Source organism: Methyloparacoccus murrellii (assembly GCF_054657115.1).
Genome location: NZ_BAAHXD010000001.1, coordinates 57,465 through 112,259 on the forward strand (window position 1 = coordinate 57,465; position 54,795 = coordinate 112,259).

At 65.8% G+C, this 54,795-nt stretch carries 53 protein-coding genes, 1 other RNA gene and 1 pseudogene (1 of these 55 cut by a window edge); 29 read left to right on the forward strand and 26 right to left on the reverse strand.

Features of this window, described 5'->3' with window-relative positions:
- Together mazG and nfi are read left to right on the forward strand one after the other, a co-directional pair.
- Window positions 1-406, forward strand: partial view of a nucleoside triphosphate pyrophosphohydrolase gene (mazG, locus tag ACYQ1H_RS00270; protein ID WP_460026116.1) — the 3' portion only. 401 nt of this gene lie to the left of the window's left edge; the window shows 406 of its 807 coding nt (coding positions 402-807); the start codon falls outside the window, past its left edge; it ends in the stop codon at window positions 404-406.
- 6 nt (window positions 407-412) lie between these two features.
- On the forward strand, window positions 413-1,072 hold the full coding sequence (nfi, locus tag ACYQ1H_RS00275) for a deoxyribonuclease V (protein ID WP_460026117.1): 660 nt from the start codon (window positions 413-415) through the stop codon (window positions 1,070-1,072).
- A 17-nt stretch (window positions 1,073-1,089) separates the two neighbouring features.
- On the opposite strand, the gene ACYQ1H_RS00280 is transcribed toward nfi, so the two are convergent.
- Window positions 1,090-1,311 (reverse strand): acetyltransferase, encoded by a 222-nt coding sequence (locus ACYQ1H_RS00280; RefSeq protein ID WP_460026118.1) that lies wholly within the window; start codon window positions 1,309-1,311, stop codon window positions 1,090-1,092.
- Between the two features lie 324 nt (window positions 1,312-1,635).
- On the opposite strand from ACYQ1H_RS00280, the gene ACYQ1H_RS00285 reads away from it, so the two are divergent.
- From ACYQ1H_RS00285 to ACYQ1H_RS00295, 3 genes are read left to right on the forward strand one after another with little or no spacing between them, the layout of a single operon-like run.
- Window positions 1,636-3,102: a Ni/Fe hydrogenase subunit alpha gene (locus tag ACYQ1H_RS00285; RefSeq protein WP_460026119.1), complete on the forward strand. Its 1,467-nt coding sequence runs from the start codon at window positions 1,636-1,638 to the stop codon at window positions 3,100-3,102.
- Window positions 3,099-3,665: a hydrogenase maturation protease gene (locus ACYQ1H_RS00290; RefSeq protein ID WP_460026120.1), complete on the forward strand. Its 567-nt coding sequence runs from the start codon at window positions 3,099-3,101 to the stop codon at window positions 3,663-3,665. The genes ACYQ1H_RS00285 and ACYQ1H_RS00290 overlap by 4 nt, the downstream gene beginning before the upstream one ends.
- Entirely contained in the window at window positions 3,656-4,978 is a 1,323-nt protein-coding gene (locus tag ACYQ1H_RS00295; RefSeq protein ID WP_460026121.1) for a PepSY-associated TM helix domain-containing protein, read from the forward strand. Before ACYQ1H_RS00290 ends, ACYQ1H_RS00295 begins: the two co-directional genes overlap by 10 nt.
- Before the next feature lie 36 nt (window positions 4,979-5,014).
- Here the strand turns inward: ACYQ1H_RS00295 and ACYQ1H_RS00300 are convergent, their stop codons facing one another.
- Window positions 5,015-7,402, reverse strand: a complete 2,388-nt coding sequence (locus ACYQ1H_RS00300; protein WP_460026122.1) for a DUF3772 domain-containing protein — start codon at window positions 7,400-7,402, stop codon at window positions 5,015-5,017.
- Between the two features lie 357 nt (window positions 7,403-7,759).
- Between ACYQ1H_RS00300 and ACYQ1H_RS00305 the strand changes: the two are divergent.
- The 3 genes and pseudogenes from ACYQ1H_RS00305 to ACYQ1H_RS00315 form a co-directional block, all read left to right on the forward strand.
- Window positions 7,760-8,068 (forward strand): annotated as a pseudogene (locus ACYQ1H_RS00305) (PAS domain S-box protein); the annotation flags it as partial.
- 85 nt (window positions 8,069-8,153) lie between these two features.
- The gene (locus ACYQ1H_RS00310) at window positions 8,154-10,022 is read left to right on the forward strand and encodes a PAS domain-containing protein (protein WP_460026123.1); all 1,869 of its coding nucleotides are present in this window, start codon (window positions 8,154-8,156) and stop codon (window positions 10,020-10,022) included.
- Entirely contained in the window at window positions 10,019-10,441 is a 423-nt protein-coding gene (locus tag ACYQ1H_RS00315) for a response regulator (protein WP_460026124.1), read from the forward strand. The genes ACYQ1H_RS00310 and ACYQ1H_RS00315 overlap by 4 nt, the downstream gene beginning before the upstream one ends.
- A 12-nt stretch (window positions 10,442-10,453) precedes the next feature.
- Here the strand turns inward: ACYQ1H_RS00315 and ACYQ1H_RS00320 are convergent, their stop codons facing one another.
- The 3 genes from ACYQ1H_RS00320 to ubiD form a co-directional block, all read right to left on the reverse strand.
- Window positions 10,454-13,555, reverse strand: a complete 3,102-nt coding sequence (locus tag ACYQ1H_RS00320; protein ID WP_460026125.1) for an efflux RND transporter permease subunit — start codon at window positions 13,553-13,555, stop codon at window positions 10,454-10,456.
- Between the two features lie 4 nt (window positions 13,556-13,559).
- Window positions 13,560-14,669, reverse strand: a complete 1,110-nt coding sequence (locus tag ACYQ1H_RS00325; protein WP_460026126.1) for an efflux RND transporter periplasmic adaptor subunit — start codon at window positions 14,667-14,669, stop codon at window positions 13,560-13,562.
- A 377-nt stretch (window positions 14,670-15,046) separates the two neighbouring features.
- Entirely contained in the window at window positions 15,047-16,510 is a 1,464-nt protein-coding gene (ubiD, locus tag ACYQ1H_RS00330) for a 4-hydroxy-3-polyprenylbenzoate decarboxylase (RefSeq protein WP_460026127.1), read from the reverse strand.
- Window positions 16,511-16,715: 205 nt separating this feature from the next.
- On the opposite strand from ubiD, the gene ACYQ1H_RS00335 reads away from it, so the two are divergent.
- The gene (locus tag ACYQ1H_RS00335) at window positions 16,716-17,282 is read left to right on the forward strand and encodes a fasciclin domain-containing protein (protein WP_460026128.1); all 567 of its coding nucleotides are present in this window, start codon (window positions 16,716-16,718) and stop codon (window positions 17,280-17,282) included.
- A 126-nt stretch (window positions 17,283-17,408) separates the two neighbouring features.
- On the opposite strand, the gene ACYQ1H_RS00340 is transcribed toward ACYQ1H_RS00335, so the two are convergent.
- Together ACYQ1H_RS00340 and ACYQ1H_RS00345 are read right to left on the reverse strand one after the other, a co-directional pair.
- Window positions 17,409-18,074: an HAD family hydrolase gene (locus tag ACYQ1H_RS00340; RefSeq protein WP_460026129.1), complete on the reverse strand. Its 666-nt coding sequence runs from the start codon at window positions 18,072-18,074 to the stop codon at window positions 17,409-17,411.
- Window positions 18,071-19,054: a hypothetical protein gene (locus ACYQ1H_RS00345; protein WP_460026130.1), complete on the reverse strand. Its 984-nt coding sequence runs from the start codon at window positions 19,052-19,054 to the stop codon at window positions 18,071-18,073. The genes ACYQ1H_RS00340 and ACYQ1H_RS00345 overlap by 4 nt, the downstream gene beginning before the upstream one ends.
- A 249-nt stretch (window positions 19,055-19,303) precedes the next feature.
- Here ACYQ1H_RS00345 and ACYQ1H_RS00350 point away from each other — a divergent pair, with 249 nt between their 5' ends.
- The 7 genes from ACYQ1H_RS00350 to ACYQ1H_RS00380 all read left to right on the forward strand — a co-directional run bounded on the left by ACYQ1H_RS00350 (window position 19,304) and on the right by ACYQ1H_RS00380 (window position 27,100).
- Complete coding sequence (locus tag ACYQ1H_RS00350) at window positions 19,304-20,950, forward strand: SulP family inorganic anion transporter (RefSeq protein ID WP_460026131.1); 1,647 nt, start codon at window positions 19,304-19,306, stop codon at window positions 20,948-20,950.
- A gap of 37 nt (window positions 20,951-20,987) precedes the next feature.
- Complete coding sequence (locus tag ACYQ1H_RS00355; protein WP_460026132.1) at window positions 20,988-21,200, forward strand: hypothetical protein; 213 nt, start codon at window positions 20,988-20,990, stop codon at window positions 21,198-21,200.
- 71 nt (window positions 21,201-21,271) lie between these two features.
- Window positions 21,272-22,717 (forward strand): sensor histidine kinase, encoded by a 1,446-nt coding sequence (locus tag ACYQ1H_RS00360; RefSeq protein ID WP_460026133.1) that lies wholly within the window; start codon window positions 21,272-21,274, stop codon window positions 22,715-22,717.
- Between the two features lie 90 nt (window positions 22,718-22,807).
- Entirely contained in the window at window positions 22,808-24,208 is a 1,401-nt protein-coding gene (locus tag ACYQ1H_RS00365) for a hypothetical protein (RefSeq protein WP_460026134.1), read from the forward strand.
- Window positions 24,209-24,326: 118 nt separating this feature from the next.
- Window positions 24,327-25,802, forward strand: coding sequence for a DegQ family serine endoprotease (locus ACYQ1H_RS00370; protein WP_460026135.1), 1,476 nt, complete (start codon window positions 24,327-24,329; stop codon window positions 25,800-25,802).
- A 291-nt stretch (window positions 25,803-26,093) separates the two neighbouring features.
- Window positions 26,094-26,768, forward strand: coding sequence for a ParA family partition ATPase (parA, locus tag ACYQ1H_RS00375; protein ID WP_460026136.1), 675 nt, complete (start codon window positions 26,094-26,096; stop codon window positions 26,766-26,768).
- Complete coding sequence (locus ACYQ1H_RS00380; protein WP_460026137.1) at window positions 26,753-27,100, forward strand: hypothetical protein; 348 nt, start codon at window positions 26,753-26,755, stop codon at window positions 27,098-27,100. The genes parA and ACYQ1H_RS00380 overlap by 16 nt, the downstream gene beginning before the upstream one ends.
- Here the strand turns inward: ACYQ1H_RS00380 and ACYQ1H_RS00385 are convergent.
- The 3 genes from ACYQ1H_RS00385 to ACYQ1H_RS00395 all read right to left on the reverse strand — a co-directional run bounded on the left by ACYQ1H_RS00385 (window position 27,064) and on the right by ACYQ1H_RS00395 (window position 29,436).
- Complete coding sequence (locus tag ACYQ1H_RS00385; protein WP_460026138.1) at window positions 27,064-27,729, reverse strand: DUF1294 domain-containing protein; 666 nt, start codon at window positions 27,727-27,729, stop codon at window positions 27,064-27,066. The genes ACYQ1H_RS00380 and ACYQ1H_RS00385 overlap by 37 nt on opposite strands.
- A gap of 82 nt (window positions 27,730-27,811) precedes the next feature.
- Entirely contained in the window at window positions 27,812-28,537 is a 726-nt protein-coding gene (gene cmoA, locus ACYQ1H_RS00390; RefSeq protein ID WP_460026139.1) for a carboxy-S-adenosyl-L-methionine synthase CmoA, read from the reverse strand.
- Window positions 28,534-29,436: a CPBP family intramembrane glutamic endopeptidase gene (locus ACYQ1H_RS00395; RefSeq protein ID WP_460026140.1), complete on the reverse strand. Its 903-nt coding sequence runs from the start codon at window positions 29,434-29,436 to the stop codon at window positions 28,534-28,536. The genes cmoA and ACYQ1H_RS00395 overlap by 4 nt, the downstream gene beginning before the upstream one ends.
- Window positions 29,437-29,484: 48 nt before the next feature.
- On the opposite strand from ACYQ1H_RS00395, the gene ACYQ1H_RS00400 reads away from it, so the two are divergent.
- Both ACYQ1H_RS00400 and ACYQ1H_RS00405 read left to right on the forward strand, forming a co-directional pair.
- Window positions 29,485-30,315 (forward strand): 4'-phosphopantetheinyl transferase family protein, encoded by an 831-nt coding sequence (locus tag ACYQ1H_RS00400; protein ID WP_460026141.1) that lies wholly within the window; start codon window positions 29,485-29,487, stop codon window positions 30,313-30,315.
- Entirely contained in the window at window positions 30,312-31,115 is an 804-nt protein-coding gene (locus tag ACYQ1H_RS00405; protein ID WP_460026142.1) for a cyclase family protein, read from the forward strand. The genes ACYQ1H_RS00400 and ACYQ1H_RS00405 overlap by 4 nt, the downstream gene beginning before the upstream one ends.
- Before the next feature lie 3 nt (window positions 31,116-31,118).
- Here the strand turns inward: ACYQ1H_RS00405 and ACYQ1H_RS00410 are convergent, their stop codons facing one another.
- From ACYQ1H_RS00410 to ACYQ1H_RS00425, 4 genes are read right to left on the reverse strand one after another with little or no spacing between them, the layout of a single operon-like run.
- Window positions 31,119-32,525 carry an FAD-binding oxidoreductase gene (locus tag ACYQ1H_RS00410; RefSeq protein WP_460026143.1) on the reverse strand — a complete coding sequence of 469 codons (1,407 nt, stop codon included), beginning with the start codon at window positions 32,523-32,525 and terminating at the stop codon, window positions 31,119-31,121.
- A 4-nt stretch (window positions 32,526-32,529) separates the two neighbouring features.
- Window positions 32,530-33,117, reverse strand: a complete 588-nt coding sequence (locus ACYQ1H_RS00415) for a phosphoheptose isomerase (RefSeq protein WP_460026144.1) — start codon at window positions 33,115-33,117, stop codon at window positions 32,530-32,532.
- Between the two features lie 19 nt (window positions 33,118-33,136).
- On the reverse strand, window positions 33,137-33,508 hold the full coding sequence (locus ACYQ1H_RS00420) for a YraN family protein (protein WP_460026145.1): 372 nt from the start codon (window positions 33,506-33,508) through the stop codon (window positions 33,137-33,139).
- Complete coding sequence (locus tag ACYQ1H_RS00425; RefSeq protein ID WP_460026146.1) at window positions 33,508-35,208, reverse strand: penicillin-binding protein activator; 1,701 nt, start codon at window positions 35,206-35,208, stop codon at window positions 33,508-33,510. The genes ACYQ1H_RS00420 and ACYQ1H_RS00425 overlap by 1 nt, the downstream gene beginning before the upstream one ends.
- A 147-nt stretch (window positions 35,209-35,355) precedes the next feature.
- Here ACYQ1H_RS00425 and rsmI point away from each other — a divergent pair, with 147 nt between their 5' ends.
- Window positions 35,356-36,252: a 16S rRNA (cytidine(1402)-2'-O)-methyltransferase gene (gene rsmI, locus ACYQ1H_RS00430; protein WP_460026147.1), complete on the forward strand. Its 897-nt coding sequence runs from the start codon at window positions 35,356-35,358 to the stop codon at window positions 36,250-36,252.
- Here rsmI and ACYQ1H_RS00435 read toward each other — a convergent pair.
- On the reverse strand, window positions 36,249-36,713 hold the full coding sequence (locus ACYQ1H_RS00435; RefSeq protein ID WP_460026148.1) for a hypothetical protein: 465 nt from the start codon (window positions 36,711-36,713) through the stop codon (window positions 36,249-36,251). The genes rsmI and ACYQ1H_RS00435 overlap by 4 nt on opposite strands.
- Before the next feature lie 167 nt (window positions 36,714-36,880).
- On the opposite strand from ACYQ1H_RS00435, the gene ACYQ1H_RS00440 reads away from it, so the two are divergent.
- Window positions 36,881-37,294: a hypothetical protein gene (locus ACYQ1H_RS00440; protein WP_460026149.1), complete on the forward strand. Its 414-nt coding sequence runs from the start codon at window positions 36,881-36,883 to the stop codon at window positions 37,292-37,294.
- On the opposite strand, the gene ubiH is transcribed toward ACYQ1H_RS00440, so the two are convergent.
- The 3 genes from ubiH to ACYQ1H_RS00455 are packed head-to-tail and all read right to left on the reverse strand — an operon-like array spanning window position 37,279 to window position 40,328.
- A complete protein-coding gene (gene ubiH, locus ACYQ1H_RS00445; protein WP_460026150.1) occupies window positions 37,279-38,460 on the reverse strand; it encodes a 2-octaprenyl-6-methoxyphenyl hydroxylase in 1,182 nt (393 codons plus the stop codon). The two genes, ACYQ1H_RS00440 and ubiH, sit on opposite strands and share 16 nt — an antisense overlap.
- Window positions 38,461-38,462: 2 nt before the next feature.
- Complete coding sequence (gene pepP, locus ACYQ1H_RS00450) at window positions 38,463-39,776, reverse strand: Xaa-Pro aminopeptidase (protein WP_460026151.1); 1,314 nt, start codon at window positions 39,774-39,776, stop codon at window positions 38,463-38,465.
- 12 nt (window positions 39,777-39,788) lie between these two features.
- Window positions 39,789-40,328, reverse strand: coding sequence for a UPF0149 family protein (locus tag ACYQ1H_RS00455; protein ID WP_460026152.1), 540 nt, complete (start codon window positions 40,326-40,328; stop codon window positions 39,789-39,791).
- Window positions 40,329-40,415: 87 nt separating this feature from the next.
- Here ACYQ1H_RS00455 and ACYQ1H_RS00460 point away from each other — a divergent pair, with 87 nt between their 5' ends.
- The 5 genes from ACYQ1H_RS00460 (at window position 40,416) to ACYQ1H_RS00480 (ending at window position 42,310) form a co-directional block, all read left to right on the forward strand.
- Entirely contained in the window at window positions 40,416-40,646 is a 231-nt protein-coding gene (locus tag ACYQ1H_RS00460; protein ID WP_460026153.1) for a cell division protein ZapA, read from the forward strand.
- A 69-nt stretch (window positions 40,647-40,715) separates the two neighbouring features.
- Window positions 40,716-40,899: non-coding RNA, 6S RNA (gene ssrS, locus ACYQ1H_RS00465), on the forward strand.
- Window positions 40,900-41,145: 246 nt separating this feature from the next.
- Window positions 41,146-41,496 carry a hypothetical protein gene (locus ACYQ1H_RS00470; protein WP_460026154.1) on the forward strand — a complete coding sequence of 117 codons (351 nt, stop codon included), beginning with the start codon at window positions 41,146-41,148 and terminating at the stop codon, window positions 41,494-41,496.
- A gap of 41 nt (window positions 41,497-41,537) precedes the next feature.
- Window positions 41,538-41,996, forward strand: coding sequence for an EVE domain-containing protein (locus ACYQ1H_RS00475; protein ID WP_460026175.1), 459 nt, complete (start codon window positions 41,538-41,540; stop codon window positions 41,994-41,996).
- Entirely contained in the window at window positions 41,993-42,310 is a 318-nt protein-coding gene (locus ACYQ1H_RS00480) for a DMT family transporter (protein WP_460026155.1), read from the forward strand. The genes ACYQ1H_RS00475 and ACYQ1H_RS00480 overlap by 4 nt, the downstream gene beginning before the upstream one ends.
- Before the next feature lies 1 nt (window position 42,311).
- On the opposite strand, the gene ilvA is transcribed toward ACYQ1H_RS00480, so the two are convergent.
- Complete coding sequence (gene ilvA / locus ACYQ1H_RS00485) at window positions 42,312-43,862, reverse strand: threonine ammonia-lyase, biosynthetic (protein ID WP_460026156.1); 1,551 nt, start codon at window positions 43,860-43,862, stop codon at window positions 42,312-42,314.
- Window positions 43,863-43,985: 123 nt separating this feature from the next.
- Here ilvA and rpiA point away from each other — a divergent pair, with 123 nt between their 5' ends.
- Window positions 43,986-44,642: a ribose-5-phosphate isomerase RpiA gene (gene rpiA, locus ACYQ1H_RS00490; protein ID WP_460026157.1), complete on the forward strand. Its 657-nt coding sequence runs from the start codon at window positions 43,986-43,988 to the stop codon at window positions 44,640-44,642.
- A gap of 28 nt (window positions 44,643-44,670) precedes the next feature.
- Here rpiA and nadC read toward each other — a convergent pair whose 3' ends face one another.
- From nadC to ACYQ1H_RS00515, 5 genes are all read right to left on the reverse strand, one after another.
- A complete protein-coding gene (gene nadC / locus ACYQ1H_RS00495; RefSeq protein ID WP_460026158.1) occupies window positions 44,671-45,534 on the reverse strand; it encodes a carboxylating nicotinate-nucleotide diphosphorylase in 864 nt (287 codons plus the stop codon).
- Between the two features lie 77 nt (window positions 45,535-45,611).
- On the reverse strand, window positions 45,612-46,751 hold the full coding sequence (locus ACYQ1H_RS00500) for a substrate-binding domain-containing protein (protein ID WP_460026159.1): 1,140 nt from the start codon (window positions 46,749-46,751) through the stop codon (window positions 45,612-45,614).
- Between the two features lie 79 nt (window positions 46,752-46,830).
- Window positions 46,831-47,865 (reverse strand): extracellular solute-binding protein, encoded by a 1,035-nt coding sequence (locus ACYQ1H_RS00505; RefSeq protein ID WP_460026160.1) that lies wholly within the window; start codon window positions 47,863-47,865, stop codon window positions 46,831-46,833.
- Complete coding sequence (potC, locus tag ACYQ1H_RS00510; protein ID WP_460026161.1) at window positions 47,865-48,629, reverse strand: spermidine/putrescine ABC transporter permease PotC; 765 nt, start codon at window positions 48,627-48,629, stop codon at window positions 47,865-47,867. The genes ACYQ1H_RS00505 and potC overlap by 1 nt, the downstream gene beginning before the upstream one ends.
- Window positions 48,622-49,473 (reverse strand): ABC transporter permease subunit, encoded by an 852-nt coding sequence (locus tag ACYQ1H_RS00515; RefSeq protein ID WP_460026162.1) that lies wholly within the window; start codon window positions 49,471-49,473, stop codon window positions 48,622-48,624. The genes potC and ACYQ1H_RS00515 overlap by 8 nt, the downstream gene beginning before the upstream one ends.
- Window positions 49,474-49,658: 185 nt before the next feature.
- On the opposite strand from ACYQ1H_RS00515, the gene gstA reads away from it, so the two are divergent.
- Complete coding sequence (gene gstA, locus ACYQ1H_RS00520) at window positions 49,659-50,267, forward strand: glutathione transferase GstA (RefSeq protein ID WP_460026163.1); 609 nt, start codon at window positions 49,659-49,661, stop codon at window positions 50,265-50,267.
- Window positions 50,268-50,367: 100 nt separating this feature from the next.
- Here the strand turns inward: gstA and potA are convergent, their stop codons facing one another.
- On the reverse strand, window positions 50,368-51,456 hold the full coding sequence (gene potA, locus ACYQ1H_RS00525) for a spermidine/putrescine ABC transporter ATP-binding protein PotA (protein WP_460026164.1): 1,089 nt from the start codon (window positions 51,454-51,456) through the stop codon (window positions 50,368-50,370).
- A 138-nt stretch (window positions 51,457-51,594) separates the two neighbouring features.
- On the opposite strand from potA, the gene hflK reads away from it, so the two are divergent.
- Together hflK and hflC are read left to right on the forward strand one after the other, a co-directional pair.
- A complete protein-coding gene (gene hflK, locus ACYQ1H_RS00530) occupies window positions 51,595-52,581 on the forward strand; it encodes an FtsH protease activity modulator HflK (RefSeq protein ID WP_460026165.1) in 987 nt (328 codons plus the stop codon).
- Window positions 52,578-53,546 (forward strand): protease modulator HflC, encoded by a 969-nt coding sequence (gene hflC / locus ACYQ1H_RS00535; protein ID WP_460026166.1) that lies wholly within the window; start codon window positions 52,578-52,580, stop codon window positions 53,544-53,546. Before hflK ends, hflC begins: the two co-directional genes overlap by 4 nt.
- 23 nt (window positions 53,547-53,569) lie before the next feature.
- Here hflC and ACYQ1H_RS00540 read toward each other — a convergent pair whose 3' ends face one another.
- Entirely contained in the window at window positions 53,570-54,763 is a 1,194-nt protein-coding gene (locus ACYQ1H_RS00540) for a multicopper oxidase domain-containing protein (RefSeq protein ID WP_460026167.1), read from the reverse strand.
- Window positions 54,764-54,795 lie beyond the last annotated feature (32 nt).

Consider the following 54,795-nt stretch of genomic DNA (forward strand, 5'->3'; position numbering starts at 1 on the left):
CGTGCTCGGCACCCTGCCGCCGGCCATGCCGGCGTTGATGACCGCGCAGAAACTGCAGCAGCGCGCGGCCCGGCACGGTTTCGACTGGCCCGACATCGAGCCGGTGTTCGAGAAGCTGCACGAGGAACTGGACGAACTCAAGGCGGCGCATCAAGCGGGCGACCAGGCCAACATCCGGGAAGAGCTGGGCGACCTGCTGTTCGTCGTCGCCAACCTCGCCCGGCACCTGGATGTCGATGCCGAGGCCTGCCTGCGGCAGGGCAATGCCAAGTTCGTCCGGCGCTTCGGCCACATTGAACGCCGTATCGCCGAGCGCGGCGCCCGACTGACCGATCACACCCTGGCCGAACTGGACGCGCTCTGGGACGAGGCCAAGCGACGCGAGAAGATGCCGGCGCCGGACTGAACCCGCATGCTGCCGCACCACGACTGGACGGTGACGCCACAACAAGCCGTAGCGATCCAGAACCAGCTGCGGCGGCAGGTGATCCTGCGGGACGAACTGCCGGACGAGATCACCTGCGTCGCCGGCGTGGATGTCGGTTTCGAGGATGGCGGCACCACGACACGCGCCGCCATTGCGGTGTTGTCCTATCCGGCGCTGACCCTGATCGAGAGCGGCATCGCCCGCTGCCCGACCACGTTTCCCTACATTCCAGGGCTACTGTCCTTCCGCGAGCTGCCGGCCGTGCTGCAGGCGCTGGCCCAACTAGCCACACCGCCGCAGCTGCTGCTGGTGGATGGACAGGGCATCGCGCATCCGCGCCGGCTGGGCATCGCCAGCCATCTCGGCATCCTCACCGGCCTGCCCAGCATCGGGGTCGGCAAGACACGGCTGGTGGGCCAACACGGACCGGCACCGGATGAGCGGGGCGGCTGGACACCACTGGAAGACAGGGGGGAAATCGTGGGCGCGGTACTGAGAACCCGTCCGCGCTATCGGCCGGTGTATGTCTCGGCCGGGCACAGGATCACGCTGGCCTCATCCGTGGACTGGGTGATGCGCTGCACCCGTCGCTACCGGCTGCCCGAGACGACGCGACAGGCACATCGCCTCGCCTCGGGGATCTGAACGGGGGACGGGAACGCCTACTTGCGGAGCTCCGCATCCCGGTAGTGCACATCCAGCCAGCAACGCGGCAGATCCTCCCCCGAGGGGAAAGCCAGATCGGCCTTGGGAAACTTCTCGGGGTCCTGCATTTCCTCGCCGTAGTGCAGTCGACCGATGATGTTCTTGTGGGTGGGGTTGACGAGGTCATTCAGACCCAGCACCTCGACCAGATGTCCTTCCTTCTTTTGCTTGAGAAACATGGTTGCCTCCTTCTCGCCACGGTGAAAGGAAGTGCCTGCCCGCCTGGGGGCGTCGCCGGGTCCGGGGGCGGCACCGTCTCGATTATCGGTTGGCCTGCCGGAAGAGCATCGCGCATACGGCCGCTTTCAGCGAATGCACCATTTACTCCGGAAGGCCTACAAGAAGAACCTTACCGCAACACCTTAGGCTTGGCAAAAGACCGCACCAGAGACCCGGGCCGGGCCGCCCCTGTTGAGGGCGACGCCTTCCGTCGCTGTGCTATGCTCGAAAGTGATCGTCCGAACCCCTGGAACACCTAACCGACCTGGCGTCTGGAGCGCACCATGTACGAGCATCTGGAAACGGCAGACTCAACCGAGAAGCTCAAGCGCGTCGTCATCGACCCCGTCACTCGCGTGGAGGGACACGGCAAGGTGACCCTGCTGCTGGACGAGGACAACCGGGTCCGGCAGGCCCGGCTGCACATCGTCGAATTCCGCGGCTTCGAGCGCTTCATCCAGGGCCGGCCCTACTGGGAACTGCCGGTGCTGGTACAGCGGCTGTGCGGCATCTGCCCAGTCAGCCATCATCTGGCCGCTGCCAAGGCGGTCGATCAGCTGGTAGGCGTCGACCAGCTGACGCCCGCCTCCGACAAGCTGCGCCGCCTGCTGCACTTCGGCCAGACCCTGCAATCCCACGCCCTGCATTTCTATCATCTGTCCTCGCCGGACCTCTTGTTCGGCTTCGGCAGCGACCTGACCCGGCGCAACATCGTCGGCGTACTGGAAGCCTACCCGGACATCGGCCTCAAGGGCGTCAAGCTGCGCAAGTACGGACAGGAAGTGATCCGCATGATCACCGGCAAACGGGTGCATGGCACCGGTGCGCTGCCCGGCGGCATGAACAAGTCGCTGAGCGGAGAGGAGGTGGCTTATCTGCTGGAAGGCCTCGAGGAGGCGCTCACCTGGTCGGCCGAGGCGGTCGAACTGGCCAAGCAGCTGTTCCTCAGCGATCTCGAACACAACCAGCAGTTTGCCTACATCCGCTCCAATTTCCTTGGCCTGATCCGGGCGGATGGCGCGCTGGATCTCTACCATGGCGGCCTGCGCGCCCACGACGACCTCGGCAACACGATCTTCGACCACGTCGACTATCGCCGCTATGCCGAATTCCTGCGCGAGGAAGTCCGGTCCTGGACCTACATGAAATTCCCCTACATCGCCTCGCTGGGCAGGGAGAATGGCTGGTACCGCGTCGGCCCGCTGGCGCGGGTCAACAACTGCGATTTCATCGACACCCCGCTGGCCGAGGCCGCGCGGGTCGACTTCATGGCCCACGGCGCCGGCGGTCCGGTGCACAGCTCACTGGCCTTCCACTGGGCCCGCATGATCGAGGTGCTGCACTCCGCCGAAGGCATCCAGCGCTACCTGCACGATCCGGACATCCAGAGTCAGGACCTGATGACCCGTGGCGAGAAGCGCCACGAAGGCATCGGCGTCATCGAGGCCCCGCGCGGCACGCTGTTCCACCATTACCAGATCGACGATCAGGATCTGGTCACCAAGGCCAACCTGATCGTCTCCACCACCAGCAACAACCAGGCGATGAACGAATCCATCCGCCAGGTTGCCGCCACCTACCTGGATGGCCAGGAACCCACCGAAGGCCTGCTGAACCATCTGGAGGTCGCCATCCGCGCCTATGATCCCTGCCTGTCCTGCGCCACCCACGCGCTCGGCAAGATGCCGCTGCAACTGGAGGTGCTGGACGCGGAGGAAAACCTGGTGGCAAGGCTGGAACGCCACGCTTGAGCTGGCCTGTCGACACCGTCCCGGCCGTCCTGGTATTCGCTTACGGCAACCCCAGCCGGGGCGATGACGCGCTGGGGCCCGCGCTGATCGATCGCCTGGAGCGGCAGCTGACGCCCGGGATGCGCGCGGCGGCCGGCGGCATCGAGTGCCTGACCGACTTCCAGCTGCAAATCGAGCATGCCCTCGATCTGGTGGGCCGCCGGCTGATCCTGTTCGTCGATGCCCATCTCGACTGTCCTCCGCCCTGGCAGCTCTCGCCGCTCGAACCGGAGGCCGACGCCAGCTACAGCACCCATGCCATCAGCCCCGCCGCCGTGCTGCACGTCTTCATGGAACTGCACGGCCGGATGCCGCCGCCGAGTTTCATCCTGGGCATTCGCGGCGAACGTTTCGCGCTGGGCGACCCCTTGAGCAATGCCGCCATATCGCATCTCGATGCCGCCCTGGCGCTGGTCCTGGCGCTGTGCCGACATCCCGACGAATCCGCCTGGATGACGCACTGTCAATCCGTTCGCGGCGGCACCGGCGATAGCCCGGGGATCACCCGCGCCGCATGCCGCTGAGCCGTCTACCCCCACGCCGCCTGTGGCTGCGCGCGCATCTGGCCGTAGCGCTGGGTTTCGGTCTCTTCCTCGCCCTGATCGGACTCTCGGGCAGCCTCTGCCTGTACGGCGACGAACTCGACCGGCTGTTCAATCCGGGCCTGACGGTGGAGCCCCATGGCGACCCGCGATCACTGGATGAGCTGATGAGCGCCGTCCGCCGCGCGCATCCCGACTACGCCGGTCCCTGGACGCTGGAGCTGCCGCGCTCGCCCACGGACCCGCTCACCGCCTGGTACGAAAAACCGCTGGAAACCCTGGGCCAGCCGTATGCGCCGCTGATGGTGGCGGTCAATCCATACACCGCTGAGGTGCTGGCGAGCCGCCTGTGGGGACAGACCGCCCGCAGCTGGCTGCTGCAACTGCACAGCCAGCTGCATCTGGGCCGCCGGGGCTGGCGCCTGGTCGGCAGCCTCGGTTTGTTGCTGGCATTCTCGGCCGCCAGTGGCCTCTATCTCTGGTGGCCGGGGTTCCGGCGCCTGCCTCAGGCATTCCGCTTTCGCACCGCGGCAGGGCTGGCATGCCTGAGCGTCGATGTGCATCGCTGGCTGGGGCTGCTCGGCTCCACCGCCCTGCTGATGCTGGGACTGACCGGTTTCGGCCTGGCCTACCCCGGCGTCGGCGAAACCCTGGTCGGCACCTCCGGCATGGGTCACGGCGATGACGGGCCCAGTGTCCGCAGTACGGGACAGGCCATGGGGGGGCGACCGGTGGGGCTGGCCGAAGCCGTCCTGCTGGCACGCGGGCCGTTTCCGCGCTCGGACGTGCGCCTGGTGACGACGCCGGACGGTCCCGAGGGCACCTACCGGATCACGTTCCGCCAGCCGGCGGAGCTGAACGACCGCCATCCGATGACCGCGGTCTGGATCGACCCGCACAGCGGACAGATTCGCGAGGTGCGCAACGCGCTGCGCTTCGGCCCCGGCGAGACAGCGCTGACCGCCATCTGGCCCCTGCACACCGGGGAACTGCTGGGTGGCTGGGGACGCTTCGCCTGGTTCCTCGCCGGCCTGGCGTTGCCCATCCTCTATGTCACCGGCCTGCTGCGCTGGTTGATCGCCCGCGGCTCCGTGCCGGACCGGCCGGTTGCCTGGGTGCGTGGCCGGCGACTGGCCGCACGGGCCAGGCTGGCCCTGCGGCACCTGATCGCTGGCCTGGGCAACGGGTTGATGGCAGGGGTCGCGGCCAGCCGGCGGGAAGGCGCCGCACGGCTGCGGCGCTGGCAGGCCGCGCGGCGGTCGTCCGCCAACCGGGCGCCGAAAGGCTGGGACTGAACGCGGCCGCGCGCGGACAACCGGTCTGCCGGACCGTCAGTCCTGCGCCGCCCCGACGATGCGCTGCAACTGGGCATCGTCCAGGGTCAGCCGGAGCTCCCGCTGCGGGAAGGGGATGGCGATGCCGCGCTCGCGGAATGCGGCGTGGATGGCAAAGAACAGGTCGCTGGTCACGGACTTTACCTTGTCCACATCGTGGACGAAGCAGATCAGCTCCAGGTTGATGGCGCTTTCGCCAAAGCCGGTCATCATCACCGCGGGGGCCGGCACCTCCTTCACGGCAGGGTTCGCCCGCGCCAGCGTCAGCAGGGTTTCGCGCGCGAGTTCGGGGTCGGCCTGGTAGTCGATGCCTAACGGCAGCAGCACGCGGCCGACCTTGTCGGCATAGGTCCGGTTCATGACCGCGCCGGAAATCAGGCTGGAGTTGGGAATGAACACCGAGGCCCTATCGAAGGTGGTGATCTCGGTCGCCCGCACGCTGATCTTGCGCACATACCCCTGATGATCGCCGACCACCACCCAGTCGCCGGCCTTGATCGGGCGCTCGATCAGCAGGATCAGGCCGGAAACGAAATTGTTGACGATGTTCTGCAGCCCGAAGCCGATGCCCACCGACAGGGCACCGGCGATGATGGCCAGATTGGACAGGTCGATGCCCATGGTCGAGATGCCGGCCATCGCCGCCAGGGTGAACCCGGCATAGCCCAGTGCCGAACGGATGGAGTGCTGCACGCCGCTGTCCAGGCGCGTATGCGGAAACAGCCGCCGGTCCAGTGAGCCCTGCAGCAGCCTTGTCAGCATCAGCAGGGTTGCGAACAGCAGCAGACCCAGCAGGATGTCCGCCAGCGAGATCGTGATCCCGCCGAGCTTGAAACTGCGGAAAACCTGTTCCAGCCAGAGCCAGGCATCGCGCTTGTCGGGGCTCCAGAGCACGACCAGGCCCAGCAGGCCGGCCAGCAGCAGCAGGCCGCCGAGCGACAGCCCGACCCAGAAACCCAGCATCTCGGCACCGTCGGTGGTCAATCCCAGGTGCCGGCGCAAATACCGCCCACTGCGGCTGTCGCCATCGACGAGATGGTTCGCCAGTTCCTGGCCAAGCCGCTGCAAGACCCAGGTCAGCACCAGCAGGCCGATGGTGATGACCAGCCGGCTGGCCAGCAGGCGCGACAGCACCGAGTAGCCCAGCAACGCCGATAGCGGAATCGCGACGATCACCAGCACCAGCAGCGTGTGCAGCAAACCCCAGCTGGCCCTGGCACCCGGCTGCGACTGTCCATCCCGCGCCCAGACCCGCGGCAGCAGAAGCGCTGCGAGGGCCAGCGTCACCAGCCCGCCGAACAGCAGGTTCTGGCTGGCGATGACTTCCACCGACACATCCTGCTGCGCCAGGAACAGACCGACGACATAATCGAAGGCGAATATCGCGGCCAGGCTGTGAATCACCCGCCCGATCACCCGGGCGCTGGCATCCGGCAAGGCCAGCAGCCGCAGGTTGGGCGTCTGCGGCCGCAACGCCGAGGCGGAAAAGCTGGCCAGCAGGGAGGCCGCGATCACCGCCAGCAGGGCCTGGTTGGCCAGTACCTGCATGTCCCGCGACAGCAGGTTGTCCACCGTCAGGCTCAGGTAGATGGCCAACGCAGCCAGGGATGGCCACCAGGCATTCAGCAGCCCGGACAGCAGGGCGATCAGCAAGCGCTGGCCATCCGAGGGCCGGCGGGTCGGCAGCAGGCGGCCCAGCCGCCGCATGATCCAGCGCTTGACGGGAAACGCCAGCAGCAGCGCCGTGGCGAAACCGGCCAGCAACCGGGAGCCGGGCACGAAGGTTGCCGAAGATTCGGCCTGCTGCAGCAGGGCGGAGGTCAGGCCGGTGTGGACCGTATCCCAGAGCACCGCCCATTCCGGCAGGGATTTGCTCCAGAAGGCCGGGTCGAGTGGTGACAGGCTGCGCGTCAGCGCCTGCTCGGCGAAACGGTTGCGGCGCATCACCTTGATCGTCTCGGCCGCGCGGTCGGCCCGCGACATGAGCAGGTCCGCCTCCTTGGCGATGCCTTCGGCCTCCGAAATGGCGTCACCCAGTTTCTTGCGGCTGGCCACCACGGTGGCCGACTCCGCAGGTGCGCCATCCGCCGGCAGCGGACCCAGCGCGTCGAGGTCGTGCCTGAGCAGCTTCAGCCGTGCCCCGGCCGCATCCCTGGCTTCACGGATGGCGCTCACCAGGGTCTGCAGGTCGTCGCGCAGCCCCAGCAGGTGCGAATCGGCGATCTCGTCCGAACCCAGCTGCCGCTCCATGTCTTCCAGCGTCTTCTGCCAGGTCTTGACCGGGGGCAAGGGGAAACTTTCATTGCTGCCGGCTGGCGCGGCGGCCTGAAGGACAGCGGCAAAACCGAGCAGCAGGAGGAGCCAGAAAGCGCGTCGTAACATCATCGTCGAGAGGGAAACATGACCCCGGCATCACCGGGAAGGAGGGAACACGAATGGCGGGAACCGCCAGGCGGGTAGTCTGGCAGGCACGCTGCCGGCGCAGGGGCCCGGGACCACCCGCCCATGATACCGCAGACAGCTACAAGCCATTGATTGATATGGGTAGCACGGCAAAATCACGGGCCTTCTTGCCAGTGGCGGCCCGGGTGTATCATAAGTTCGCACGGCATCAATCCATCAACAGGCGATATAAGGCCGGGCGTGGCCGGGCCGGAGCGGTGCCCGATCTGCCGGCATCCATCATCAGAGACAGCCTTTACCGGGATGCAGGAAAATCAGACCACTCGCCGCATGCCCGGCATGGAGCATCGCGGGCAGCATCTGGCCACGCTGGCGCTCGGCAGTCTGGGGGTCGCGGAACTCGATCCGCAGGGATGCTTCCGGCGGGTCAACGAGCCATACGGCCGCTTCCTGGGCCAGGCGTGCGAGGCGTTGCTGGGGAAATCGCTGCGCGAGTTCGTCGTCCCGGAGGATTGGCAGGATCTCCACAACCTCATCGACCCCGACGATCCGGCGCACATTGCGGAGATTTCCCAGCAACGCTATCGCATCCGCAGGGGGCAGGAAGCCTGGGCCCAGGTCTTCGTCCGCGCGCTATGGGATGACCGGCGCGAGGTCTGCGGCTATCTGCTGCTGACCGTGGACATCACCCGGGAGCAGCGCTCGGCACCGCGACTGCGTCTGGCAATGGGACATGGCGACGGACACCATATACTGGTGCGAGGAGACCTGCCGGCTGTTCGGCCGGCCCCCCGGCACACAGGTCGATTATCGACGCGCCCTGGACTGCCTGCACCCCGACGACCGGGAACCGGTCGGCCAGGCGGTGCGGGCCGCCATTGCCGGCGATGGCCACTATGAGCGGGAATACCGCGTCATCCGGCCCGACGGCTCCGAACACTGGCTGCTCGGCAGGGGCAAAGTCCACCGGGATGCTGCCACAGGCCAGTCCCTGTACATGAATGGCATCGTCAAGGACATCAGCGAACGCAAGCGTGTCGAGGACATCCTGATCGAACAGCGGCGGCAGCTGGCGGAAGCGCAGGCCATCGCCCACATCGGCAGCTGGATCTATGGGCTGGATGGCCGCATGACCTGGTCCGATGAAACCTACCGGATCTATGGCGTCGACCCGGCCCGCTTCAGGCCCGACGAGCCGGGTTTCATGGCGCTGCTGCACCCCGAGGATCGTGGCTCGATGCAGGACTGGATTCGCGATTGCCTCGCTGGCCGGCAACCGTCGGCTCTGGTCTTTCGCTGCTGTCTGCCGGATGGCCGGCTGCGCTACCTCAACGGCCAGGGCTCCCTGCTCAACGGTCCGGGCGGCCAGCCATTGCGCATTGTCGGCACCGTCCAGGACATTACCGAGCACTACCTGGCAGAGCAGAAACTGCACCAGAGCGAAGAGCGGCTGCGCATCGCCACGGAGGGCGCTGACCTGGGCATCTGGTATTGGGACTTGCAGACCGACCGGCTGGACTGGTCGCAAACCTGCCGGCGGCACCTGGCAGCCCCGGACGGTGTCGCGGCCAACCTGGAACTTTTCTATTCCGTGCTGCACCCCGACGACCGTGGCCATGTCGCGCGGCTGCTGGATGCCGCCCGCAAGTCGCAACAGGACTATTCGGCGGAATATCGGGTCATCCAGCCGGACGGCACCCAGCGCTGGATCAGGGCACTGGGCCGCGCCTGCAACCTGCGCGATGGCCAGCCGCAAGCGGTGGCCGGCATCAGCCAGGACATCACCGCCCAGCGCGCCATGGAAGAGGAAATCCGGGCGCTGAACCGCAACCTGGAGGAGAAGGTCAGGCAACGCACGGCCGAGGCGCAGATGGCCAATGCGGCCAAGTCGCGGTTCCTGGCACACATGAGCCACGAGATCCGCACGCCGCTGAACGGAGTGCTGGGAATGGCACAGATGCTGGCGCAGGATACGCTCAGTGCCGACCAGCACGACATGGTGGAACACATCCTGGCCGCCGGGCACTCCATGCTAGGCATCCTCAACGAGATACTCGACCTTTCCAAGATCGAGGCCGGCCAGCTGCAACTCGCACGGGACGCACTCAACCCGGGCCCCGTCCTGCACAACATCATCAGCATCATGGCCGCCAATGCGCGCCTGAAAGGGCTGGCGCTGCGCCTCGAAGCCCCTGCGGACCTGCCGACGGATTTCCTGGGCGACGCCCTCAGGCTGAAGCAGGTGCTCTATAACCTGGTCGGCAACGCCATCAAGTTCACCGACCGGGGCGAGGTGGTGCTCCGCGTGCTGTGCCTCGCGCAAACCGCGCAGACGGCACGCCTGCGCTTCGAGGTGGCCGACACCGGCATCGGCATGGACGCGGAATCGCTGCGCCGCATCTTCACCCCCTTCGCCCAGGCTGACGCCAGCATCACCCAGCGTTACGGCGGCACCGGGCTCGGGCTGCCGATCAGCCAGCAGCTGGTGGCGCTGATGGGCGGCGAAATCATCGTTGAAAGCACCCCCGGCGCGGGCAGCGTGTTCCGCTTCGAGCTGCCCTTCGACCGCACCCCGGCCGCGCCCCGGCCGCACCCGGAATGAGCGGGCCTGGCAGCGGGGCTGTCGTCCTGGCCGCGGGCGAGCGGCTGCGCGGCCGGCGGGTGCTGATCGCCGATGATGCCGCCATCAATCGCATGGTGGTCGAGCGCGCCCTGCAGCGCGAGGGTGCCGACGTCGCCCAGGCGGAGCATGGCCGGGAGGCTCTCGACCGGCTGGAGGCGGAGCCGCGCGGCTTCGATGCCGTGCTGATGGATATCCAGATACCGGTCATGGATGGGCTGGCCGCCACCCGCGCCATCCGCCGCGATCCGCGCTGGACGGGACTGAAGGTGATCGCCCTGACCGCCGGCGTGCTGTCCGAGGAGCGCGACGCCGCGCTGTCCGCCGGAGCGGATGACTTTCTCAGCAAGCCCGTCGACCTGGGGGAAATGATCAGCCGGCTGATGCCGCCGGCAGCCTGACGCCGCGCACGGCTAACGCAAGCGCGGCTCCTCGAACCAGCGGTACAGGGCCGGCAACACCAGCAGGGTCAGCAGGGTGGAGGTAATGAGCCCACCGATGACGACGATGGCCAGCGGCCGCTGTACCTCGGAACCGGGCCCGGTGGCGAACAGGAAGGGAATCAGGCCCAGCATCGCCACCGTGGCCGTCATCATCACCGGCCGGAAGCGCTGGATGCAGCCCTGCCGTACCGATTCCTGCTGCCCCTTGCCACCCTCGCGCAGGCCCCGGATATAGGACACCAGTACCACGCCGTTGAGTACGGCAATGCCCCACAGGGTGATGAAACCGACCGAGGCGGGCACCGACAGATACTCGCCGGTGATGAACAGCGAGAAGATGCCGCCCATGGAGGCGAACGGCAGCACCAGAATGATCAGCCCGGCAAAGCGCAGCGAATTGAACAGCATGAACAGCAGGAAATAGATCGCCGCGATGGTGACCGGGATGATGATGGCCAGACGCTTGGTGGCACGCTCCAGATTTTCGAACTGGCCGCCCCACTTGAGGAAATAGCCGTCCGGCAGCGGCACCCTGTCGGCCACGGCCTTCTGCAGTTCGGCCACGAACCCGCCGAGGTCGCGATCGCGCACATTGGCACCGATGACGATGCGGCGCTTGGCCATTTCGCGGCTGATCTGGGCCGGGCCGTCGACCACGCTGATCCTGGCCAGGTCCTCCAGCCGCACCAAGGCACCGTTGGGCGATTTCAGCAGGATCTGGCCGATGGCCTCGGTGCTGTTGCGGAAGGACGCGGGGAAACGCACCACGGCGGAGAAGCGCCGCTCGCCCTCGTAAACTTCCGTGCTGACCCGGCCGCCGATGGCCGCCTCGATGATGTCGTTGACATCGGACACGTTGATGCCATGGCGGGCGATGGCGCGGCGGTCGATATCGATGGTCAGGTATTGCTGGCCGCTCAGGCGCTCGACGCGGACATCGGCGGCGCCCCGGATGGTGTTCAGCACCTTGATGATCTCGTCGGCGACGCGCTTGAGTTCGCCGAGATCATCGCCGAACACCTTGACGGCGATATCGGAGCGGACGCCGGTCACCATCTCGTCGACACGGTCGGAGATCGGCTGGGCCATCACGACCTGCACGCCCGGCAGCACCGCCAGCTTTTCGCGGATCTTCTCCATCACCGTGTTCTGGTCCCAGCCCTTGGGCAACCGGTCGCGCGGTAGCAGCGTGGCGATGGGCGTGGATTCGTTCTCCGGCTGCGGGTCGGTCGGGCTCTCGCTGCGGCCGAGCTGGGACACCACCATGGCCACGCCCGGAACCTCCTTGACCAGGCGCATGGCCTCCGATTCCAGCTTGATCGACTCCTGCAGGGACATGCTCGGCACCCGGTTGACGCCCGGCACGATGCTGCCCTCCATCATCTCCGGGATGAACGAGCTGCCCAGGAACGGGACCAGGGCAACGCTGCCTGCCAGCGACGCCAGAGCCATCAGCATCACCGTCTTGGGCCGACCCAGGGCGAAATCGAGCATGGCCAGATAGGGTCGCTTCAACAGGCCGATCAGCCAGGTATCGTGCTCGGCGCCCCCCTTGAGCAGGTAGGAACACAACACCGGCGACAGTGTCAGCGAGACGATCAGCGAAATGAACAGGGCGATGGCGATGGTGTAGGCCAGCGGGGCGAACAGCTTGCCCTCGATGCCTTCCAGGGTCATCAGGGGCAGGAACACCAGACAGATGATGCCGACCCCGAACACCACCGGCGTGCCAACCTGCCGCGTTGCCCGCAGCAGCACGCGGCCCTTGCTGGTGGGATCGTTGGCGGCATGCTCGCCGAGATGGCTGAAGGCATTCTCCACCACCACCACCGAGCCATCCACCATCATGCCGATGGCGATGGCCAGGCCACCCAGTGACATCAGGTTGGCCGAGATGCCGTAGTGGTTCATCACCATGAAGGTGCACAGAGGCGTGATGATCAGCGTCGCCACCACGATCAGGCTGGAGCGGATATCGCCGAGAAAGACGAACAGCACGACGACGACCAGCGCGATGCCCTCCAGGAGCACCTTGCCGACGGTATGGATGGCGGCATCCACCAGTTCCGAGCGGTCGTAGAACGGCACGATCTGCAGGTCGTAGGGCAGCATGCCCTCGCGGTTGATTTCCGCCACCCGCGCCTTGACGTCGCTGACGATGCGCTTGGCGTTGCCGCCGCGGAACATCAGCACGATGCCGCCCACCGATTCGGTGACGCCATTCTTGATCACCGCCCCCGAACGTACCGCCGTGCCGACCATGACCTTGGCGACATCATGGACATGAATGGGGATGCCGCCGGATTCCTTGAGGACGATGTCCTCGATATCCTCGACGCCACGAATCAGGCCAACGCCGCGAATCAGGTACTGTTCGTCGTAATGCGGCAGCTTGCCGCCACCGCTGTTGGCGTTGTTGAGCGCCAACGCCGTGTAGACATCCTTCAGCGTCAGGCCATAGTGGCGCAGCCGGTCCGGATCGGGCTGGACCTGATACTGGCGTTCGTAGCCGCCGATGGAGTTGATCTCGGCGACACCCGGCACGCCGCGCAGCAGCGGCCGCACCACCCAATCCTGGATGGTGCGGCGCTCGGTCAGCTCCGCGTCGGTCAGGGGCCGATCGCCGTCGCTGGGCAGCTCCAGGGTGTACTGATAGACCTCGCCGAGACCCGACGACACCGGACCCAGCACCGGCGTCACGCCCTCGGGCATGCGTGAGCCCACCTCGATCAAGCGCTCCAGCACCAGCTGGCGGGCAAAATAGATGTCTGTCTGGTCGGTGAACACCAGCACGATCTGCGACAGCGAGTTGCGGTTGACCGAGCGCATCTCCACCAGGCCGGGCAGGCCGGTCATGGCGATTTCCAGCGGCACGGTGACGAAGCGCTCGACTTCCTCCGGCGACCGCCCGGGCGCCTCGGCCGCCACCTGGACCTGAACGTTGGTGACATCGGGAAAGGCATCGACCGACAGCTCCTTCAGCTGCAGGATGCCGAAACCGACCAGGCACAGGGCGATGACCGCGACGACGATGCGCTGGTTGAGCGCCGCCCGGACGATGGACTCGATCACCGGCCTACTCCAGTTCCTTCAGCAGGCGGACGTTGTTCAGGTGAAACGCGCCCTCGACCACGATGCGCTCGCCGCCGGCCAGCCCCGCAAACACCCGCCGCTGACCTTCCTTATCCTCGCCGAGGCTGACCGGGCGCAGCTCGACGCGATCGCTGGCGACCGCGACAAACACGTGATCCTGATCATTGACGCGCACCACCGCCGCCGACGGCAGCATCAGCACCCGCTCCGCCGGGCGCTTGATCAGCATGTCGGCCAGCATCTCCGGCTTCAGCTTGCGATGGGTGTTGTCGACCTCCATGCGCATGGTCACCGTGCGGGTTTCCGGCTTGACGGTATCGGCGATGAAGACGATCTTGCCGATGAAGGATTCCCTGGGCAGCGCCGATACCTTGACCTCGACCCGGCTGTCCATCTGCACGATATGGGCATCCTGCTCCGGCGCCTCGGCCACCACCCAGACCCGCGAGAGATCGGCCACCGTGAACAGCTCGTCGGAAATCTCGGCAATCTGGCCGACGGAGATATGCCGCTCGATCACGGTGCCCTCGATGGTGCTGGTCACCGGTGTGACGGAATTGATCTGACCGTTCTGGGCCAGCCGCTCGATGGCGGTGTCGCTCATGCCCATGACGCCCAGCTGGTCCGCCAGTGCCCGCAGCTCCACCTCCGCCTCGGCCAGCGCACCCTCGCGCTCCTTCAGGGTGGCCTTGCTGATGATGCCCTCGCCGAACAGCCGCTGTGCCCGATCTACCGCCAGCCGTTGCAGGCCTACCTGGGTCTTGGCCTTGAGATAGGCAGCCTGGGCGTTGCTGAGTTCGGTGCTGTTGAGGACGGCGAGCACGTCACCCTTCTTCACCTGCCAGCCGATAAAGGCCCTGACCTCGGCCACCCGGCCGCTCAGGACCGGACCGATGCGGGCGACCCGATGCTCGTCCAGCGCCACCCGCCCCGGCAAGCGGATGGTGTCGGTATGCGATACGACCTCGACCGGCTCCAGACGGATGCGCGCACTGAGTTCGGGCGTGATATGCACGGACATGGGCGGCAACGTGGCGAGCGCCGGCGCCGAAACCAGCGCCAGCGCGAGCAACAGGGCTATGGATTGATGCATGATCGAAGGAGGAGAAGTAGCGATAGAAAACGAGAAGGATTCTCGTCATTCTAGTACAAAGTGCAAAAGAGAGGCCGGCGCAGGGGCACCTTCCGCTTCGTGCAAGTCCCGCAGGCCAGCGGTTCCCGGGAAAGAGGGCGAGGGGCGGGGACAAATCCGGCGGGCAGACGCCCCGGTCACCCATCGGCACCCCATGGCCGACGATGAGCAGGCGGTCTTCCGGTACCGCGCTGCCGGAGGACCGGGAGGCTGGCGCGAACCGGTTGCCCGCGCGCCGGAAACCATCCGGCTGCCGGATTTGCCCGGCACGGCCCTGGCGACACGATCCCGCCCGCCGCAAGAAGAGGTTACCCGGCGTCGCGAACAGCGGCCGCGGCTCAGAGACCGAGGCTGTCCCAGACGGCATCCACCCGCTGCTTGATGCCGGCGTCCATGACGATGGGCAGCCCCCACTCGCGGTTCGTCTCGCCGGGCCACTTGTTGGTGGCGTCGAGGCCGGCCTTGGAACCGAGGCCCGAGACCGGCGAAGCGAAGTCGAGATAATCGATGGGCGTGTTGTCGATCAGCGTCAGGTCGCGGGTCGGATCCATGCGCGTGGTGATCGCCCAGATCACGTCACGCCAGTTGCGGGCATCGACGTCGTCGTCCACGACAATGACGAACTTGGTGTACATGAACTGGCGCAGGAAGCCCCAGACCCCGACCATCACGCGCTTGGCGTGGCCGGGATACTGCTTCTTGATGCTGACCACGGCCAGCCGGTAGGAACAGCCCTCGGGCGGCAGGTAGAAGTCGACGATCTCCGGAAACTGCTTCTGCAGGATGGGCACGAACACCTCGTTCAGCGCCACGCCCAGCACGGCTGGCTCGTCCGGCGGCCGGCCGGTGTAGGTGCTGTGGTAGATGGGATCGGCGCGCTGGGTGATGCGCTCGATGGTGAAGACCGGGAACTCGCCGACCTCGTTGTAGTAGCCGGTATGGTCGCCGAACGGGCCTTCCGGCGCCATCTCGCCGGGATGCAGGAAGCCCTCCAGCACGATCTCGGCGCTGGCCGGCACCTGCAGGTCAGAGGTCAGGCACTGGGCCACCTCGGTCTTCGACCCGCGCAGCAGACCGGCGAAGGCATATTCCGACAGCGTATCCGGCACCGGCGTGACCGCGCCGAGGATGGTGGCGGGATCGGCACCCAGCGCCACCGCCACGGGGAAGGGCTCGCCCGGCCGGGTTTCCTGCCAGTCGCGAAAATCCAGCGCACCACCACGGTGGGCCAGCCAGCGCATGATGGTCTTGTTGCGACCGATCACCTGCTGGCGATAGATGCCGAGGTTCTGCCGCTCCTTGTGCGGCCCGCGGGTAATCACCAGCGCCCAGGTGATCAGCGGCCCGGCATCGCCCGGCCAGCAGGTCTGGATCGGGTAGCGACCGAGGTCGATGTCGGACCCCGCCAGCACCACCTCCTGACAGGGCGGCTTGCGCACGACCCGGGCCGGCATGTTCAGCACCTGCCTGAACAGCGGCAGCTTGTCGAACATGTCGCGGAAACCCTTGGGCGGCTCCGGCTCCTTGAGGAAGGCCAGCAGCCGGCCAACCTCCCGCAGCGCCATCACGGAGTCCTGCCCCATGCCCAGCGCCACCCGCCGGGGCGTGCCGAACAGGTTGCCCAGCAACGGCACGTCATGGCCCTTGGGATGCTCGAACAACAAGGCCGGCCCCGCGGCCTGGAGGGTACGGTCGCAGATTTCGGTGATTTCGAGATGCGGGTCCGCCGCGTAGGCGATGCGCTTGAGTTCGCCAAGGGTCTCCAGATGACGGATGAAATCGCGCAGGTCGTGATATGTCATGGGTGGTGGACCTTAAAATCAAGGTAATAATCAAATGAAAAAGAAAATAATTTTTATTATAATAGGATTTCCATCGCGCCAGATCGCCCGCAATACAATTGCTTGATTTTTGCTCATTTCCAACGCGAGAACCTATTTTCACTTTCACTATCCTAGACTATGCTTTTCGCAGAAAACCATCCATCTATCAGCAATAGAGGTCCATATGAAGGCTTATAATATTCTCGGAAAATCGCTGGCGGCATTAGCGCTGTCCACCGCCCTGTTCGGATCGCAGGCCCAGGCATTCGGTCTGGGGCTCGGCTACTTCAAATGCCTCAAGCAGGCGCCGATAAATTACTCCAAAACGATAGCCGACCTTGTTGGAGAAAATAATAGTTTTACTATCCTGAGGGGGCTTATCAATACAGCCGAGCTTGGGGAAACTTTGGCAAGCTCCGGACCCTTCACGGTATATGCGCCGACAGATGCAGCTTTCGGGAAGATTCCAGCACCTCTCCTGTCCGCCATTGGATCAGATATACCCCTGCTGACCGAGGTTCTCACCTATCACGTATCGCCCGGCATTTTGGACCCGAGACGTGCCGTATTGCCGGTCGAGATTGCGACGGTGGAAGGTCAAACCGTCTTCTTCAACTACGGCGAGAAAGGCCCGCAGATCAACCAGTCGAATGTCAGCTGCCAGGCTGTCCGCGCCAGCAACGGCATCGTCTGGATCATCGACAGCGTGTTGCTGCCGCAATTCATCGGCAGCGAGCCTAAGCCTGAATAACCTTCGCGGCAGGGGGCCGATCCGCCGGTCGGGTCGCCCCCCTGCCGATAGCGCGCTTCGGTATCGACGCCAACCCTCGCCCATGCAAACCCGGGCAAGGACATGATGGCGGCCTGACGCCTTGTCTCAGGCGGATTCCAACATCGCCAGCAAGGCGTGCAGGGACGGAAAGGTGAATGACGCCAGATGCTGCATGCTGGCGCGCAAATCGGCCCTGCGCTGGACGAGAACGGGGCAGGCGCGGGCCGCACGGGCGGCCTGGAGACCGGTCTCGGAATCCTCCAGCACCAGACATCGTTGCGGCCTGACGCTCAGCCGACGCGCCGCCTCGAGGTAGACATCCGGTTCAGGTTTGCCGCGCGCCACCTGGTCGCGGGTCACAACGACCGGGAATTCCCCCGCCAGACCGCCCTGTTGCAGGCAATAGCTTGCATACGGGCCATCGCTGTTGGTGGCAACCGCATAGGGTCGATGCTGCACCTTCATCCAGGACAGCAATTCCCTCGCGCCCGGCATGCAGGGAATGCCCGCGCTTTCGACCGATCTGAACCAGACCGCTTCCGCAGCCCGGAAAAAGACATCCCGCCGGAAGGCCGGCCCCAGCGCCGCCGACAATGCGCTCACCACGTCGTCGGCGTGGCGGCCGAACAGGCTCTCCAGAAAATCCGGCTCAAGGCGATGGCCAAGTTCGGCGGCGGCCAGCCGCCAGGCCTCGCAGTAGGTGGATTCGGAATCCAGCAGCAGGCCATCCATGTCGAGCAGGATGGCGTCGAAGGGCGGCAGGGCGGTCATGCCGGCTTCGCCGTTTCGGTATCGCCCGGACGCGATATCGGTGCCTTGACCCGGATGTATTCGCCGCGCGCCTCCCGGGAGGAACCGACGATGACGCGCCGCCGATCCCCGCTCGTCTCCTCCAGCTGGCCGGCGATTTCCACCCGCTCGCCCGGCAACGCCTGCCCCGCGTAGGTCTGCGTGAAGCTCCAGGCCTCGGCGATGTCGGGGTGATCCAGCCGATAGCGGGCGGGAAAATCGAACGCGCCCGTCGCATCGGTGACGACGGCATCGAACCGCACGGCCCCGAGCTTCCGCGCCGGCATCGAGCCCGGCCGGTCGCTGCCGTCGAGCGCAACCAGGGTAAGGTCGAACTTCACACCCTGGCACAGCCCCTTGTTGCACTTGCGGCGCTCATGCCAGAGGTACTCGTCGAAGCCGAGTTCACAGCCGCGCCGCGCGTAGGCCGCCCGCCAGGCGTCCGGATCGAGTTCGGCCAGCCGCCCGCCGGCAATGGCCTCGCCGACGATGGCGCGGGCCCGATGGAAGGCCTCCCGCTGGTAGAACACGAAATCGATGTCGGATGCCGCATGCTGCGCGCCGATCAGCAGGGAACCGGTCAGGCCCACCCGGCTGGCGGCAAGGCCGCCCTCGACCAGCATCGTCAGCACCTGCAGGGCACGGGTTTCGATGGTACCCCGCGGACCCTGCCGCATGAGTGAGGCCACTCGCGCCCGGGGGCGATGGTGGCAGGCGATGTCCATCGGTCTCACCCCATGCAGGGTCGTTGCCAGACGTTCGGAGTCGTAACGGTACCGCGGCGCGTGTGCCATCAGCCAGTCCTGCGCGGCAGCGGTGTCCAGCTTGATGAGCCGGCCGCCCGCGCGCCGGTAACGGAGAAAACAGGGCACACGGCCGTCATCGAGCCGCTGGTCGACAACGGCGAACAGCAGGCCATCCGGTGTCTCGATGAAATCGCGGGGGAGATAGCGCGCGTCCATGTCTCGCTGCAGGGCTGGCAGTCGGCTGCCGGAGGGTTGATTGTAACGGAGTCGTCCCGGCGCAACGCCGGCCGGCCGTTGCCATCTCCTGGCCCGGCGGCGGAATGCGGTGGTTTTCCACCACGCCAGGGGCGGTGAAAACCACCGCCTCCGGCCATCGACGCGGCCAAATCAACGGCTTGAACGATGCCTGACGTTGGCATGAAGCTGGCATGAAGGATAACCATCCTTACCTTGCGTGAATACCTTATGGCCACTCTCCACCCTGTCGCGCCGCCCAAGACCGGTCTTGCGGGTTTACGGGACAACTGGCGCGCCGATGTCGTCGCCGGTTTCCTGGTCTTCCTGATCGCCCTACCGCTCTGCCTGGGCATCGCCATGGCCTCGGGCTTTCCGCCGATGAGCGGCATCATCGGCGCGGTGATCGGCGGCATGATCGTGTCCCGCTTCAGCGGCTCCCATGTGACCATCAACGGACCGGCGGCCGGGCTGATCGTCGTCATCCTGGCGGCCGTGCAGTCGCTGGGCGAAGGCGATCCCATGGCCGGCTACCGCTACACGCTGGCGGCCATCGTCGTGGCCAGCGGCTTCCAGATCCTGCTGGGCCTGCTGAAGGCGGGCCGTCTGAATGTTTTCTTCCCGTCCTCGGTGGTGCACGGCATGCTGGCGGCCATCGGCATCATCATCATGGCCAAGCAGATTCACGTCATGCTCGGCGTCAAGCCGGAAAGCAGCGAGATTCTGGGCACCATCGGCGAAATCCCGCACAGTCTGGCCAGCCTCAACCCGGAAATCGCCATCATCGGCTTCAGCGGGCTGGCCATCCTGATCCTGTGGTCGATGGTCAGGAATCGGCGCCTGAAGATGATCCCCGCGCCACTGGTGGTGGTCGGCGTCGGCATGCTGCTGGAGCGCTACTTCGATCTCGACCACGAGCATGTCTACATGTTCATGCCGGATCAGGCCTTCCTGCCGCACCATGCCTACACGGTGGGACCGAAATTCCTCGTCAGCATCCCGGACAACGTTCTCGGCAGCTTCTACTGGCCGGACTTCGGCAAGCTCGGGACCGGCGCCTTCTGGGGCGCGGTGGTCTCCATCTGCCTGGTCGGCAGCCTGGAAACGCTGCTCAGCGCCACCGCCGTGGACCGGCTCGATCCCTGGAACCGCCACTCCGACCTCAACCGCGACCTGACCGCGATCGGCATCGGCAACCTCCTGTCCGGGCTGGTTGGCGGACTGCCGATGATCGCGGAAATCGTCCGTTCCTCGGCCAACATCGCCAACGGTGCCCGCACCAGCTGGGCGAATTTCTTCCATGGCAGCTTTCTGGCCTTTTTCGTCATCGTTTTCCCGGGACTGATCCATGAAATCCCGCTGGCTTCGCTGGCCGCCCTGCTGGTCTATACCGGCTTCCGGCTGGCCTCGCCGAGGGAGTTCGCCAAGACCATGGACATCGGCCCCGAGCAGCTGGCCATCTTCGTCATCACCATCATTGGCGTGCTGGCGACGGATCTGCTGTTCGGCGTCCTGCTGGGCATCCTGGCCGAGCTGATCCTGCATCTGGCGCATGGCGTAAAGCCCGGTAACCTGCTGCGGATTTCCTATGTGATCGACCGGTCGTCGACCGATGAAATCCGGGTCCAGGTGCATGGGGCAGCGATTTTTTCCAATTTCATCGGCCTCAAGAGCGCGCTGGCCGATCTGCCGGCCGGCAAGACCGTGGTGTTCGACCTGGCGGACGCTTCGCTCATCTGCCATACGGTGATGGATTTCATCGAGAATTACCGTCGCGATTACAACGCCCACGGCGGCCGCTGCCTGATCAAGGGCCTTGACCAGCACCTGAGATATTCCGATCACCCTCTGGCCTTGCGGCGCAAGGCCAAGGCCTGACCCAAACTAGCACCTGCATACCGTGAACAAAGCCAGCATGAAAAGACCGGTTTCACGCTCCTGGATCACCCAATCCAAACACCATACGGACCGTATTCACCAGCTCAACGTCAAGCTGAGCGGCGAAACGGACCAGCTGCTGCGGGAAATCGCCGCCGAGGAGCAATTGCACCTGTACGAGGTCATCGAGAAAACCCTGGCTTTTTACCGCCACCATCACCCACGCCCCTTGCCCGAAACTTCCGGCTGAGCCACCGGCCCGGCAAGGCATGGAACGGCCTGCCTATAATGGCGGCATTGCCTTGACTCCGGGTCTTGTCCTTGAAAGATTTCCCCTATCGCTATGCCCAGCTGCGCGTCTGGGCGGTACTGCTGCTGCTGCTGGTGGTGCTGTCCCTGCTCGGCGGCATGATCTGGCGCAATTTCGACCGCTTGGAAACCATGCGCGCCTACGTCACCTATGCGCACCGCATCCAGCAGGTAGCCACGGACATCCAGTCTTCCCTGACCGACTACTTCATCTCCGAGAATCGCGAACTGCAAGGTCATCGCCTGACCCGGCTGACGGCGGAAATCATGGATCTGGGGCGGAACGACTACCATGTCGCGCCGGAAACGCCAGCCAAGCTCAGGGAACTGCAGGCCAGCATCCGCGACTTCACCGACGCGACCGCCTCGCTGGAGGAGCAGGAAGCGCAGCTGCTGGCGGCACTCAACATCACCAGCGGCATCATGGAGGCCGAGACCCTCAACCGGGAGGCCCTGCTGGAGGACATCGGCCAGTCCACCCGCACCGAGATCGCCCTGGTCTTCGCCACCGTGCTGGCGCTGCTGGTCCTGGTCGGCATCTTCCTGCGCTATCGCATCCTCGCGCCGCTGAAGGATCTGCAAAAGCTGCTGCTGCGGCTGGCCAAGGAGGATTACCGGCCGATCGACACACACAATATCGATCCGCTGCTGATGCCGGTATTCCGCAGCTACAACCTCATGGTCCGCCACCTGGGCGAACTGGAGGAAACCAAGCGGCATTACGCCGAATCGCTGGAAGCCGAGGTGCGCGAGGCTACCCAGACCCTGCTGGAGCAACAGACCGACCTCTCGCGCAACGAAAAGCTGGCGGCTGTCGGCGAACTGGCCGCGGGCATCGCCCACGAGCTGCGCAACCCCCTGGCCGGCATCCAGATGAGCTGCGCCAACCTGGCACGGGAAATCACCGACACCGACCAGAGCCAGAGGGTCGGCCTGATCATCGAGGAGCTGAAACGCATGGGCCGGCTGCTCAACGAGCTGCTGGATCTCAGTAAGCACACGCCCGCCCCGGTTACGGCCTTCGACCTGTCGGCCATGATCCACAACCTGGTTTCCCTGCTGCGCTATCAGATTCCGCCGGAAATCCGGCTACAGATCGACGCGCCGCCGGGCATCGTCTGTCAACTGCCGGAAAACCGCATCCGCCAGTGCCTGCTCAACCTGGTCATCAACGCCGCCCAGGCCATCGGCAGGCAAACGGGCAGCATCATCATTTCGGTCGAGGCGGTGGACCCATCCTGGCTCGTGCTCAAGGTCTGCGACAACGGCCCGGGATTCAGTCCCCAGATATTGAACAATGGCGTGCGCGCCTTTGTGACCGGCAAGCCCGGCGGCACCGGGCTGGGCCTGGCCATGGTGCAGCGCTTCGTGCGGGAGCTGGGCGGGCAGATGCAGCTGGGCGACAACCGGCCGCATGGCGCCTGCATCCAGTTGCGCATCCCGAGGCATTATCAATGACACTGCGGTGACTGGCACACGAACACGGCAAGGCTACAATCGCAGGCGACGTGCGACGCCCCAGGGTGACATGAGGTGACTTTCCCCGCGATGATGTCGACATCTGGCCTGTTCGCCCGCGCTGGGCTTTCGGCATGGGTTGCGGTGCTGACTCTGCTGGTCGGCCTGTCCGGCTGCTCGCTGGTCCAGACCACGGTCGACCTGCCTTTCCGCGCGGTCGAGGCCGTCCTGCCGGGCGGGGAAACCACCGAGCCGGTCGACCCCATCGACCTGCAGGAAGACATGCTGCGCTTCGCCGACAACTTCGTGGCCTCCACCTCCAAGGGCGTGGAGATGCTGCAGCGCGACGGCAAACCCATCCCGCGGCAGGAACTGCTGACCATCAAGGTCACGCTGGCCAGCGATGTCTATGGCCTGGCCACCGGCTCCAATGCCCTTGCCAACCTGGTCGGTCTCACCGTATTCGCCTCCGTCGCCCGCTGGCGCGTCCAGGATTACTGGTTGCCCAAGGTCTACGGCGTTTCCGCCGAACCGGCCCTGCAATCCCTGGAGGCTCGCGAGGAGGAAATCTGGAACATCGCCAACCGGGTGCTGAAGCCGCAGATGCAGGCCGAACTGCGCGGGGCCATCCACCAGTGGCGCAAGAACGTCGCCAATGCCTCGGGTCAGCTGGAAGCTTTCGCCAGCAATTCGCTGGTCAACGAGGTTACCCGCAGCAGCCGCGAAGCCAGGAACTCATCGCTCCCCTCCAGTGTCTTTGCCCTGCTGGATCTTGATCCCCTGGCAGGGCTCGATCCGGCCACTCGCGAACTCACGGAAACCCGGCTTTTCGCCGAGCGGGCCCTGTTCATCGGCCAGCGCATGCCGCAACTGATCCAGTGGCAGATGGAACTCCTCGCCATGCGTTCCACCTCCACCCCCGAAGTGGAGCAGGTCATCGCCAATTCGACCCAGATCGCCACCGCCAGCGACCGGCTCAGCCGTACCCTGGAGCAGATGCCGGGGCTGGTCAGTTCCGAGCGCGAGAAGCTGGTCAGCGCCCTGCACGCGGAGCAGCGCGGTCTGGGCGATCTGTCGCGCAATTTCGCCGCCACGCTTGCCGAGGGCAAGCAGATGGCGTCCTCGACGGACCAGGCCCTGAAAGCCTTCGACGACATTCTCGGGCATCTGGAGCGAATGCCTTCGAATCCCGATTCGCCACCCTTCGAAATCAAGGATTACGCCGCGACGGCGCTGGAGATCAACCGCATGGCCCTGCGGCTGACGGAAACCCTGAAAACCTTCCAGGCCCTGCTCAACCCTGCCACCTTCGAAAACCTGGCAACACAGGCCGAGCGGATCACCCAAACCACCCAGGCCCGCAGCGAGGCGCTGGTCGATTATGCCTTCCGCCGGCTGCTGATCCTGTTCGCGCTGGCTGCCGTCATCGTGGTGGCGAGCGCCCTGGGCTACCAATGGCTGCTGGCTCGCCTGCGCGGCACAGCCAGCTGAAACCAGGATGGGCCGCGCTGCCCGGAACCCGCGGGCCGGCCCGCAAAAGCCAGCCGGCGGAAGCCAGTCCGGTCGCGTTGCGGCCCTTACCCATCGCTCCCACATGAGGAAAACCGACATGCAATCCAGTTACTTGCGCCAGATCATCGCTGGCGTCGCGGTCATGGCGGCACTGCTGTCCGGCGGCATGTTCCTGCTCCGCCAGCAGCAGGGGCATCCGTCCGCGCAACGCCCGGCAGCCGAGACGCCAGCGGCATCGCCAGCCTCCGTGGCGACACCGGCGACGCCATGCGGCGTCCTGGCCGACTTTGCCGGCATTGCCGAGGCAAGCGGACCCGCCGTGGTCAACATCAGCACCCGCGGCTCCACGGCCGAGACCATGCCCGAGGCGCCGCCGGGCCCGGGTGCCGGTGATCCCTTCGCGCCTTTTTTCGGCCCCCAGGAACCGCCGGAGAACGAAGGACCCGCCCAGGGCATGGGCTCGGGCTTCATCATTCGCCCGGATGGGGTTGTCCTGACCAACGCGCACGTGGTCGACAACGCGGCGGAGGTAACCGTGAAGCTGGCGGACCGACGCGAATTCACGGCCAGGGTGATCGGCGTCGACAAGCTGAGCGATACGGCGGTATTGAAAATCGAGGCGCAAAACCTGCCGACCGTGCGCATCGGCAACCCGGCCGAGACACGCGTCGGCGAATGGGTCCTGGCGATTGGTTCGCCGTTCGGTTTCGAGAACACGGTCACGGCGGGCATCGTTTCGGCGAAATCGCGTTCCCTGCCGGAGGAGGGCTACGTGCCCTTCATCCAGACCGATGTCGCCCTGAATCCCGGCAACTCCGGCGGCCCGCTGCTGAACACGCATGGCGAGGTGATCGGCATCAATTCCCAGATCTACAGCCGTACCGGCGGCTACCAGGGACTGTCGTTCGCCATCCCCATCGATGTTGCCCTCAACGTTCAGCAGCAGCTGATGGCCAAGGGCAGGGTCAGCCGCGGCAAGCTGGGTATCGCCGTGCAGGACCTGACGCCGGCACTGGCCGAGTCATTCGGCCTGCCGAGCCCGGATGGCGCCTTAGTGGGAATGGTGCCCGCCGACGGTCCGGGCGCCAGGGCCGGCATCCAGCCAGGCGATGTCATCCTCGAGCTGAACGGGCAACCGGTGCACGACTCCCGGGAGCTGCCGCCCCGGGTGGCCGATATCAAGCCGGGCAGCACCGCCACCCTGAAAATCTGGCGCGAAGGTAAGGCCATCGAGATCCGGGTGGAGGTGGCGGAACTGGAGGACAAGCCGCCGGTGCAAAACGCCAAATCCGACGATGGCGCGCCACAGGGGCGTCTGGGCCTGGCCGTCCGGGCCCTGACCCCGGACGAGCAACGCTCGGCAGGCGTCCAGGGCGGTCTTCGGGTGGAAAAGGCCGGCGGACCCGCCGCCAGGGCCGGCATTCGCCGTGGGGACATCGTGCTGGCGGTGAACGGACAGCCCGTCAACTCGGCAGAGGAGCTGCTGGCCCTGGCACAGCAGGCCGGCAAGCGTCTGGCCCTGCTGATCCAGCGCGAGGGCAGCACGCTGTTCATTCCCATCCAGCTGGAGTGAGCGCCGCCAAAGAGCCGCAGCGGCGGGAAAATGCGTGGACAAGGCTCGGACAAGCCTGTGCACAATGGGCGCCAAATCCGACACCTTGCCTGCGCATCCGGTTTGTCCACAGACGCAGGATAGCGACCCGATGGCGTTATCCACAGCCATGGAATCCGCCAAGCCCTTGAAAGAAAGATACAAATCATCGTATCCCCAGCATTGGCAGGACGTAATAACTAACACAATCTTTTTTCTTTCTTTTCGATACTATTGGTTTCACCGGTTTGGGCAAACGAACCGGAGCAACCCATGGTCCACGATGGCAGCGGAGAAGGCATCTTCATGATCGTCAGTGTGCTGAACCAGAAAGGCGGCGTCGGCAAGACCACCCTCTCGGTGAATCTGGCGGCGACACTGGCCCTGGCGGGACGCCGTACCCTGCTGATCGACGCCGACCCACAGGCCAGCGCCCTGGACTGGCAGGCCAGCCGTGACGGCGAAAGCCTGTTCCCGGTGGTCGGCATGGCCAGAGCCACCCTGCACAAGGATGTGCCGGGCCTCGCCGCACAGCAGGAACATGTCATCATCGATGGCCCGCCGCGGGTCAACGAGCTGGCCCGTTCGGCCATCATGGCCAGTCATCTGGTCGTCATCCCGGTGCAGCCGTCCCCCTACGACATCTGGGCGGCGAGCGACATCGTCAAGCTGGTGGTGGAAGCACAGGTGTACAACACCGGTCTTCGCGGCGTCTTTGTCATCAATCGCGTGGTGGCGAAAACCGCCATCAGCCGGGACGTCGCCGAGGCGTTGAAGGACTATCCGTTCCCTTTGTTGCAGACAGCCATCGCGCAGCGGGTGGTCTTTGCCGAGAGTGCCGCAGCCGGTCTGTCGGTACTGGAATATGCGCCGCGCAGCCCGGCCGCAGGCGAAATGCGCACGCTGTTACGGGAAATCGAGGGCTTGATGGCATGCGTTACCCGGTGAGCCGCGCCCGCGGGGTGATGCATCGCAGGGTAGCCAGGCGCCAGACCCTTGCCGTCGAAGGATGGCTGGCGGCCGGCAATGGCAGCCGCCGTCTGAACGGGGTCGGTGGCGTGCTGTATGCCGCGACCTATTGCGTGGCGTACGGGCTGACGTTGGGGGTTCTGGCGGTGGCCATCCTGCTGCCGGGCCGCCGGATCGTGGCGAAGGCGATTGGTGATGGCTCTGCGGCCGCCCGCCGCGATTTCCTGCGCCTGGGCGGAGCCGTGGCCGATGACAGGGCGGCCGGGGCCCTGGATCAGGATGCCACGCCGATCTGGTGGGCTGACCAGTAGAAGTAGATGACCCAGCCCATCAGGTGGATGGCGATGATGCCGCGCAATATCCACAGATAGGCCGAGGGACGGGTCTTGTGGCGGAAGGCGTTCTGGGCGATCAGGGAACCCGGCCAGCCACCCAGGATTTCCAGGATGTGGAAATACTCCTCGGGAACCCGCCACCTGCGCATGGCGGCATTGGCCTTGTCGGTTCCGTACAGGAACATGGTCAGCAGGCTGAAACCTGCATAGGAAAAGAACGGAATCGGGTTTTTCGCCATCAGCAGAAGGTAGCCCGACAGCATCAGCGGGATGATGATCAGCAGATTGACCGCCCAGGAGCGGTGCCGCGGGTTCAGCGAGAAGTGGGTGGGCTCCGGGGCGACGCGTTCCAGCGCCGGGATCAGGGCAAAGGACGCCCGTTTTTTGGTCTCGCTCTCGACGGGGCGAAAGAGCAGCTCGTCGCCGATATCCGGCCGCCTGGGGAGGCCCTTCTTGAAGTTGCTGATGTGGACGAAATAATCGTCCTCGGTCCCCTCGGGACGGATGAAGCCGAAGCCCTTGGCGTCGTTCCACATCACCAGCGTGCCCTTCTGCATGGGCTGCAACTTGCGGGGCTTTTTCTTGCTGGCTGTGGGTGTGGACATAGCAGGTATTTTCCGGGACATGGTGACTGATTATCGCAAATCCCGCGTCTTGCCGAGGCAGCGGCCGCCAGGGAACATGCCGTCACTTCATGGCGATCATGCCGCAGAAGTTGTACCAGCGGAAAAACACGTCGGTGACCCGGAAACCGTTGCGCAGCAGCAGTTCACGGTTCTCGTCCAGCTGATAGGGAATCAGCACATTCTCCAGCGCCTCGCGTTTCTGCGCGATCTCCATGTCGGAATAACCGTTGCGGCGCTTGAAGGCGTAGTAGTGTTCGATGAACAGGCGGTTGATGGTCGAGTTGGGGCCTAGCACCTTTTCCACCAGCAGGAGGCAGCCATCGGTCTCCAGGCCCTGGACGATGGTCTGGATCAGCCGGTCACGGTAAAGCGGCCGGACGAATTGCAGGGTGAGATTCATGATGACCACCGAGGCCTGGCTCAGGTCGAGCGTCTGCTCCAGCTGGCCGCAGATGAGTTGCCAGCGGTGCGACAGACCGGCCACGGTCAGCTTGTCGCGGGCGACGGCCAGCATGTCGGGCGAGGCGTCGATGCCGATCAGCTCCACGGCGGGCGCGACGACCGGGTCCAGCTGGATCAGGGTGGTCCCGGTCGAGCAGCCGAGATCGTAGATGCGGCTGCCGGGGGTGGCGAAATCCGCCGCGATTTCGCCGATCATGCGCTGGATTTCGGGATAGAACGGTATCGAGCGGTCCAGCATGTCGTCGAAGACCCGCGCGGTCTCGGAGCCGAAATCGAAATCCTCGATCCTGTCCAGGGGCGCCTTGAATTTTTCGTCCCGCGTCATGGCCGACGGTCCCGGGTGCGGTTCTTCTGCCAGAGCCAGCGACCGGCCAGCATCAGCAGCAACAGGCTGCCGAGCCAGGCAGCGGACAGATAGCCGACGAAATAATCGTACGGGCCGATCAGATAGAGCCGCGGCGATTCCGGATCGATCCAGGTCAGCGGCTTGGCCGACTTGATGATGAAGATCCAGCCGGCATGCATGCCCATGCAGAGGGCCAGGCTGCGTGGCCAGAGCGTGCGCAGGGTGGCCAGCAGCAGCCCGGCGACGAACAGTCCCAGAAAGGCATCGGCCGGCGCCGAACTGACGCGGGCAAAGCCATCCAGTGCGATACGGAAGCCGGTCGTCCAGTCGATGCCGGTCTCCGCGGTCCAGCGGCTGCCGATAAAGTGCAGGATGGCGAAGTAGAAGGCGCTGATGATCACCGCCGCCACCGGTCCGGCCGCTTGCCGCAGGCCTGCGACCAATGCGCCGCGGAACAGGGTTTCCTCGATCAGCCCGATGCCGAGGCCGATGCCAAAGGCCTTGGCCAGCACTGGCGCCAGATAGGCCGCTGTCCAGCGATCCCAGACCACGGCGCGGATGTCCAGCTGGACCAGCAGGAAAACGTGGCCGGCCAGCATCAGGCCGCCGAGCCCGAAGCCGATCAGCCACTGGCGGACTGGCCGGGCGCCGAGGCCCCACGTCCGGAGGTCCCAGCCCAGGCGACGCCCGATCGGCCATAGCCCCAGCAGCAACAGGGCCTGCCCGCCCCGGCTGACCAGGGAACGCAGGTCGCTGATATCCTCAAGACCCAGCAGCCGGGATGCCGGGTAGGCGACCAGCGCCGCCAGGAAGGCCGCCGCCATCAGGTAGAGTAGCGGCGCCAGCAGGGCCATCAGCAGGGAGCGGGCGGTTGTCATGAGGCGGCAGGGGGAATGGATCGTGATCGGGCGGTTTCGGAGCGGAACATGAGCATGGCGGACGACCCCTTCCAGGATTCGGGGCCGGCGGCCGGATGGTCCATCCCCGATGCCACGCTGCCGTCGCTCGCGACGGGATCGCGGCTTGCCTTGCCGGGGCTTACGGAACTGCATGTCTGGCTGCTGTCGGTCGATGGCGACGCCCCGCAACAGGCTGCCTCGCCGCTTCTGAACGTCCTGGACGACCGGGAGCGCGCGCGTGCCGGACGTTACCGGCAGGCAGAGGCGCAAGCCCGCTTCCGGCTCACGCGCGCCGGCTTGCGCCTGCTCCTGGGCCGCTACCTCGGCTGCGATCCCGCCGCGCTGCATTTTACTGCCAACCCGCATGGAAAGCCGCGACTCGAGGGCATCGGGGAGGACCAGGGGCTGGTGTTCAACGTTTCCCACTCCGGCTGTCTCGCGGTGCTGGCCTTCGCTGCTGCAAGACCCTTGGGCGTGGACCTGGAGTGCTGCCGTCCCGGCCGGGATTACCGGCGGCTCGCCAGGTCTGCGCTGACGGATACCGAGCAGGCGGCCTGGCGGGCGTTGCCGGCAGATTGCCAGGCCCTTGCCTTCTGCCGGTTCTGGTCGGCCAAGGAGGCCTTCCTCAAGGCTACCGGCCGCGGTATCGCGCTGGGTCTGCAGCGGGTGGAAGTGGCGCCGGACTGGGGCGGCTACACCCGGGTGCCGGACCTGCTGGGGCCGGCGGGCGGCTGGCAGCTGGTCCATCGGGTGCGGGCGGCGTATTGTCTCTCCATCGCCAGCCGGGGCGACCCGGCCGTCGTCCGTTTTCTCAACGCCGAATCCGTTTTCAACCCATGCACCGAGGTGATCCCATGAACTGCCGGAACATCCTGGGACTGCTGCTGGTCCTCGCCATCCCCGCCGGTTGCGCCACGCGGCAGCCCGCACCCGGCTGGACCGAGGGACACTGGGTGGACCTGACGCATGCCTTCTCCGGGCAAACGGTCTATTGGCCGAATGCCGACCGCTTCAGGCTCGAGACCGTGTTTGACGGCACCACGACCAAGGGCTACCACTACTCGGCCAATCGCTACACGGCCGCCGAACATGGCGGTACCCACATGGATGCGCCGATTCATTTCGCCGCCGGCGGCCAGACCGTCGAGCATGTTCCGCTCGACCGTATCATCGGTCCCACGCTTGTCATCGATGTCGAGGCGGCGGCGCGCGCCAATCGCGACTATCTGATCGGGCCCGCGGATTTCGCCCGCTGGGAACAGGTGCATGGGCGCATTCCCGAGCGGTCCATCATACTGCTGCGCACCGGCTACGACCGTTACTGGCCGGATGCCCGCCGCTATCTGGGCACCGATGAGCGGGGCGAAGCCGCCATCGCCAGGCTGCACTTCCCGGGTCTCGCGCCGGCCGGCGCCCGCTGGCTGGTCGAGCAGCGCGGCATTCGGGCAGTGGGCCTGGATACGGCAAGCATCGACTACGGCCAGTCCAGCCTGTTCGAGAGCCACCGGATTCTGGCCGCGAGGGGCATCCCGATTTTCGAGAATCTCGCCGCACTCGATCGGCTGCCGGCAACCGGCGCCTGGCTGGTGGCCCTGCCGATGAAGATCGAGGGCGGTAGCGGCGCGCCCCTGCGGGCGGTAGCCTGGCTGCCGCAATGAGCCTCAGCCCGGTGACGCGGGGGTTTCCTCCGGGGGAAATCCCTTGCCCCAGTTGAGGATGTCGTTCGGGTCGAACTGGCGCTTGATCGCCCGCATCAGCCGCAGGCTGGGCGGGTCGAGCTCCCGCTCGACATAGTCGCGCTTCTCGATACCGACCCCGTGCTCGCCGGAGAGGGTTCCCCGGAGGCTCAGCACCAGCGAGAACATCCCGTCCAGGCAGGCATGGGCGCGATCGGACTCGCCGGGTCGTGCCGGGTCGTAGAGCAGGTTGACATGGATGTTGCCGTTGCCGGCGTGGCCGAAGTTGACGATCGGCAATCCGTAGCGGCGCGAGAGTTCGTCCAGTCCGACGATCAGCTCGGGCAGCTCCGTCACCGGCACCACTACGTCCTCGTTGATCTTCTTCGGCGCCGCCTTGCGCAGTGTCGGCGACAGGGCCTTGCGCGTCTGCCACAGGGCTTCCACCTCCGCCGCGGTCTCGGCGATGCGAAACTCCAGCAGGCCGGAATTCTCCGCCGCCGAGCGGATGCTGTCGATCTGCGGCGCCATGGCGGCGCCGAAGCCATCCACCTCGATCATCAGCAGGGCACCCGCGTCCTCCGGCAGGCCGGCCGTCGAGTAACGCCGCACCAGCTCGATGGCATTGCCATCGATGAATTCCAGCGCGCAGGGCACGGCCGGCTGCGCCATGATGCGGGCGATGGCCCGGGCGGCGGCCGCGACATCGCGATACACCGCCCGCAGCGTGCGCTTGTCTTCCGGCAGTGGAGTGAGCTTGAGTGTCGCCGCCGTGATCAGGGCCAGGGTGCCTTCGGAGCCGATCAAAAGGCGGGTCAGATCGTAGCCGACCACACCCTTGGTGGTGTAGACACCGAGCCGCAGTTCCTCGCCGGCTCCCGTGATGACGCGCAGACCCAGGGTATTGTCGCGCGGCGTTCCGTACTTGACGGCGCGGGGGCCGGCCGAGTTGTAGGCTAGGTTGCCGCCGATGCTGCAGAAGGCGGCGCTGGTCGGGTCCGGCGGCCAGAAGAAGCCATGCGGCCTGACGTAGTCCTGCACCGCCTGATTGGTGATGCCGGGTTCGACGACGATGAAACGGTTGTCGGCGGAGAATTCCAGTACCCGGTCCATGCGCTCGAAGGAGGCCACAACGCCATGCCGGAGCGGTACGGTGGCGCCGGTGGTGCCGGTGCCGCGCCCGCGGGCGGTGAGCGCCACGCCATGCTCGTTGCAGAGCCTGACCAGGGCCAGGGTCTGCTCGTGGCTGTCGGGAAAGACCACGGCGTCCGGCAGAATCTGCCGCTTGCTGTTGTCGTAGCCGTAGACCCAGCAATCGGCCGGATCGGTGAGCAGGCTCCGGGACGGGAAAATATCCCCGAGCCGGGCCGTGAAGGCGGGATTCAGGGCCATGGATTCATTCGCCGAACAGCTGCACGTCGATCAGGTCGCACAGGCAGTGCGTCATCAGCAGGTGCACTTCCTGGATGCGGGCGGTGGATTCCGAGGGCACGCGCAACTCCAGATCGCTTTCGCGCAGCAGCGGCGCCAGGGGCCCGCCATCCCGGCCGCTGATGGCGAGGATGGTCATGTCGCGGTCGTGGGCGGCGCCGGCGGCCTTGAGCAGGTTGGCCGAATTGCCGCTGGTGGTGTAGATGACCAGCACATCGCCGCTCTGGCCCAGGGCGCGGATGGGTTTGGCGAAGATCTCGTCGAACTGGTAGTCGTTGGCGATGGAGGTGATCGCCGACAGGTCGGTGGTCAGGGCGATGGCGGGCAGGCCCGGCCGGTCGCGCTCGTAGCGGTTGAGCAGTTCCGACGAGAAGTGCAGCGCTTCGGCGGCCGAACCGCCGTTGCCGCAGCAGAGGATCTTGCCGTCATTCAGCAGGCACTGGGCGAGCCGGAAGGCTGCCGCCTCGAGCCGGTCGCTGAGGCGCAGCAGGCTGTTCTGGGTGGTTTCCAGATGTTGCGAAAACTGCTGCGCGATACGGTCATGAAAGTTCATCCTCGAGGTTCTCTTTGTTCTAATCGGCCTGGAAGGCACCCTTGATCCAGTTCAGCTCGGGTCCACCGGAACCCGGTTTCAGGGCGGCGACGTCGAATCGGGTCGGGCAGTTCAGGTGATGTTCCCGCAGGTAGCTGGCCGCCGTCAGCACCAGCCGCGTCTGCTTGCGCCGATCGACGCTTTCTTCCGCGCCGCCGAAACGGCTCCGGCTGCGGTAGCGGACCTCGACGAAGACCAGCGTCCGGCCATCCCGCATGATCAGGTCGATCTCGCCGTAGCGGCTGCGGTAATTGCGCTCCACCAGCTGCAGGCCGGCCGCCAGCAGCCGCAGCAGGGCCTCGTCTTCGGCTTTTCGGCCCCGCTCGGCGCGCGACCCGCCGGCCGGGTCCATCAGAGGCGATCGACCGGGATGATCGGTGCCGGCCCCCGCGCCTGCGGCGTGCTGCCGATGAACTGGGCGCAGTCCAGCTGCCGCTGGATGCGGTTGCCAGCCACCAGGGCCAGCCCACCGGTAGCACCCTGGTAGCGATAGGCGGGGCTGCCCTCCAGCCGCGGGAGTTCCGCCAGCAGCCGGTAGGCGTCCACGCCCATGGCCATCAGCTTCAGGGATTCGTGCGAGGCGTCCGGAAACTGGTTGCTCAGTACCTGCGCCGACAAGCTGCTACCCGGCCCGGACGGCAGCAACCAGGGCATGTCGCAGAAGATCAGACCATCCAGGGGCTGATTGCTCTGCTCATCGGTCTGGCCGTCATAGGACAGCGAGGTGGCGTAAATGGGCCAGCCCGGCGTCGTCCGCAGGCGGGGAACCAGACGCCGTGCCTGGTCGGCCTCCGCGACCAGGAAGACGAAGGCATTGACCGGGCTCGCGGGCAGCTGCGACAGCAGGCCCGGGGCGGGCTCGCCCTGCTTCGGGAACTTGCGCCGATCCAGCACGGTACCGCCCAGACCGCTCCAGTAGTGCTCGAAGTGTCGCGACAGCCGCTGGCCGAATTCCGTGTCCTCGTGGAGGATGATGGCCGCCTGCTTGCTGTCGCGCCAGGCACTGGCGGCGACCTGTTCGACCTCCTGTTCCGGCGTCAGCCCGAACTGGAACAGGTGCGAATGCTGGGCGGCGTCAACCTGGTTGAGCGCCAGCACGGGTACCGGCAGATTGCCGGCGCGCGCCAGGGCTGCGACCTCGTCCTTGATCAACGGGCCAATGATGGCCCTGGCACCCGCGTCCACCAGCCGGCGGGCGGTGCGGGCAACATCGCCGTCGACCGAATCCGAGACATACAGGCTGGCCCTGTCAGGGCCGCGGTCGGCGGCATGGGCGGCCTCGAGGCCATCACGTATGGCAGACGCCGCCTTGGCATAGGGGCCCGACAACGGCAGCAGGACACCGACGAAGGGGAGCGATGGAAACCCGCCGCTGGCGGCGATGGACGGCTCGCCGGGGCGTGCCACCCGGTTGCGGATGCTCTCGTCCGCCAGCGCCCGGCGCAGGAAATCACCGCGCGCCGGATGCTCCGGGTAACGGGCTTCCCATTTGGCGATGGCAGACGGCAGTTCGTCCCGGGAGGTGTGCCTGAACAGGTGGATCAGGTTCATCCAGCCGCCCAGCGTATCCGATGTGGGCTGCCGGCTCAGCAGTACTGGATCCGGCACCTGTTCCAGGGTCTCGAAAATGATGTCGTTGTTGCGGGCCAGATCCTCCGGCTGGGACAGCAGGCGGTCCAGCGCGATCCGCTCGGCGGCGCTGTCGACCATGTTGCCCAGCTGGTTCAGCGCGGATGCGCGGAGGATGTGATAGTTTTTCTCGTCCTGGAGGGCCAGTTTCCGGCTCCGCAGGCTGTTGAGGGTGTTCAGCGCCTCGCGCGCCTGGCCGGCGTTGAGGTCCAGCCGGCTGGACAGCAGCAGGTAGCGGTCATGATCGACACCGCTCAGTTCGCCCGGGCGTATGGCGGCAGCGAGGTTTTGGGCTGCCGCGCCGTCCCCGGATCGCAGCGCCGCGTCGGCGGCGGCCAGCCAGTAGGCGTCGGGTGTCGACGAAGCCGTGGCCAACTGCTCGTAGCGCCGCATGGCGCCGTGATAGTCTCCGCCCCGCAGCATCGCCTCGGCCTGCGGATCGTCGGGCGCCGGGGAACCTGGCCAGCGCGGCAACCGACCCTGGCAGGCCGCCAGGCCGAACGCTAACACCAACAGAGCGAGAGGGCGCGAGCAGCGCATGATGGGTGATTCGAGGGAGAACGGCAGGGCATGATGATGAGGCGCGAACCACAAGTGGCCGCCGGAGTACTATACCTAGTCGCCACGCCCATCGGCAATCTGTCCGATGTCAGCTTCCGGGCGCTGGAAGTGCTGAAGTCCGTCGATGCCATCGCCTGCGAGGATACCCGCCACAGCCGGCCCCTGCTCGATCATTACGGCATCGACCGCCCCCTGATCGCGCTGCACGAATACAACGAGGACAGCCGCTCGGCGCGGCTGGCCGAGCGGCTGCTGGCGGGCGACTCCATCGCCCTCGTTTCCGATGCCGGCACGCCCCTGATCAACGATCCCGGCTATCCGCTGGTACGCGCGGCCCGGGCGGCCGGCATCCGGGTCTCGCCGGTCCCCGGTCCCTGCGCCCTGATCGCGGCGCTGAGCGCTTCGGGTCTGCCCAGCCACCGCTTCACCTATGAGGGATTTCCACCGCGCAAATCGTCGGCCCGCAAGTCCTTCTTCGCGGCCCTGAAGGACGATGCGCGCACGCTGATCTTTTACGAGTCCTCTCACCGGGTCCTGGAAACCCTGCGCGATCTGGCCAGTGTGTTTCCGGCCGGGCGGCGCCTGGTGCTGGCGCGCGAGCTTACCAAGCGCTACGAGACCCTGGTCGACACCACTGTGGGCGGCGCGGAGGCACTGCTGGCGGCGGCTGCCGAAATGCGGCTGGGGGAGTTCGTGGTGCTGGTCGAGGGTGCCCCGAGCACCGCTGCCACGGCCGTGCTGACCCCGCAGCAGGCCCGCATCCTGGGCATCCTGCTGCGGGACCATCCGCTGAAGACAGCCGTCGCGCTGACGGTGGAAATCAGCGGCGCGCGTCGCGAACTGGTCTATCGCGAAGCGCTGCGGCTCTCGGGGCGCGAGGGAACCTCGGTGGAGGCCACGGATTAGCGGGCAGGCTCGGGCTGCGCGAGCGGGGTTTCGTCGCGGCCGCCACGCACCGAGTTGCGCAGGGGTTGTGCGGTCACGGGCTTGCCGTTGCTCTTGCTGGCGGTGGGCGTGCCGAGACCGACCAGGTTTTCCCAGCTGCCGTATTTGACAAAGTCGGGATCGCCGGACGCAATGCGGGCGGTGACTTCCTGGCGGGCCAGTTCGATGATTTCGTCGGGGCTTTTCCCGTCGACGAAAGGCAGGAAGGCGTCCGGACCTTCCTTGGACTTGATGGCGCCCAGAACGCCGTAGGACGTCTCGAAGATATGCTGTTGCTGGGTGGTCATGTAGCGCTTCAGTTTCTTGACCGAATTGGCGGCCGTGCGCTGATTGGAACCGTCGATGCCCCGGGTGGTTTGCGTGAAGGCGGACATGAAGTAGATCACCGCCAGCAAACCCATGACCCAAAATATAATTTTCATAATGTTTCTCGTCGGCGTTTCCAGTGTTGTTAATGTTAGGCTCTCGACATGATCGGCGTCAAAAGCGCCGAAATGGTCGATGGATCCTGGGAGAACGCAAGGCCTGGGCGCCGCGGATGCCAGTGTTCCCGCCTCATCCCGTCACTCTCGCGAGTACGGTTGTGACCGTGAAAGCCTTGGTTGGTTTCGCCTGTCTGGCGCTCTTGTCGGCCTGCGCCCACGACCTCGAACTGATGAAGATGGAGGAGCAGGTCAACGGCTACGGCTCCGCCATTCGCTGGAATCTTTTCAAGAAGGCGGCCGGCTATCTCGATCCGCCGCCGGTGCCCGCGCCGGACTGGAAGGCGCTGGCCGAAACCAAGGTCACCGCCTACAGTCCCCAGTACCGTGAGGTTCTGCCCAGCGGCAAGGTGATGACGCAGACGGTCGAGATCCGCTACATCCCGCCCGGCGCCGTGGTCGAGAAAAGCCTCATCGATCAGCAGCGCTGGCGTTTCGATGAGGATGGCAACCGCTGGGTCCTGGAAAGCGGCCTGCCGGAGTTCAACCAGACGTTGGCCCGTACTCAGCGCACGCCGTAGCCCATGGCGTGACGGCACAGCATCCGCTTGGCAAACGGCAGGTGATCGAGCGTCAGGAGGCCCAGGTTGCGCAACAGGGCCAGCGGGGTGTCGTCGTTCGAGAACAGTCGCACCAGACTGTCGGTGAAACGGACCACGCGTTCCAGATCCCTGCGCCGGGTGGCCGCATAGCGGGCGAGAAAGTCGGCAGCACCGATGTCCGCGCCCAGACGGGTCTGGATTTCGAGATGTTCGGCCAGTATCGCGGCATCGCGCAGGCCGAGATTGAAGCCCTGGCCGGCGACCGGATGCAGCTGGTGCATGGCGTTGCCGATAAGGATGACGCGGTCGTCGTCCATGCGGCCGGCCTGGATCAGCCGCAGCGGGAATCCCTGCGGCCGCGAGACCAGCGATAGCCCCCCCAGCCAGTGGCCGAAGGCCTCTTGCAGGCTGGTGATGAACTCGGCATCGCCGCGTTGCAGCATGTCCGCGGCCTCCTCGTCGGCCAGCGTCCAGACCACAGAACTCCTGTGCGCCGCCAGCGGCAGAAAGGCGAGGGGCCCGGTGACGGTAAAGCGTTCGTAGGCGGTATGCCGCGTCGGCCTTTCCGTCTGAACCTCGGCGACGATGGCGGTCTGCCCATATTCCTGTACCCGCTGTTCGATACCCAGCAGCGTGCGGACGGTGGAATTGCCGCCATCCGCGGCCACACAGAGCCGGGCCGAAATATTGCGTGTCTCCTCGCCCTCTTTCAGCGTCACGAAAACCCTGTCCGGTCCCGCCTTGAGCCCCATGACCCGTGCCGGACAGAGCCGGCTGACGGCGGTTTCGTCGAGCCGCGACTGGATGGCGTCTTCCAGATGGCGGGCTAGCAGCACATGTCCCAGCGCGTCGACATCGGCCTCGGCGGCGTGCAGACGGGTCTTGCCGAAATGGCCGCGGTCGGAAACGTGGATGTGCCGGATCGGCATCGCCCGCGCCGCCACGACATCCCAGAGACCCAGTCCGGCCAGGCCTTGCGCGGTGCTGCGGGACAGCGCCAGCGCGCGATCTCCGGCGGGCGACACCCGCCGCTCGGCATCGCTCAACGCCTCCACCAGACCTATGCGCAGCGGCGTCGCCTGCAATGCCAGGGCCAGGCTGCCGCCCACCAGTCCGCCACCGATGATCAGGAGGTCGAAATCCATGCTCATGGTTCCGCCATCAGGGCCTCGATGTCCGCCACCGTTTTCGGCAGCGCGGCCGTCAGTACCTCGCAGCCGTCGCGGGTGACCAGCACGTCGTCCTCGATGCGGACGCCGATGCCACGCCAGCACGGGTCCACCTCCTGGCAATCGGCAGCGATGTAGAGACCCGGCTCGACGGTCAGCACCATGCCGGGCTCGAAGGCCCGCCACTTGCCGCCGACCCGATAGGCGCCGACATCGTGTACGTCCATGCCCAGCCAGTGGCCGGTGCGGTGCATGTAGAACTTCTTGTAGGCTTCGTCTTTGATCAGCCGCGAGGTTTTGCCCTCCAGCAGACCCAGGCGCACCAGTCCGCGTGTCAGCACCTTGACGGCGGCTTCATGCGGTTCGTTCCAGCGTCGGCCGGGGCGCACGGCGTCGATGGCGGCCAGCTGCGCCTCGAGCACCAGCTCGTAGATCAGGCGCTGGGGCTTGCTGAATCGGCCATTGACGGGGAAGGTACGGGTGATATCCGCGGCATAGTTCGCGCACTCGGCGCCCGCATCGATGAGCAGCAGATCGCCGTCTCCCAGCACGGCATCATTCTGGGTGTAATGCAGCACGCAGGCGTTGGCACCGCCAGCGACGATGCTCGGATAGGCCAGCGAGCGCATGCCGTGCAAGGCGAACTCGTGCGCCAGTTCGGCCTCGATCTCGTATTCGTGGCGCCCCGGCCGACAGGCGCGCATGGCCCGCCGATGGCCGAGCACCGAGACCTCGGCCGCCCGGCGCATGATGCGGATTTCCTCCGGCGACTTGATCAGGCGCAGCTCGTGCAGCAGGTGCTCCAGCGCGATGAATTCATGCGGCGCCTCGACCCCGTTGCGGGCGCGACCACGCACCGTGTTGACGGCGGACAGCAGCGCGTGGTCCAGTTCGGCATCCTGGCCGATGGGAAAGTAGACGCGCTCGCGGTTTTCCAGCAGGCGCGGCAATTGCTCGTCCAGGGCCTCGATCGGGAAGGCCTGGTCGGCGCCATGCTCCGCGCGTGCGCCCTCCAGCCCGGCGTGACGGCCGGTCCAGATGGCCTTTTCCGGATCGAACGGGCGACAGAAGAGTATGAATTCCCCCTCCTTGCAGCCCGGCGCCAGGACCGCGACGGCTTCAGGTTCATGGAAGCCGGTGAGATAGTGGAAATCGCTGTGCTGGCGGTAGGGATACTCGACGTCGCGATTGCGGATGCTCGCCGGCGCGCTGGCGACCAGCGCCACGCTGTTTTTCTTCATTTGCCGCATCAACTGCTTGCGGCGGTGCCTGAAATCGTTGGGGGTCAGCATGGCGCCAGCCGTTCAGTGGCGGAGGGTGGACGTGTTCGACACCAGCTCCTGCTGGATTACCTGCACGCCGACACGGACATACTCGGTCAGTTCGGCGTAGGCGTTTTCGTCGCCCTCGCCAGCTACCTCGGCATCCAGTCGCACGATTTCCAGGAAGTCGCGCAGGATTTCCGCACACTCGCCCGGCCAGCCGGCGTTGCCACCGCGGTAGCCGATCCCCTGCAGGAAGCCGTGACACCACTCGCTCAGCGCGCTGGCGCGGCCTTCCAGCGGTTGGTCGTCGCCGGGCAGGAGCGGCTCGAAGGAGAAATCGAAGTCGGCCAGCTGGCGGCGGGTCTGGCTGAACAGGCGTTCCAGGCAGGATCGATCGTGTTCGCCGATGCCGGACAGCTCCGGACCGAAGAAACTGCCCAGCCATTGCCGGCAGTCGAGGCCGACGTCCATGCAGAGCATGCCGGCCAGGACCCCATGGACCTCCGCGGGGCTGCCGGCGGGGACGCCCGCCTGCATGGCCGCCTGAATGTCCCCAAAGCTCACATCGTGTTGATTCATGGGTACTTGCCTTGTCGGCGTCACATCAATTCTTTATCCTAACATTCGGCCTTCACGCCACCCAAGTTTTCATCTTCCAGCAAGCCCATGAGCGAACCATCCCCCCCCATCAAGGTCCACATTCTCGGCAAGGAGTACCCCGTCTCCTGCCCGGCGGATGAACAGCATGAGCTTCTGATCGCTGCCCGATATCTCGACGAGAAGATGCGCGAGATACGCGACAACGGCCGCATCATCGGTACCGAGCGCATCGCGGTGATGGCCGCCCTCAACATCACCCACGAACTGCTGCAGGAACGCCAGCGCCGACTGGTCTGAGGCGCGCGCGCCTCATGTCGGTGCGGGACGTTTGCGCGGGGCCCGCAAGCCGGTAAAATGACACCGATGTATTCCCTGCGGCGTTCGAAGCCTGCTGGGTTACTTCTTGAGCCTAATCCAAAACCCCGGGAACGCCCGAACCGGCGATGTGTGCAAGTCCGCTCCGTGCGGGAAGCCTGATTCGCCATTCACCGATCCCACCTGAACCTCTGGTTCAAGGGCGAAAGCGGGTTACGGCGCAGGCGGGGAATACCTCATCGACGCGATCTGCCGGCCAATCAGCATCGTGTCCAGAATCGATCAGACCGGCGCAACGCCAGCGGATAGCACTTTGCAACTCCCTGTGCAGGGTATCCGCCAATCCCGTGGACTTCAGGTCATCGCAACCCGCGCTGAGGGATTTTCGACAGCCGGCTTGCTGCCTCGTCATATCCATCAGCCTTTTGGGTCGAGGATGGGTCGCGGCATTCTCACGACAACGACCCCGGGAAAACGGCGCATGAACTTTCGCGACAGCAGGGTTAGCATGTGGGCGGTGGCCATCTGCACGGCCCTGCAAGCCTGTGTGAGCGCCTCGCTGGTGCCCAACGCCGACGGCACGGTTGCCATCGTCGGCAACGGCTACGATGAGGACGAAGCGCTGGAGGCGGCCCTGGACAAGGGCATAGCGCATTGCAAACCGACCGGCAAAGCCTTTGCCGTGCTGTCGAGACAATCGCGTTATCAGGGCATCGACCCTACCGTCAAGACGGCGATCAATGTCGCCGGCATGGTCGGCAGGCAACCCATCTACGACATGGGCAACCGCTCCGATGACTGGCGAGTGGAACTCCAGGGAAAATGCCAGTAGAGACTGGCCTGTCGGCACCAGGGAACTGCAAGGAGGTCAAGCTGCGATACTGGCTGTTCAAGTCCGAACCCGGCGAGTTCGGCATCGACGATCTGGCCCGTCGCCCGGACCGGAGCGAACATTGGGACGGCGTTCGCAACTACCAGGCCCGCAATCTGATGCGGGACGAGATGCGGGTCGGCGACGCCCTGTTTTTCTACCACTCGAACTGCGACGAGCCGGGCATCGTCGGTATCGCCCGGGTGGCACGGGAGGCCTATCCCGACCCGACCGCCTTCGATCCCGGGAACAAGCACTACGATCCCAGGAGTCGTCCCGAACAGCCGACCTGGTACATGGTGGATGTAGAGTTCGTGCGCAAGCTGAGGCGAACCATCACCCTGGCCGAGCTGAAGACAAGGCCCGAACTGGACGGTCTGGCGCTGGTGCGGCGGGGCAACCGCCTGTCGGTGATGCCGGTCAGCGAGGCGCAATGGCATTTCATCCTGGGACTGGAATGAGCTGGCTTTACCTGGTGGGCGCGGGCCTGTTCGAGATCGGCTGGCCGGTCGGCCTGAAGCTGGCCCAGGTTTCCGGCCAGCGCTGGCTGGGTATCGTCATTGCCATCCTCTGCATGGCCTGCAGCGGCGGCCTGCTGTGGCTGGCGCAGCGGGACATCACCATCGGCACGGCCTATGCCGTCTGGACCGGCATCGGTGCGGCCGGCACCTTTCTGGTGGGCGTCTGGTTCTTCGGCGACCCGGCCAGTCTGGGCCGCTACCTTGGCGTGCTGCTGATCATCTGCGGCGTGGCCACCCTCAAGCTGGCCGCCTGATTCAGAGCCCCTTGCGCGGCCGTCGGACCGGCGTCTCGCTGCCGCCGGCGAACAGCCGATAGGCAGGATTCAGTGTCTCCTCCCGGTAGGCAAAGCCGATCTCGTCCAACGAGGCCCGGAATTCCCTGCGCTCGGCCCTGGGCACCTGGATGCCCATCAGAACCCGCCCGTAGGCCGCGCCGTGATTGCGGTAGTGGAACAGCGTGATGTTCCAGCGACCGCTCAGCCGCGAGAGGAACGACAGCAAGGCCCCCGGTCGCTCCGGGAACTCGAAGCTGTAGACCACTTCGTCCAGCAGCCTGGGCGCATGGCCACCGACCATGTAGCGCATGTGTTCCAGGGCCAGCTCGTTGCGCGACATGTCGACCACCGCATAGCCCTGAGCCGCCAGCGTCCCGATCAGGGCGGCATCATCGCGGCCACCGCTGTGCACGCCGACGAAGATCTGCGCGTCGCCATCGTCGAAATAGCGGTAGTTGAATTCGGTGATGGCCCGCCGGCCCAGCGTCTGGCAGAAGCGCAGGAAACTGCCGGGCCGTTCCGGAATCGTGACCGCCATCAGCTGTTCGCGCCGCTCGCCGATCTGGGCGCGCTCCGCCACGTGGCGGAGCCGGTCGAAATTGATGTTGGCGCCACTCTCGATCGCCACCAGGGTTTGCCCGCGGATACCGGTCCGCTCCACGTAGCGGCGGGCGCCGGCGACACCCAGGGCGCCCGCCGGTTCGGCGACCGAGCGGGTGTCGTCGAAGATATCCTTGATCGCCGCGCAGATTTCGTCGGTGCTGACCGTGACGACCTCGTCGACATAGGCGTGGGCGATGTGGAAGGTTTCCTTGCCGACCTGTCTGACGGCGACGCCGTCGGCGAACAGCCCCACCTGCTTCAGGGTCACTCGCCGGCTGGCCTTCATGGCCCGGTTGAGGCAGTCGGCATCGTCGGGCTCGACGCCGATGATGCGGATCTCCGGCCGCACGAACTTCACATAGGCGGCAATGCCGGCGATCAGGCCGCCACCGCCCACGGGAACGAAGATGGCATGGATGTCGTCGTGATGCTGGCGCAGGATTTCCATGCCGATGGTGCCCTGGCCGGCGATTACCTCGGGGTCGTCGTAGGGATGAATGAAGGTCAGCTGCTGAGCCTCGGCCAGCGCCAGGGCGTGTTCGCAGGCTTCGTCGTAGGCATCCCCATGCAGCACGGTCTCGGCACCGAGGTTGCGGACCGCGTTGATCTTGATCGCCGGCGTGGTGCAGGGCATGACGATGAGGGCGCGCAGGCCCAGCTTGCGCGCCGCCAGGGCCACGCCCTGGGCATGGTTTCCGGCCGATGCGGCGATGACACCCGCGCGCCGCGCCAAGGCATCGAGGCTGGCCATCTTGTTGTAGGCGCCGCGCAGCTTGAAGGAAAAGACCGGTTGCAGATCCTCGCGCTTGATGTACAGGGAGTTGTCCAGACCGCGGCTGAGACCGGCGGCATAATCCAACGGGCTTTCGATGGCGACGTCGTAGACGCGCGCCCTGAGGATGCGCTCGACAGTGCGGGTAAGGATCATGGGAATGGGCCGGGATCGAGGATGGTCAGCGAAAGGCCGTCGGCCACATGGCGTGGCGGGGCAGCCGGCGTCACGTTATCATCCCGCGTTTTTACCACGACCGACCCAGCAGGGAAATCACCCATGACGCAAGACGAACTCAAGCAGAAGGTTGCCGAAGCCGCGCTCGAATATGTGAAGGGCTACTCGATCCTTGGTATCGGCACCGGCTCCACCACGCGACTGTTCATCGACTGCCTGGCGGACATCCGGCAGGACATCGAGGGCACCGTTTCCAGTTCCAATGCCAGCACCGAGCAGCTCAGGAAGCTCGGTATCCCGGTTCTGGAACTCAACGATGTCGGCACCCTGGACGTCTACGTCGATGGCGCCGACGAGATCAACCCGCACAAGCAGCTGATCAAGGGCGGCGGGGCGGCGCTGACCCGCGAGAAGATTATCGCCGGGGCCAGCCGCAAGTTCATCTGCATCGCCGACGATAGCAAGTGCGTGGACGTGCTCGGCAAGTTCCCGTTGCCGGTGGAGGTCATTCCCATGGCCCGCAGCTATGTGGCGCGGGAGATGGTCAAGCTCGGCGGTCAGCCGGTCTGGCGTGAAAACTGTGTCACCGACAACGGCGGCCAGATTCTCGACGTCTGGAATCTCTCCATCGTCAACCCTGTCGAGCTGGAGCAGCTCATCAACAACATCCCGGGTGTCATCACCTGCGGCATTTTCGCCATGCGCCCGGCGGACATTATCCTGGTGGGTGGCGCCGACGGCGTGCGCCGTATCGACTGACGCCGGACCGGATACCCCCAGCGCCGGTTCAGGCGTCGATGTCGACCCGCATGGACAGATCGACCGCCCTGACGTGCTTGGTCAGGGCGCCAACCGAAACGTAATCGACACCGGTTGCGGCGATCGCCGGCAGGCTGTCCAGGCTGACGTTGCCGGATACCTCCAGCTCGGCCCGCCCGCCCGCAAGGGTGACAGCCTCACGCAGCGTGGGCAGGCTGAAATTGTCCAGCAGTATCCGCCCGGCGCCGGCCTCGAGAGCTTCCTGCAATTCGGCGAGGTTTTCCACTTCCACCTCGATCATGACACCGGCCTGCAATGCCTGCGCCGCCCGCACGGCGCGGGTGATCGAACCGGTAGCGAAGATGTGGTTCTCCTTGATGAGGATGCCGTCATACAGGCCGATGCGGTGATTGTGACAGCCGCCGCAACGCACCGCGTACTTCTGTGCCAGCCGCAGGCCGGGCAACGTCTTGCGGGTATCCAGCACCCGGGTTCGGGTTCCGGCGACCGCCCTGGCGTAGCGCCGGGCCAGGGTGGCGGTGGCCGACAGGGTTTGCAGCAGGTTGAGGGCGGTGCGTTCGCCCGTCATCAGGCCACGCGCCGGTCCGGTCAGCCGGCACAGCACGGTATCAGCGGCCACCTCGGCTCCCTCCTCTGCCAGCCACTGCAAGCGGATCGCGGGTTCGATATGGGCGAACACGGCCGCGAACCAGGCCTGGCCGCACAGCACCATGGATTCGCGGGTGACGACGCTGGCGGTAGCCAGCGCCGCTTCGGGCAGGATCAGGGCGGTGAGGTCGCCGGTGCCGATGTCCTCGGCAAGAAAGCGCTGGATATCGCGGGGATCGGGCTGGTCCATCTGTCCCTCGGAGAGGCCGAAGCCGGCCAGCATGGCGCGCAGCCCGCTAGCTGGCCGGCTTCGGAGGGGCGCTTCGCCGGGAAAGAGCGGGGCAAAGCGCCGGCGGGTGGTCAGTTCTTGCCGTCGGTTTTCTTGGCCGATGCTTTCTCTTTTTCCTTGCCTTTCGTCGTCTTGCCCTTGGCCTTATCCTTCTTGGCCGGGGCGGCTTCCTTGGCAGCGGCTGCGGAGACGCCATATTCCTTCAGCTTGGCCACGTAGCTGGCGCGTTCGGAGGCCGGCATGGTAACGAGACCGGCTGCCCGCAGGTAACCCTTCTCACCCCAGGCCTCTTCGCTGGAAATCTCCGCCAGGAACTCCTTCAATCCCGGCGTGCGGCCGATGTTGTTGGACTTGATGTAGAGATAGAGCGGCCGGGTACCCAGGTAGGTACCGGAGGAAATGTTCTCGTAGGTGGGTTCGACACCATTGATGGGTATCGCCCGGATCTTGCCGGCGTGATCGGTCACCATCTTGTAGCCGAACACACCCAGCTTGGGGCTGGCGGAATCGGCGATCAGGTCGATCTGGGTCTGGTCGTTCTCGCGGCCTTCCCTGTAGATGCCGTCCTCCCGCACGCTGCGGCATTTGCGCAGCATGTCGGCGGTGGGTTCGCGCGCGCCGGCGGGCACCCAGGGCGAGCCCTTGCATTCGAGGTCGGAAATCAGGTCGATGAAGGCGTCGTGCGTGGCGGAGGTGTTGGGCGGGCCGAGCAGCTCGATGGGCATGGCCGGCAACGAGGCCTTCACGTCCTTCCAGGTCTTGTTGGGGTTGAGCGCCATGGGACCGTCGCGCTCGGCCAGCCATTTGGCGAAGGCCTTCCGCGCTTCCACGTTGGTCAGCGACCAGGGTTCGGCTTTCCTGGATTGCGCCAGAATGACGGCGTCATAGCCGATCTTCAGTTCCAGCACGTCACCGACGCCATTGCGCCGGCACTCGTCGCGCTCCTTGGTCTTCATGGCGCGGGAGGCGATGGCGATATCGGGCGACTCGGGTCCGGTACCCTCGCAGAACAGCTTGATGCCGCCTCCGGTCCCGGACGCCTGGACCAGCGGCGCCTTGCCCTTGAGATGATCGGCGGCAGCCTTGACGAAGGGTACCACGGTCGAGGAACCCATCATGGAAACATAGCCGCGCTGGAATTCCGCCATGCCGGTCGAGGCAAACAGGCCGCCACCCACCAGCGCAGCCGCCATCAGAAAGTTTTTCGTCATGGATCAACAACCCCTGTTTAGAGATGCGCCGGGCGCGAAGCCTGATATTGTAAACCGAATGCGCGGGCCGCTGCCCGATTCACTCGCCGGCTTTCAGCCATTCCCAGTAATGGGTGTAAAGCGTCACCGCCTCGCCGACATCGGTGGTGTACTCGCCCTTTTCCAGAATCTCGTCCGTCGGGTACATGACCGGATTGTCCCGCAGCTCGGCCGGCAGCTGGCGCACCGCCTCGGCATTGGGCGAAGCATAGCGGGTCGTCTCGGCGATCAGCCGGGCGATGTCCGGCCGCAGCAGGAAATCGATCAGACGGTGGGCGCCGTCGGGATTGCCGGCCCCGGCCGGGATGGCGAGATTGTCCATCCACAGGCCGCACCCCTCGCGCGGGTAGAGGTAGACAAAGCCCGGCGCCTCCAGCTGGGTACGATAGGCATTGCCGTTCCATATCATGCCGGCGTCGATCTCGCCGGTGACGTACAGCACCTGGGGCGCATCGGAATTGAAGACACGCACGTTCGGCATCAGCATCCGCAGCTTCTCGTAGGCCTGCCGGATCTGGCCGGGATTGGTGCTGTTGCCGGAATATCCCAGGACCCTGAGGCCGATCTGGAACACCTCGCGCATATCGTTGGCGAGCAGCAGGCCACGGCGGAATTCCGGCCGCCACAAATCCGCCCAGCCGCTGACCCGCGCCGGGTCGTAGCGCGCTGTGTTGAGGGCGATGCCGGTCGTGCCCCAGAGATACGGGACGCTGTAGCGGTTGCCGGGATCGAAGGGCTTGTCGAGATGGCGTGGGTCGAGATGGCGGAAATTCGGCAACCGCGACCGTTCCAGCGGCCGCAGCAGGCCTTCCTGGCGCATGCGGTCGATGAAATAGGTGGACGGCACGACGAGGTCGTAGCCTTGCGCCCGCAGCAGCTTGAGCTTGGCGTACATGGCCTCGTTGCTGTCGTAGGTCGAGTAGCGGACGCGAATGCCGGTTTCCGCCGTGAACCGCTCCAGCACCGCGGCCGGCAGGTAGTCGGACCAGTTGTAGAAGCGCACCTCGGCGGCGGCCGCGTGCACCAGCCGCAGGGTCGCCAGCACCAGCAGGGCGGCCATTGCCGTGCGCCGCATCAGGCCGGCCTTCCGCGCAGCTTCTGCGACAGGCTGACCAGAATCAGCGAGAACCCGAACAACAGGGTCGCCAGCGCATTCACCTCCGGTTTCACGCCCATCCGCACCATCGAATAGATACGCAGCGGCAATACCTCGAAATCCGGGCCGGTGACGAAGAAGCTCACCACCACGTCGTCCAGCGACAGCGTGAAACTCAGCAGCCAGCCGGCGGCGACGGCAGGCAGGGCCAGCGGCAGCACCACCCGCTGGATGGCCTGCAACTCGCCGGCGCCGAGGTCGCGGGCCGCCTCCACCAGTTGGTGGTCGAAATCCTGCAACCGCGACAGCACCGTCACCGCCACGAACGGCAGGCCAAAGGTGATATGGGCCAGCAGCAGCGTCGGCCATCCCAGCGGCACACGCAGCAGGATGAACAGCACCAGCAGCGAGACGCCCATGACGATTTCCGGCGACATCAGGGTGACATACAGGAGCCCCTGAAAAAAGACCCGCCCCGGCAGGCGATAGAGCCGCAGCCCGATGGCGCCCAGCGTACCGATCACGGTGGCCATCGTGGCGGCGGCGGTCGCCACCAGCAGCGAATTCCGGGTCGCGTCGAGCAGATCCGCGTCATCCGCGAGCTGGCGATACCACTGTCCGCCAAGGCTGTCCCAATGTGTCCCGTAGGGCGAGGTGTTGAAGGAATAGGCCATCAGCACCAGCATCGGCAGGTACAGGAAGACAAAGACGCCCAGCAGACTGGCGCCGCGCAGACTAGGCATCGGCCATTCCCGTCTCGCCCATGCGCTGCCGGGCCAGCCGGTACAGCGCCAGGAACAGGAATAGCAGCCCGATGACCACCAGGCTGGCCGCCGCACCGAACGGCCAGTCGCGCGCGTCCAGGAACTGCTCCTTCAGCAGGGCGCCCAGCATGAGGTTGCGCGCGCCGCCCAGCACATCGGTGACATAGAACAGCCCCAGCGCCGGCAGGAAAACCATCAGGGCGCCGGCGGCCATGCCCGGCGCGGTCAGCGGGACAATGACATGCCGGAAGCTTGCCAGCCGCCCGGCGCCGAGATCCGCCGCCGCCTCGATCAGGCGCCGGTCAAGCTTCTCGAAGCTGGAATAGAGCGGCAGGATCATGAAGGGCAGCAGCACGTAGACCAGCCCGAGGCTCACCGCCCAGCCGCTGTAGAGCAGCCGGATCGGCTCGTTGACGAGCCCCAGCCCCACCAGCAGGGCGTTCATCGCGCCCTTGGCCGCCAGCAGGCTGCGAATGGCGTAGATCCGTACCAGCGAATTGGTCCAGAAGGGCAGGATCACCAGCATCAGCAGCAGCGGTCGCCAGCGCCGACCGACGCGCGACAGCGACCAGGCGAACGGATAGGCGATCAGCAGACACAAGAGCGTCGCCAGCATGGCCATGGCCAGCGAATCGATGAAGACATTGAGATAGGTCGGGTCAAGCAGACGCCGGTAATTGTCCAGTGTCGGGACGAAGCGGATGAAGCCCCGCTCGTCGCGGCCGAGGAAGCTGACCGTTACGACCAGCCCTGTCGGCACCAAGGTGAACATCGACAGCCAGAGCGGGAGCCCCGACAGGGCGCACCACCGTCTCAGACCCAATAACCGGGAGGCCGGGTCCTTCGCGGCCCGCGAAAAGCAGCGCACCCGCCGGAGCCGGGTCATGGCGCCGGGAACATGGCCAAGGGCCGGAATGCGCCGACAGCCCGGGCAAGCGGGAACCCAAGGCAAAAGGTCAGACAAATCTGATAGCTTGTCGGTGAATCGCTCATCCGAAGGAGAAACCCATGAAGCTCTACTACACGCCAGGTGCCTGCTCGCTCGCCGTCCATATCGTCCTGCGGGAAGCGGACTACGGTTTCGGGCTGGTCCGCGTCGATCTCGCCACTCACCGGACCGAACACGGCGACGACTACCGCGCCATCAATCCCAAGGGTTATGTGCCGGCCCTGCAGTTCATGGACGGCCAGTTGCTCACCGAGGATCAGGTCATCCTGCAGTATCTGGCCGACCACAAGCCGGAGGCAAAACTGGCGCCGCCCGCGGGCACGATGGAGCGCTACCGCCTGATGGAGTGGCTGGCCTTCATCGCCACCGAACTGCACAAGGGGTTCGGCCCGCTCTGGAACCCGAATGCGCCCATCGAAACCCGCCAGGCCGCGCTGGACAACCTGTCGCGCCGCTTCGATTATGTCGAGGCGCTGATGGGCGCTCAACCCTATCTGACCGGCGAGCATTTCACTCTTGCCGATGCCTACCTCTTCACCGTCCTCAACTGGGCCCACTACCATCACATCGATCTCGGCCCCTGGCCGCACCTGACGGCTCTTCACAAGCGCGTCGCGGAGCGTCCGGCCGTCGCGGCGGCCATGCGTGCGGAGGGCCTGGTGGCCTGACCCCGGATGGCAACCGGGTTGCCTCAACGAGGCCCCTGTGACCGGATGGCTGGCGGGAAGGCCGGAGCTCGCCTTTCCGCCCGCGGGAAGCGGAACCGGCTCATGCCCCGAGCACGGTTTCCCGACCCGGCGTCCAGCCGACAGCGACGCGCCGGCCAGGCGTGCCGTCCGGGCCGGCGATGGCGTCATTGAAGAACGCGCTGGCCGTGAGTGTCTGGCCGCTGTCGAGACGGATGACGAGATCGAGCGTCACGCCCCGGTAGCGGGCGTCGAGGATCTCTCCGCGCAGCGGTTCCGCCGTGGACGCCGTATCCGCGGCACGCACGCGCAGATCCTCGGGCCGCAGCAGCACCCGGACGGTATCGCCCTCGGCGACCGGCAAGGCGCAACGCAGGCCGAGCGGATGCCCTTCCAGCAGCACCTCGATGCAGGCGGCCGAGAGGCGCCGCAGCACCCGGGCATCGAGAAAGTTGCTCTCGCCGACAAAGCCGGCGACGAAGCTGTTGGTGGGGTTTTCGTAGATGTCGCGGGGCGTGCCGATCTGCTGGATGACGCCGGCCCGCATGACCGCCACCCGGTCGGACAGCGACAGGGCCTCCTCCTGATCGTGGGTGACGAACAGGAATGTCAGTCCCAGCCGCCGCTGCAAGGCCTTCAACTCGCCCTGCATGTCCTTGCGCAACCGATAGTCCAGGGCGCTGAGCGATTCGTCCAGCAACAGCACCCTGGGGTGGTTGACCAGTGCGCGGGCCAGCGCCACCCGCTGTTGCTGGCCACCCGAAAGCTGCCCCGGCCTGCGGCTCTCCAGGCCCTCCAGGCGGACCAGCGCCTGTGCCTCGGCGACGCGGCGGCGACGCTCGGCGGCGGGCACCCCCTGCATGCGCAGTCCGAAACCGACATTGTCGGCCACGTTCATGTGCGGAAACAGGGCGTAGCTCTGGAATACCGTGTTGACCGGCCGGCGCTCCGGCGGCAGCGCGTCGATGCACAGACCATCCAGGCGGATTTCGCCGGCGTCGGGCGTCTCGAAACCGGCCAGGAGGCGCAGGGCCGTGGTCTTGCCGCAACCGGAAGGCCCCAGCAGGGTCAGGAACTCCCCCTCGCGGATGGCCAGATCCAGCCCCGGCAGAACCGTCTTGCCGTCATAGCCCTTGCGGACGGCGGCGAATTCGACCAGGGGTGTCGTCATGGCGGAAGCGTCGGAGCGTGAGGGTGCGCCATACGCTAGCATGCCGGACAACCGCTGTGCAGGCGTGGCTCCCGGCCTTCCCGGCTTCGCGTTACACTGCCCGCCGGCGCTGTTGCCGCCCGACCGTGGAGGAATCCCGTGAGCACGCCTGATCCCTGGGCAGCGCATCTGCCCGCGCCGCACAAGCCCATCCCGTTCGTGCCGATTGCCCTGGTGCTGTTTGCCCTGACCGGCCTGTTCACCAGCTATTTCACCGTCCCCGCCGAGTCCGCCGGTGTCGTGCTGCGCTTCGGCCGGCATGTGCACAACGTGCCGCCCGGGCTGCATCTCAAGCTGCCGTTTGGCATCGACGAGGTCATCAAGGTACCGACACAGCGGCAGCTGAAACTGGAATTCGGCATGAAACGGCCGGCGGACGCGCTGACCAACCCGGACCAGGTCGGTGCCGACCCGCTGAAGGAACGCTCCATGGTGACCGGGGATCTCAACGCGGCGCTGGTGGAATGGGTGGTTCAGTACCGCATCACCGAACCGGAGACTTATCTCTTCGAGGTGCGCGATCCCGGTTTCACCCTGCGCGATCTGGCCGAATCGGTGATGCGGGAAATCATCGGCGATCGCACCGTGGACGAGATCATCACCATCGGTCGCCAGGAAATCGAGGACACCTCGCTCGCCAGGATCAAGGAACTGGCCAATCGCTACCATCTGGGCGTCACCGTCAACCAGGTGCAGCTGAAGAATGTCGATCCACCGGTGCCGGTGCAGCCTTCGTTCAACGAGGTCAACCGTGCCCAGCAGGATCGCGAGAATGCCATCAACCTGGCCAACGGCGACTACAACAAGGCCGTGCCGCGGGCGCGAGGCGAGGCGGATCAGGCGATCCGGAATGCCGAGGGCTACCGCTTCAAGCGCATCAACGAGGCCGAGGGCGACGCCGCCGCCTTCACCGCGGTGCTGGAGGAATACGTCAAGGCACCCGATGTCACCCGCACCCGCATCTATCTGGAAACCCTGGGAGAAGTGATGCCGGCCGCCAAGCAGGGCATCATCATCGACGAGTCGGTGCAGCAGATCCTGCCCATGCTGCCCCTGCCGCAAATCCCGACCGGAGCGCCAAAATGAAAGCCAGGATCATGGGTATCGCCGGCGCCGCGCTGGCGGCACTGGTGCTGCTGCAGTGCCTCTACACGGTCCGGCAGACCGAGCAGGCCATCATCACGCAATTCGGCCGGCCGATCGGCGAACCGGTGACGGAGCCGGGGCTGCATGTCAAGCTGCCCTTCGTCCAGCAGGTCAACCGCATCGACAAGCGTTACCTGGCCTGGGACGGACCGATGGTGGAGATGTCGACCAAGGACAAGACCTACATCCAGGTCGATACCTTCGCCCGCTGGCGGATCACCAACGCGATGCAGTACTTCCTGCGCCTGCGCGACGAGCGCAGCGCCCAATCGCGGCTGGAGGACATCCTCGGCAGCGAGACCCGCACCGCCGTGGCCCGCCACGAACTGATCGAGGTGGTGCGCACCGAGAAGGGACGCAAGCCGTTGCGCGACGAGGGCGCCGCGGCCAACCTAACCGGCGTCGGCACGCTCGGCGTGCTGCGGCCGATCCAGTACGGCCGGGTGCAGCTGGAGCGGGACATCTTCGCGGCCGCCGCCCCCAAGCTGGCCGAATTCGGCATCGAGCTGCTGGACATCCGCATCAAGCGGCTCAACTACAATCCCGAGGTGCTGGAGCGCATCTACCAGCGCATGATCAGCGAGCGCCTGCAGATTGCCCAGCGCTTCCGCTCCGAAGGCGAGGGTGAAGCCGCCCGCATCAGCGGACAGAAGGAGCGCGACATCAACGAAATCGTGTCCACGGCCTACAAGCGCGTGCAGGAAATCCGCGGCGAGGCCGACGCCAGGGCCACCGAAATCTACGCCCGCGCCTACACCCAGAAGCCGGAGGCCGCCGAGTTCTACCGCTTCCTGAAGAGCATGGATACCTATCGCAAGATCATCGGCAACGAGGCCACCGTGGTGCTCTCGACCAACAGTGACCTCTTCTCCCTGCTGAAGCGCATCGAGCCGAAAAAGCCCTGAGCGCAGGCGGACCGGTACCGCACTCAGGGGGCAAAAAGGTCCGGGCGGGGCGGCCCGGTGACCTCGATGGCAGCCCAGGCGCCCTTGTTCATGCGTGCCAGGGCGTGGTCGACGGCAAGGTAGGTGCCGGGTACATCGACGGTGAACTCGACGATCGTGGCGCCGCCCGGCGGTACCACCGTGGTCTGCACGTTCCTGAGCGGCGCCGAGCCGATGGCGGCCTCCGGGTAGACCACATCGAAGATTTCCCCGATGACATGAAAGGCCGAAGCCAGATTGACGCCGCCATTGCCCACCAGCAGGCGGATCCGCTCGCCGGTTCTGGCCCGCATGCGCGGTGCCTTCTCGACCCGTCCGTTCAGGGTCACGTAGCTCGGGCGGCCGTCCAGGAAGGCATGGCTGTCAAAGCGGGTAAGGCCCTTCTGGCCGGTCTCCCCGGCCGCGTACAGCTCGCCCTGGACCAGGTAGTAGGTTCTGTCCACCCTGGACAGGCCCGCCTCCGGTTCGACCAGTATCAGGCCATACTGGCCGTGCGTTTCGTGCAGGCCGGCATTCATGGAGGCGCAGTGATAGACGTACAGGCCCGGGTTCAGCGCCTTGAAGCGGAAGCGGCGGGTTTCGCCGGGGGCGACCCGGGACAGCATGCCGCCCCCGCCCGGGCCGCTCACGGCATGCAGGTCGATGCTGTGAGGATGCAAGCTGCTCGGGTGGTTTGTCAGCGACAGTTCCACCGTATCGTGGACTTTCACCCGCAACAGCGGCCCGGGAACCTGGCCATCGTAGGTCCAGAAGTTGGCATACACGCCCGGGGCGACCTCGGCGATCACCTCCCGTATGTTCAGCTCAAACCGTACCGTGGCGCCACCCGGCCGATCCAGGGACGGCGGTACCGCGGCAGGATCACGGCCGATGTCCGCCACCTCCTCGAAGGCGTCGAAATGGCGAAAAAACTGGCCGACATTGGCCAACGGCAGCCACGGGGGGTCCTGATGCGGGCCCAGTGAATTCATCCAGGGCGGCATGGCCAGCTGCGGCCATGTCGTCTTGTGTGCGTAGAGGCCGGTCATGAGCGCGAGACCCAGCAAGCTCAGCGGCAGCCAGGCATTCCGCAGTCGCTGCCGCAAAACCGGCATGTCGACGATCCGCCAGAGGGCCCACAGGCCGGCCAGCACGCCGACCAGTAGCGCCCCGGCTTCCAGAATCAGGTAGGTAAACATTCACGGCCTCGCGGGCAAGGCCTGCCTGGCCG

What these genes read in the sequence shown, in the direction of transcription:
- nfi (WP_460026117.1), top strand. Translation starts at nt 413, where the DNA reads ATGCTGCCGCACCACGACTGGACGGTGACGCCACAACAAGCCGTAGCG.
- ACYQ1H_RS00280 (WP_460026118.1), bottom strand. Translation starts at nt 1,311, where the DNA reads ATGTTTCTCAAGCAAAAGAAGGAAGGACATCTGGTCGAGGTGCTGGGT.
- ACYQ1H_RS00285 (WP_460026119.1), top strand. Translation starts at nt 1,636, where the DNA reads ATGTACGAGCATCTGGAAACGGCAGACTCAACCGAGAAGCTCAAGCGC.
- ACYQ1H_RS00295 (WP_460026121.1), top strand. Translation starts at nt 3,656, where the DNA reads ATGCCGCTGAGCCGTCTACCCCCACGCCGCCTGTGGCTGCGCGCGCAT.
- ACYQ1H_RS00300 (WP_460026122.1), bottom strand. Translation starts at nt 7,402, where the DNA reads ATGATGTTACGACGCGCTTTCTGGCTCCTCCTGCTGCTCGGTTTTGCC.
- ACYQ1H_RS00310 (WP_460026123.1), top strand. Translation starts at nt 8,154, where the DNA reads ATGGCGACGGACACCATATACTGGTGCGAGGAGACCTGCCGGCTGTTC.
- ACYQ1H_RS00315 (WP_460026124.1), top strand. Translation starts at nt 10,019, where the DNA reads ATGAGCGGGCCTGGCAGCGGGGCTGTCGTCCTGGCCGCGGGCGAGCGG.
- ACYQ1H_RS00325 (WP_460026126.1), bottom strand. Translation starts at nt 14,669, where the DNA reads ATGCATCAATCCATAGCCCTGTTGCTCGCGCTGGCGCTGGTTTCGGCG.
- ubiD (WP_460026127.1), bottom strand. Translation starts at nt 16,510, where the DNA reads ATGACATATCACGACCTGCGCGATTTCATCCGTCATCTGGAGACCCTT.
- ACYQ1H_RS00335 (WP_460026128.1), top strand. Translation starts at nt 16,716, where the DNA reads ATGAAGGCTTATAATATTCTCGGAAAATCGCTGGCGGCATTAGCGCTG.
- ACYQ1H_RS00340 (WP_460026129.1), bottom strand. Translation starts at nt 18,074, where the DNA reads ATGACCGCCCTGCCGCCCTTCGACGCCATCCTGCTCGACATGGATGGC.
- ACYQ1H_RS00345 (WP_460026130.1), bottom strand. Translation starts at nt 19,054, where the DNA reads ATGGACGCGCGCTATCTCCCCCGCGATTTCATCGAGACACCGGATGGC.
- ACYQ1H_RS00350 (WP_460026131.1), top strand. Translation starts at nt 19,304, where the DNA reads ATGGCCACTCTCCACCCTGTCGCGCCGCCCAAGACCGGTCTTGCGGGT.
- ACYQ1H_RS00355 (WP_460026132.1), top strand. Translation starts at nt 20,988, where the DNA reads ATGAAAAGACCGGTTTCACGCTCCTGGATCACCCAATCCAAACACCAT.
- ACYQ1H_RS00365 (WP_460026134.1), top strand. Translation starts at nt 22,808, where the DNA reads ATGATGTCGACATCTGGCCTGTTCGCCCGCGCTGGGCTTTCGGCATGG.
- ACYQ1H_RS00370 (WP_460026135.1), top strand. Translation starts at nt 24,327, where the DNA reads ATGCAATCCAGTTACTTGCGCCAGATCATCGCTGGCGTCGCGGTCATG.
- parA (WP_460026136.1), top strand. Translation starts at nt 26,094, where the DNA reads ATGGTCCACGATGGCAGCGGAGAAGGCATCTTCATGATCGTCAGTGTG.
- ACYQ1H_RS00380 (WP_460026137.1), top strand. Translation starts at nt 26,753, where the DNA reads ATGCGTTACCCGGTGAGCCGCGCCCGCGGGGTGATGCATCGCAGGGTA.
- ACYQ1H_RS00385 (WP_460026138.1), bottom strand. Translation starts at nt 27,729, where the DNA reads ATGTCCACACCCACAGCCAGCAAGAAAAAGCCCCGCAAGTTGCAGCCC.
- cmoA (WP_460026139.1), bottom strand. Translation starts at nt 28,537, where the DNA reads ATGACGCGGGACGAAAAATTCAAGGCGCCCCTGGACAGGATCGAGGAT.
- ACYQ1H_RS00395 (WP_460026140.1), bottom strand. Translation starts at nt 29,436, where the DNA reads ATGACAACCGCCCGCTCCCTGCTGATGGCCCTGCTGGCGCCGCTACTC.
- ACYQ1H_RS00400 (WP_460026141.1), top strand. Translation starts at nt 29,485, where the DNA reads ATGAGCATGGCGGACGACCCCTTCCAGGATTCGGGGCCGGCGGCCGGA.
- ACYQ1H_RS00405 (WP_460026142.1), top strand. Translation starts at nt 30,312, where the DNA reads ATGAACTGCCGGAACATCCTGGGACTGCTGCTGGTCCTCGCCATCCCC.
- ACYQ1H_RS00410 (WP_460026143.1), bottom strand. Translation starts at nt 32,525, where the DNA reads ATGGCCCTGAATCCCGCCTTCACGGCCCGGCTCGGGGATATTTTCCCG.
- ACYQ1H_RS00415 (WP_460026144.1), bottom strand. Translation starts at nt 33,117, where the DNA reads ATGAACTTTCATGACCGTATCGCGCAGCAGTTTTCGCAACATCTGGAA.
- ACYQ1H_RS00420 (WP_460026145.1), bottom strand. Translation starts at nt 33,508, where the DNA reads ATGGACCCGGCCGGCGGGTCGCGCGCCGAGCGGGGCCGAAAAGCCGAA.
- ACYQ1H_RS00425 (WP_460026146.1), bottom strand. Translation starts at nt 35,208, where the DNA reads ATGCTGCGGGGCGGAGACTATCACGGCGCCATGCGGCGCTACGAGCAG.
- rsmI (WP_460026147.1), top strand. Translation starts at nt 35,356, where the DNA reads ATGATGATGAGGCGCGAACCACAAGTGGCCGCCGGAGTACTATACCTA.
- ACYQ1H_RS00435 (WP_460026148.1), bottom strand. Translation starts at nt 36,713, where the DNA reads ATGAAAATTATATTTTGGGTCATGGGTTTGCTGGCGGTGATCTACTTC.
- ubiH (WP_460026150.1), bottom strand. Translation starts at nt 38,460, where the DNA reads ATGGATTTCGACCTCCTGATCATCGGTGGCGGACTGGTGGGCGGCAGC.
- pepP (WP_460026151.1), bottom strand. Translation starts at nt 39,776, where the DNA reads ATGCTGACCCCCAACGATTTCAGGCACCGCCGCAAGCAGTTGATGCGG.
- ACYQ1H_RS00455 (WP_460026152.1), bottom strand. Translation starts at nt 40,328, where the DNA reads ATGAATCAACACGATGTGAGCTTTGGGGACATTCAGGCGGCCATGCAG.
- ACYQ1H_RS00460 (WP_460026153.1), top strand. Translation starts at nt 40,416, where the DNA reads ATGAGCGAACCATCCCCCCCCATCAAGGTCCACATTCTCGGCAAGGAG.
- ACYQ1H_RS00470 (WP_460026154.1), top strand. Translation starts at nt 41,146, where the DNA reads ATGAACTTTCGCGACAGCAGGGTTAGCATGTGGGCGGTGGCCATCTGC.
- ACYQ1H_RS00480 (WP_460026155.1), top strand. Translation starts at nt 41,993, where the DNA reads ATGAGCTGGCTTTACCTGGTGGGCGCGGGCCTGTTCGAGATCGGCTGG.
- ilvA (WP_460026156.1), bottom strand. Translation starts at nt 43,862, where the DNA reads ATGATCCTTACCCGCACTGTCGAGCGCATCCTCAGGGCGCGCGTCTAC.
- rpiA (WP_460026157.1), top strand. Translation starts at nt 43,986, where the DNA reads ATGACGCAAGACGAACTCAAGCAGAAGGTTGCCGAAGCCGCGCTCGAA.
- nadC (WP_460026158.1), bottom strand. Translation starts at nt 45,534, where the DNA reads ATGCTGGCCGGCTTCGGCCTCTCCGAGGGACAGATGGACCAGCCCGAT.
- ACYQ1H_RS00500 (WP_460026159.1), bottom strand. Translation starts at nt 46,751, where the DNA reads ATGACGAAAAACTTTCTGATGGCGGCTGCGCTGGTGGGTGGCGGCCTG.
- ACYQ1H_RS00505 (WP_460026160.1), bottom strand. Translation starts at nt 47,865, where the DNA reads ATGCGGCGCACGGCAATGGCCGCCCTGCTGGTGCTGGCGACCCTGCGG.
- potC (WP_460026161.1), bottom strand. Translation starts at nt 48,629, where the DNA reads ATGCCTAGTCTGCGCGGCGCCAGTCTGCTGGGCGTCTTTGTCTTCCTG.
- gstA (WP_460026163.1), top strand. Translation starts at nt 49,659, where the DNA reads ATGAAGCTCTACTACACGCCAGGTGCCTGCTCGCTCGCCGTCCATATC.
- potA (WP_460026164.1), bottom strand. Translation starts at nt 51,456, where the DNA reads ATGACGACACCCCTGGTCGAATTCGCCGCCGTCCGCAAGGGCTATGAC.
- hflC (WP_460026166.1), top strand. Translation starts at nt 52,578, where the DNA reads ATGAAAGCCAGGATCATGGGTATCGCCGGCGCCGCGCTGGCGGCACTG.
- ACYQ1H_RS00540 (WP_460026167.1), bottom strand. Translation starts at nt 54,763, where the DNA reads ATGTTTACCTACCTGATTCTGGAAGCCGGGGCGCTACTGGTCGGCGTG.